Below are 55,111 nucleotides of genomic sequence, written 5' to 3' on the forward strand. Positions count from 1 at the left end.
GAAGTCCTCGAATCCATCGAGGTCCTGGCCTGCGCCGACTATCCGCGCCCGGAAGACGCCGTGCGCGATTACCTGCAGCGTGTCGGCCAGCCGCTCTCTTCTGTCGAGAATGTCTGCCTGGCCTGTGCCGGCCCGGTCGGCGCCGGCGACTTCAAGTTCACCAACAACCACTGGGTCATCCAGCGCGATGCCTTCCGCACCGAACTGGGACTGAGCCACCTGCTGCTGGTGAACGACTTCAGCACCATGGCCTGGGCAGCCTCGCGGCTGTCGGAAGAACACCTGGTGCAGGTGCGGCCCGGCAGGGCGCTGGAAGGCCGCGCCAAGCTGATCATCGGTCCGGGCACCGGCCTGGGCGTCGGCAGCCTGATGCCGCTGCCGAACGGTGGCTGGGAAGTGCTGCCCTGCGAAGGTGGCCACGTCGACCTGCCGGTGACCTCCGAGCGCGACTTCGCCCTGTGGCAACTGCTGCGCGAGAAATACGGCCACGTTTCGGCCGAGCGCGTGCTCTCCGGCAGCGGCCTGGAAAACCTCTACCGCATGAGCTGCCAGCTCGATGGCGTGGAACCCAAATGCGCCACTGCCGCCGAGATCGGCGAGCGCGCCATGGCCGGCGACGCCTACGCCGACGCCGTGCTGGAGCACTTCTTCCTGTGGCTGGCGCGGGTCGCTGGCAACGCCGTGCTGACGGTCGGCGCGCTGGGCGGCGTGTACATCACCGGCGGCATCGTCCCGCGCTTCCTCGAACGCTTCCAGCGCAGCGGCTTCGCCGAGGCGTTCCGCACCCGCGGCAAGACCAGCGGGCCTTATCTCGATCCGGTGCCGGTGTGGGTCATGACCGCGGATCATCCGGGGCTGTTCGGCGCCGGCGTGGCCCTGGAACAGGCACTGCGCAACGAAGGCTGATTCACCGCGCCACCGTTGAAAACAACAAGAAAGGACGCCCGAAGTGAACCAGCCTGCCAAATCCATCCTGCTGGTGGACGACGACCAGGAAATCCGCGAGCTGCTGGACACCTACCTGAGCCGCGCCGGTTTCCAGGTGCGCGCCGTCGCCAACGGCGAGGACTTCCGCCGCGCGCTGTGCGATGAGGAGTCCGCCCTGGCGATCCTCGACGTGATGCTGCCCGACGAGGACGGCTTCAGCCTGTGCCGCTGGATCCGCTCGCACCGGCGCCACGCCTGCATGCCGGTGATCATGCTCACCGCCAGTTCCGACGAGGCCGACCGCGTGGTGGGCCTGGAACTGGGTGCCGACGATTACCTCGGCAAACCCTTCAGCCCCCGCGAGCTGCTGGCGCGGATCAAGGCGCTGCTGCGTCGCGCGCAGTTCACCCAGGTGCGCGGCGGCGAAGTCATCGCCTTCGACGACTGGCGGCTGGATACCATCAGCCACCGGCTGTTCCACGAGGACGGCGAGGAGCACTTCCTTAGTGGCGCCGACTTTGCGCTGCTCAAGCTGTTCCTCGACAACCCCCGGCAGATTCTCGACCGCGACACCATCGCCAGCGCCACCCGTGGCCGCGAGGTGATGCCGCTGGAGCGCATCGTCGACATGGCCGTCTCGCGCCTGCGCCAACGCCTGCGCGATACCGATAAACCGGCGCGGCTGATCCAGACCGTGCGCGGCAGCGGTTACCTGCTGGCCGCCCAGGTTCGCCCGCACCTCGCCGGCCATGAGTGAGCGCCGCCGCTGGGCCCTGGTACCGCGCTCGCTGCTCGGCCGCATGCTGCTGCTCACCCTGCTGGCGGTACTGCTCGCCCAGGGGCTGTCGAGCCTGTTCTGGATATCCCACCTGCGCAGCAGCCAGCGCGACGGCCTGCTCACCAGCTCGCGCAGCCTGGCCTATTCCATGGCCGCCAGCGTCAGTTACTTCCGCTCGCTGCCCATCGGCTACCGCCCGCTGGTGCTGGACCAGTTGCGCAGCATGGGCGGCACGCGCTTCTTCGTCTCGCTCAACGAGCGGCCGCTGAACCTGCGCGCGCTGCCCGATACGACGAACAAGCAGGCGGTGATCGACATCGTGCAGGACGTGCTGCACCAGAAGCTGGGCAAGGACGTGGAGCTGCAGGTGGAGTTCGTCAGCCCCGACGATCTGCGGTTGTTCAATGGCGAGCTGAAGCTGGAGGAGCTGCCGCGCTCCTGGGCGCACTACGCACTGACCCTGGAGCCGGTGAACCCGCCGGTGCTGGTCACGCAGATCCGCATCGGCGAGAGCGAATGGCTGTACATCGCCAGCCTGATGCCGGCGCCCTACGTCACCCTGGAGCCCGAAGGCCTGCCGCCGCAGCAGATCATCTCCATCGCCTTCACCAGTCTGCTGTTGCTGCTGTTCACCGGCTTGCTGGTGCACTGGCAGAGCCGCCCGCTCAAGCGCCTCGCCCGCGCCGCCCGCGACATTGCCCTGGGCGGCCAGGACCAGCCGCTGGAGGAGAACGGGGCGAGCGAACTGGTGGAAGTCTCACGGGCTTTCAACACCATGCGCGAGCGCATCGACCGCTACGTCAACGAGCGTGGCCAGCTGTTCAGCGGTATCTCCCACGACCTGCGCACGCCGATCACCCGCTTGCGCCTGCGGGTCGAATTGCTGGAAGACGAGCCGGCGCGGGACAAGTTCAGCCACGACCTCGACGAACTGGAACTGCTGGTGAAGGGCGCGCTGCAATGCGTGAAGGACACCGACATCCACGAGAATATCGAGCCGGTAGACCTCAACCAGCTGCTGCAGTACATCGCCGGTCCCTACCTAGCCGATGGCCGGGTTCAGGTCATCGGCGCGGCGCGCGAGCCCTATCCCGGCAAGCCGCTGGCGCTCAAGCGCTGCATCGGCAACCTGCTGGACAACGCGTTGAAGTACGGCGAGCGCGCGCAGTTGAGTATCGAGGACGATGCCGATGCCGTGGTGCTGCACGTCGACGACCAGGGCCCCGGCGTGCCGGAGCAACGCCTGGAGAAGGTCTTCGAGCCGCGCTTCCGGCTGTCCGAACGGGGCCAGGGCTACGGCCTTGGCTTGGGCATCGCACGCAACATCGCCCACACCCACGGTGGCGAAGTCACCCTGCAGAACCGCCGCGAGGGCGGGTTGCGGGTGACGTTGCGGTTACCGAGGTTGGAGGTGGAGTAAGGCGCCTCTTGCTCCCGGCAACTTTCCCAATGAACACCTGCCCAATGTCACCACCCCGTGACAATCGAAGATCGCTTCGTTACCCGGAGAGCGGAATGCCTTGGATAGACTCGGACCATCGCAAGCGCAGACTTGCCTCCAATAACAAGAACAAGGTGCTCCCCATGAATGCGATCCGTCGCCTGTCGGCCGCCATCTGTCTTTCCTCTTTCTGTCTCTCCCCGATGCTGGCCCACGCCGGTGAAGTCGAAGTGCTGCACTGGTGGACTTCCCCCGGCGAGAAGCGCGCCGCCGAAACCCTGAAGAAACTCGTCGAGGCCAAGGGCCACACCTGGAAGGACTTTGCCGTCGCCGGGGGCGGCGGTGAAGCCGCCATGACCGTGCTGAAGACCCGCGCCGTCTCCGGCAATCCGCCGGCCGCCGCGCAGATCAAGGGGCCGGACATCCAGGAATGGGGCGAACTCGGTCTGCTCGCCGACCTCAACGACGTCGCTGCCGAAGGCAAGTGGGACCAACTGCTGCCGCCGCAGGTGGCGCAGATCATGAAGTACAAGGGCGACTACGTGGCCGTGCCGGTCAACGTGCACCGGGTCAACTGGCTGTACATCAACCCGGAAGTCTTCAAGAAGGCCGGCGCCACGCCGCCGACCACCCTGGACGAGCTCTTCGCCGCCGCCGACAAGCTCAAGGCTGCCGGCTTCACGGCGCTCGCCCACGGCAGCCAGCCCTGGCAGGACGGCACGCTGTTCGAGAACCTGGTGCTGAGCAAGATGGGCCCCGAAGGCTACCGCAAGGCCTTCGTCGAGCAGGACAAGGCGACGCTGACCGGCGCGCAGATGGCCGACGTCTTCGCCGCGCTGAAGAAGCTGCACAGCTACGTTGACGCCGACGCTGCCGGCCGCGAATGGAACGTCGCCACCGGCATGGTGATCAACGGCAAGGCCGGCATGCAGATCATGGGCGACTGGGCCAAGAGCGAGTTCACTGCCGCCGGCAAGGTGGCGGGCAAGGACTACCAGTGCCTGCCGTTCCCCGGCACGCAGAAGGCTTTCGACTACAACATCGATTCCCTGGTGATGTTCAAGCTGAGCAACGCCGAGAACCGCAAGGCCCAGGAAGACCTCGCTCGCGCGGTGCTCGACCCGGCGTTCCAGAAGGACTTCAGCCTGAACAAGGGCTCGATCCCGGTGCGCCTGGACGTCGACATGACGTCCTTCGACGCCTGCGCCCAGCAGTCCATGAAGGACTTCAAGGCCGCCTCCGCCGACGGCAACCTGGTGCCGAGCATGGCCCACAGCATGGCCGCCTCCAGCTACGTGCAGGGCGCGATCTTCGACGTGGTCACCAACTTCTTCAACGACCCCGCCGCCGATCCGCAGAAGGCCGCGCAGCAACTGGGCGCCGCTATCCAGGCCGCCGCGCAGTAACGCGCTCGCCGGCTCCGTGACGGAGCCGGCTTCCTGATTCCCCAGAACGACTCCGGGCCGTCACGGCAGCCCGGGTGGGCTCACTCATCCTCGAGAAAGCAGATGGCGACCCGATCCCCGACTTTCACTCCCGCCGCCGCGCCTCGGGCTTCGCTGCTCGACGGCCTGCAGGCCTGGCTGCCGAAGCTGGTGCTGGCCCCGAGCATGCTCGTGGTGCTGGTCTGCGTGTACGGCTACATCGGCTGGACGCTGCTGCTGTCCTTCACCAATTCGCGCTTCATGCCGGCGTACGGCTGGGCGGGCCTGAGCCAGTACCTGCGCCTGTGGGACAACGACCGCTGGTGGGTGGCGAGCAAGAACCTGCTGCTGTTCGGCGGCCTGTTCATCGGTATCTGCCTGGTGCTCGGCGTCTTCCTCGCCGTGCTGCTGGACCAGCGCATCCGCCGCGAAGGCTTCATCCGCACCGTCTACCTGTACCCCATGGCACTGTCGATGATCGTCACCGGCACCGCCTGGAAGTGGCTGCTCAATCCCGGCCTGGGCCTGGACAAGCTGCTGCGCGACTGGGGCTGGACCGGCTTTCGCTTCGACTGGCTGGTGGACCCGGAGCGGGTCGTCTACTGCCTGGTGATCGCCGCCGTGTGGCAGGCCTCGGGTTTCGTCATGGCGCTGTTCCTCGCCGGCCTGCGCGGGGTCGACCCGGCCATTGTGCGCGCCGCCCAGGTGGACGGTGCGAGCCTGCCGACCATCTACCTGCGCATCGTGCTGCCGAGCCTGCGCCCGGTGTTCTTCAGTGCGCTGATGATCCTCGCGCACATCGCCATCAAGAGCTTCGACCTGGTCGCCGCGATGACCGCCGGCGGCCCCGGCTACTCCTCCGACCTGCCGGCGATGTTCATGTATGCCCACACCTTCACCCGCGGCCAGATGGGCCTGGGCGCGGCCAGCGCGATGCTGATGCTGGGCGCCGTGCTGGCCATCGTCGTGCCCTACCTGTACTCGGAACTGCGGGGCAAGCGCCATGATTAACGCGACCCTCAAACCCGCCTTCAGCTTCAGCCGGCTGGCGGTGCACGCAACCCTCTGGGGCGCCGTGGCGCTGTATGTGATCCCGCTGCTGGTGATGCTGCTGACCAGCTTCAAGTCGCCCGAGGACATCCGCACCAGCAACCTGCTGGCGCTGCCGGACGTATTCACCGCAATCGGCTGGGTGAAGGCCTGGAGCGCGGTGGGCGACTACTTCTGGAACTCGGTGAAGATCACCGTGCCGGGCGTGCTGATCTCCACCTTCATCGGCGCCATGAACGGCTACGTGCTGTCGATGTGGCGCTTCCGCGGCTCGCAGCTGTTCTTCGGCGCGCTGCTGTTCGGCTGCTTCCTGCCGTTCCAGGTGATCCTCCTGCCGATGTCCTTCACCCTCGGCAAGCTCGGCCTGGCCAACACCACCACCGGGCTGGTGATGGTCCACTGCATCTACGGGCTGGCCTTCACCACGCTGTTCTTCCGCAATTACTTCGTGGCGATTCCCGATGCCCTGGTGAAGGCCGCACGCCTGGATGGTGCGGGGTTCTTCACCATCTTCCTGCGCATCCTGATGCCCATGTCCACGCCCATCGTGATGGTCTGCCTGATCTGGCAGTTCACCCAGATCTGGAACGACTTCCTGTTCGGTGTGGTGTTCGCCAGCGGCGACGCGCAGCCCATCACCGTGGCGCTGAACAACCTGGTGAACATCAGCACCGGGGTCAAGGAATACAACGTCGACATGGCCGCCGCGATGATCGCGGCGCTGCCCACGCTGGTGGTCTACGTACTGGCCGGCAAGTACTTCGTGCGCGGGCTGACTGCCGGCGCGGTCAAAGGTTGAGGTAAGCCCAAGATGTCCACACTCGAACTGCACAACCTGCACAAGTCCTACGGCAACGGTCTGGCCGACACGCTGAAGTCGATCAACCTGTCGATCGACTCGGGCGAATTCCTGATCCTGGTCGGCCCCTCCGGCTGCGGCAAGTCCACTTTGATGAACTGCATCGCCGGCCTGGAGAACGTCACCGGCGGCGCGATCCTGGTCGATGGCCAGGACATCAGCGGGATGAGCCCGAAGGATCGCGACATCGCCATGGTGTTCCAGTCCTATGCGCTGTACCCGACCATGAGCGTGCGCGAGAACATCGCCTTCGGCCTGAAGATCCGCAAGCTGCCCAGGGCGGAAATCGACGCCGAAGTGGCACGGGTCTCCAAGCTGCTGCAGATCGAGCACCTGCTCGAACGCAAGCCCTCGCAGCTCTCCGGCGGCCAGCAGCAGCGCGTGGCCATGGGCCGGGCGCTGGCGCGGCGGCCGAAGATCTACCTGTTCGACGAACCGCTGTCGAACCTCGACGCCAAGCTGCGCGTGGAGATGCGTACCGAGATCAAGCTGATGCACCAGCGCCTGAAGACCACCACGGTCTACGTGACCCACGACCAGATCGAGGCCATGACCCTGGGCGACAAGGTGGCGGTGATGAAGGACGGCATCGTCCAGCAGTTCGGCACGCCGCAGCAGATCTACAACGATCCGGCGAATCTGTTCGTTGCCAGCTTCATCGGCTCGCCGCCGATGAACTTCATTCCGCTCAAGGTGCAGCAGCAGGGCGGCCGCCTGGTCGGCTTGCTGGACAGCGGCCAGGACCGCTGCGAGCTGCCGCTGCAACTGGACGCCGGGCTGGCCGAGGGGCGCGAGCTGATCCTCGGCGTGCGCCCGGAACAGGTGCAACTGGCCACCGATGGCGGCAACGGGCCGAGCGACCTGCGCACCGAGGTCGAAGTGGTCGAGCCCACCGGGCCGGACACCCTGGTCTTCGTCACGCTCAACGGCGCCAAGGTCTGCTGCCGCCTCGCGCCGGACCAGTCGCCGCAACCGGGCTCGTCGCTGCAACTGCGCTTCGATCCGTCCCGTGCGCTGCTGTTCGACGCGCAGAGCGGCGAGCGCCTGCGCGCCGAGCCGCGCGGCGACGGCGCGAACAAGGTGACGCCGCTGGCCCGACAGAAGCATTCCTGAAACACCCCCTGCCTGTAACTACGCTAGAAACCAAGACAACGAGGATGCTGGAGATGCACAAGAACAAGAATACCCGGCCAATCGCCCGTACCCTGGGCTGCGTGATCGCCCTGGGTGGCGCCTGCGCGGGACACGTCCAGGCCGCCGATGCCTTCTCATCCGAGTCCAGGTGGGGCCTGGGCGACTGGGGCGGCAAGCGCACCGAGCTGCTGGAGAAGGGCTACGACTTCAAGCTCGACTACGTCGGCGAGGCCGCCAGCAACCTGGGCGGCGGTTACGACCAGCACACCACCGCACGCTACTCCGACCAGTTCGCCCTCGGCACCCACCTGGACCTGCAGAAAATCCTCGGCTGGGACGCCACCGAGTTCCAGCTGACGGTCACCGAGCGCAGCGGCCGCAACCTCTCCAACGACCGCATCAGCGACCCGCGCGCCGGGCAGTTCAGCTCCGTGCAGGAAGTCTGGGGCCGGGGCCAGACCTGGCGCCTGACGCAGATGTGGATCAAGCAGCAGTACTTCGACGGCGCGCTGGACGTGAAGGTCGGCCGTTTCGGCGAGGGCGAGGACTTCAACAGCTTCCCCTGCGACTTCCAGAACCTGGCCTTCTGTGGCTCGCAGGTGGGCAACTGGGTGGGCGGCATCTGGTACAACTGGCCGGTCAGCCAGTGGGCCGCCCGCGTGAAGTGGAACTTCAACGATGAGTGGTACGCGCAGGTAGGCGCCTACAACCAGAACCCGTCGAACCTGGAAACCGGCAACGGCTTCAAGCTCAACGGCAGCGGCACCAAGGGCACCATCCTGCCGGTGGAGCTGGTGTGGATGCCGAAAGTCGGTGCTGCTCAGCTGCCGGGTGAGTACCGCCTGGGCTACTACTACAGCACCGCCGAGGCCGACGACGTGTACGACGACGTCAACGGCAACCCGCAGGCGCTCACCGGCGAGCCTGCCAAGACCCACAGCGGCAAGCACGGCTGGTGGGTGGTGGCGCAGCAGCAGGTCACCGCGCACAACGGCGACGCCTCCCGCGGCCTGAGCCTGTTCGCCAACTTCACGGTGCACGACAAGGCCACCAATACCGTCGACAACTACCAGCAGCTCGGTGTCGTCTACAAAGGCCCGTTCGACGCGCGGCCCAAGGACGACATCGGCTTCGGCGTGGCGCGCATCCACGTCAACGACGACGTGCAGGACCGCCAGCGCCTGGTGAACCAGGTCAACGGCATCGACGACTACGACAACCCGCTGTACCAGCCCATCCAGGACACCGAGTACAACGCCGAGCTGTACTACGGCGTGCATGTGACCAATTGGCTCACCGTGCGCCCGAACCTGCAGTACATCCGCCATCCGGGCGGCGTGGACGAGGTGAACAACGCCGTGGTGGCCGGCCTGAAGATCCAGTCCAGCTTCTGATTGCTCCCCGGTGCGAACCTGGCCCGTCCTTGTGACGGGCCTTTTTTGTCTGCTCCGGGCGGTGTGTTGGGTGGTTCCTCGGCTGCTTTTTGTAGGAGCGAGCTTGCTCGCGAATACCCTGGGGCTCCGGTGTCAGGCGGTTCGCGAGCAAGCTTGCTCCTACAGAGGCCAGAAGTGGGCAGACCCGGAGCGGGTGAGGAACCGTTTTTCATTGGCGCAAGCGCTGCGCGTGACTAGGCTTTGCGGTTAGAATCGCGGCCTTTTCTGTAAGATGTAGTGAAACTACAGAGAACTTCACGCCCCGGAATGTCCGGGCAGGGATTGGATCAGGACATCCGGACAATGCTCGAGCATCCGCTGCAGCGTTTTTTTCATTCCATGCGGGCCAAGCGGCCCTTCGACTGGGTGCGCTTCCAGCGTCGCGACCTGCTGCTCATCGATCACCCGCAATGCCAGGCGGTGTTCAGCCGCCAGGGCGCGCAACTGCTGCACTTCCAGCCGCGCGGCGCACGCCCGCTGTTGTGGTGCTCCAGCCAGTGGCCGAGCCTGAGCACGGCACCGATCCGTGGCGGTATCCCGGTCTGCTGGCCGTGGTTCGGCAGCCATCCCACCGAGGCCGACTGGCCCCAGCATGGCTGGGCGCGCCAGCGCGAGTGGCGCATGCTCGACGCCTGGGCCGATGATCAGAAGGCGGTCGTCAGCTGGCAGCTGGATATCGAGGACTGGCACGTACGCCTGGAAGCGCGCCTGGGCCAGGACCTGGACATCGAACTTTCCAGCTACCACGAGGATGACAGCGACTGCCTCTTCAGCTTCGCCCTGCAGCCTTACTGGCGCGTGGGTTCGCTGCGTCGCTCGGTGGTCCACGGCATGGAGCTGGACGGTAAGGCCAGCGGCCTGCCCAATACCTGGGCGCCGCGTGGTGCGGTCAAGCAGGTGCTCTACAACACCGGTTCCCTGGTGCTGGAAGATGCCGGCTGGCAGCGCCGCCTGCGCATCGACAAGAACACCAGCGCCGGCAGTGTCATCTGGCATCCGGGCAGCCGCGCGGTGGAACAGGTGGAGCCGGGCGAAGCGGAACGCTTCCTGTGCATCGGCGCTGCCGGCTATCGCGCGGGCGGGCTGATCCTCGCCCAGGGCGAGCGCATGCTGCTGAACCTGCGGGCCGGGCTTGTCTGATTGGCGGTGAGCGGACGGCCCCTCACCGAGGCCATCCGCAAGACGAGGGGATTACCCTCAGGACGGTTGTTGCGGAGTACCCAGCAGCGACTTGCCGGTTTTCTTCTGCCTCTTGGCCATGCGTTTTTCATGCGCGGTTTTCAGCGGCTTCTTCTTCGCTTGTTTCTTCGCGTCGAGACCTTTCACGAGCCTGTCCTCCAGGGGACGCCCTCGGGCCGAGAGCTGACAGCTTCAGCATAGTCCCGCTGCGCACGGTCGCTCAGCCGGCGGTCAGGCGCTCCAGTTCGCGGCGTACCATGTTGGCGTAAGGCGCCGGGCTCAGGCGGTACAGCTCGCCGGCCACCCAGGGCAGCCAGCGGGCGCCGAGGTTGTCGCGCTCGGCCAGCAGGCGCCGGGCTTCGGCCTCGGCGCGCTGGGCGTGTTGCTGGTGGTAGTCGGCACGGCTCATCGGTGGCTCTTGGGTGCAGCGTCAGGTCTTCGCGCAGCTCAGGGTCTGCGGGTCGATGGTGATGCTCGCCAGCGGCTTGGCGTCGCTGCCGGCGTATTCGTGGGTGACGCTCAGGTGATGCTCGCGGAAGCGCTGCAGCAGGTCCGGCTGTTCGCAGGTAGTGCCTTCGAGCTGCTTCTTCAGGCCGTTCTCGAACTTGGCGCGGGCGCCCAGGTCCATGGCGTCCAGGCGCAGGTTGGAGATGGCGTAGCGGTAATACAGCATCTTCTTCGCCGGGTCGAGCTGCACGCTGTTGAGGGTGGTCACCTTGTCCACCTGGCGCGGCAGGTTGGCCTTGGTCACCTGGTCGAAATAGTCCGCCGATTCCTTGAGGAATTTCGCCTCGTCGGCGGAGTCATCGGCGTGGACGGCAAGGCTGGTGAGCAACAGCAAGGGCAGGGCGAGACGGGCAAACGGCATGGGAGATTCCTGTACGGCTGATGGGGGCGGAGATGCAGGCTCAGTAGGTGCGACAGCCAGGGTATGGCCGGGTTCGATCGAGTGTGCAGTGGCTGCACGCTCATGGTCTGTGAGTGTAGAGCACCGCCAGCCGCTGGCCGCTCGCGGGACGATTCTTTTGCAGGTAGGCTTGCGACCGGTCGTTCCCCACCATTTCCGCAGGTCTGCAGTCCCGCCATGATCGAACTCACCCAGCTCGACCTCCGCACCGATCCCGCCGCGCAACGCGTGGCGAAGGATGAAACCGTCACCGTCGAATTCGCCGTCGCGCCGGGCGAGTTGATGAGCCTCGAAGGGCCGAACCGCTACGCTATCGGTGACGCGATCATCAGCAGCGCCACGGGGGAGAGTTGGGTCGTTTCCCGCGAGCGTTTCGACCCGAAATACCTGCCCGCCGACGCGGCACTCACGCACGGGCACCCCGGTGCCTACCGCAACCGTCCCAGCGTGGTGCTGGCCCGGTGCATGGACCAGCCCTTCACGCTGCTGCGCTCGGCAGGTGGCGACCGCCTCACCGGCGCCGCGGGCGACTGGGTCATGCAATACGCGCCCGGCGACTACGGCGTGGTGAAGGCAGAGCGTTTCGCCAAGGTCTATCGGCTGGCCGACTGAAACCTTTTCGCTCTGGCATCCCGGCCCCGCCAGCGGCTATGGTCTGTGCTGGCGGGCGCTCTGCGTCGCGCATTTCTTGCAACTTTTCCGGCGTTGCGCAGGTCCACCCTGCAGTTGCCGGCAGGTGGAGCGCTCATCGGGAGGACGGTGCGGGATGCGATTCATGGACATGCGCGGGCTCAGTCTGGGGCCCTGGAAGCTGATCAGCCTGACGCTGAAGGAATTCCTCGAAGACGAGATGCCCACCTACGCCGCTGCGCTGGCTTACCAGGGGCTGTTCTCGCTGTTTCCCTTCCTGCTGTTCCTCATTGCGCTGCTGGGCTTCCTGCACCTGCCCGAGTTCTTCGACTTCCTCCGCCAACAGGCCAACTACGTGCTGCCCGCCCAGGCGCTGGACCAGGTCAACCCGGTCATCGACCAATTGCAGCAGCGCCAGGGCGGCCTGCTGTCCATCGGTATCGTGGTGGCGCTGTGGTCGTCCTCGGCGGCGGTGCGCTCGCTGATGATCGCGCTCAATGCCGCCTACGACGTGCGTGAGGCGCGCCCGGCGTGGAAGCGCATCCCGCTGTCGCTGTTCTACACCTTCGGCCTGGTGGCCATGCTGATGCTGATCGCCGCGCTGATGATCCTCGGGCCCCAGGTGATGGGTTGGATTGCCGCCCAGGTGGGGCTGGAGGACTTCGTGGTGATCCTCTGGAGCATCCTGCGCTGGCCGGTGATCGTGCTGCTGATGATGATGGCGGTGGCGATCATCTACTACGTCACGCCCAACGTGCAGCAGAAGTTCCGCTTCATCACGCCCGGGTCGGTGCTCGCCGTGGTGCTGTGGATATCGGCGTCCCTGGGGTTCGGCTACTACGTGAAGAACTTCGCCGACTACAACGCCATGTACGGCAGTGTCGGCGCGATCATCGTGCTGCTGCTGTACTTCTACATCTCGTCGGCGGTACTGCTGCTGGGAGCAGAGCTGAATGCGGTGATCGAGCACCACCTGCCTCACGGCAAGGGGGAGGGCGAGCGCACCTTCGACCAGGCCGAGCCGGCACCGGACGAGGGCTAGGGCTAGGGCTGGGCAGGCTGGCCGGCGACGGCGGGCGGTTCGCTGAGCAGGGCATCGACCAGCGCGCTGGCCTTCTCGAAGGACGGGTAGCCGCTCTTGGCGACGTCGAGGTTGGCGTAGTCCTCCAGGTACTGCTGGGCCTTCTGCGGGTCGGCCTGCTCGACGAGGAAGGGCTCGGACCAGATCTTGTACAGCAGCGCCACCGCGTACGGTTGGCCGGCGTCGGCGGCCTTGCCCAGCAGCGCCAGCACTTCGTCCACCTGCGGGCCCTCCTTGATCTTCAGCAGTGCCATGTAGAAGCTCGCCTCGCCGCGCTCGTCCTTCTCCTGGGAGCGCGTCAGCAGGGCCTCGGCCAGCTCGTAGTTGGCCAGGTCGCCGGTGGCGATCAGCAGCTTCGCCTGCAGCATGTCGTTCTGGTAGAGCAGGCGTTCCTGGCGGCAGGCCTCGCCGCTCAGCGGCTCGTCGCAAGGGTTGCCGGCGGGCGTGGAGCAGCCGGCCAGCAGCACTGGCAGGGCCAGGGCGGCCAGCAGGTAAGGTGTGTGTGGCTTGCCCATGCAAGTCCCTCGGGGGCGAGTGTCAGGGTTCGACCGGCCGGCGGGCGCGCCGGTTCGGTTCAATGGCGAAAAGCATAGTCGCTGCGCTACACGGAGAACCGCGCAGGGCGCTCAGAGGGCTTCGAAGCCGGGCAGGTGCGGCAGGCGCTCGATGAGGAAGTCGATCAGCGCGCGGGTCCGGGCCGGCAGAAAACGGCGCGAAGGATACAGCAGACTGGCCTCCTGGGCAGGCCCGCGCCAATCCGCAAGGAGGCGCTGCAGGCTGCCGTCGGCCAGCAGGTCGGCCACCAGCCAGGCCGGCGTCAGGCCGAAGCCGGCGCCCAGGCAGTAGCTCTCGCGGATCGCCAGGGAGCTGTTCGCCGTGTAGCGGCTGCGCGTGGCGAGGCTCAGCTCTCGGCCATCGGCATGGCGCAGCAGGAGGTTCTGCCCGGCATCCAGCCAGGCGAAGCGCAGGTAATCGGCTGGCGGCAGGTCTTGGGGACTGTTCAGTGCTGGCACGCGTGATATCCAGGCCGGCGCCGCGACCAGATAGCGTGGCGAGCGGGCCAGCGGACGGGCGATCAGCTGTTCCGGCAGTTCGCCGCCCAGGCGCAGGGCGAGGTCGATGCCTTCTTCGGTGAGGTCGACGAAGCGGTCGTTGAGCAGCAATTCCACCTCCACGTCCGGGTGCAGCTGCATGAACTCCAGCAACAGCGCGTTCAGCCGCAGCACGCCCAGGCTCACCGGCGCGCTGACCCGCAGGCGGCCGCGCACCTGTTCGGTCTCGCCACGGGCCTGGCTGACGCCCTCGGCGTAGCTTTCCAGTGTCTGCCGCGCATGCTCGTAGAAGCGCCGGCCCTGCTCGGTGGGTTGTACGCGGGTGGTGCTGCGGATCAGCAACTGCGCACCGACCTGGCGCTCCAGCGCCGCCATGGTCTTGCTCACCGTCGGCTGGCTGCTGCCGGACTCGCGGGCGACGGCGGAAAGGCTGCCCAGCTCCACGGCGCGAACGAAACAGTGCAACGCCTTGAGAGTATCCATGTCCTATTCGTTTATCGAATGACGGGTCTGCAAATATGCCGTCTACCGCCGTGAATGGGAATGGCGGAGCCTGTGGCCAACCCCTTCACCGATTTCGAGGAATGCCATGAACAGATTGTTGCTCGCTGCCCTGATTGCCCTTGTCCTGCCGCTGGCGCAGGCGGATGAAGGGCATTGGCAGGCCACCTGGAGCGCCAGCCCGCAACGCACCTGGGGCAAGGAGGTGCCGCTGCCGCTGGGCGTACCGACGCAGATCGGCAACCAGACGCTGCGGCAGACCGTGAAGGTCAGCCTCGGCGGCCAGCGTGTGCGCATTGCGCTGTCCAACGCCTATGGCAGCCAGCCGGTGGCGATCGGCGGGGCGGCCGTGGCACTGGCTGCACCGGCCGGGCGGCTTGGCGGCCCCAGCCATCGGCTGACTTTCGCCGGCCAGCCCACGGCGTATATCGCGCCGGGCGCCGAGCTGCTGAGCGATCCGCTGGACCTCGCCGTCCCGGCGCTGGGCGAACTGGCGGTGTCGATCTATCTGCCGCAGCCGACCGCCATCGAAACCTTCCATTGGGACGGCAAGCAGCGCGTCCATGGCGGGCTGGGCGAACAACTCGACACAACGTTCCTGCCGGTGGACGGCAAGATGGAAGCGCGGCTGTTCCTCGCCGATGTGCTGGTGGAAAACCCCGAGCCGCGGCCGGTGGTGGCGGTGCTGGGGGACTCGATCACCGATGGCCGTGGCGCCAGCCTGGACGGCAACCAGCGCTGGCCGGACCTGCTGGCGCAGCGGCTGGCAGCGCGCGGCGTGGGAGTGATCAATGCCGGCATTTCCGGCGGGCGGCTGCTCTCCGACGGCATGGGGCAGAGCGCCCTGGCGCGCTTCCAGCGCGACGCACTGGGCAAGCCGGGCGTGCAGGCGGCCATCGTGTTGCTGGGCATCAACGATATCTCCTGGCCCGGCAGTACCTTCGCGCCGAACAACTCGCTGGTGCAGTACCAGGACCTGGTCGCCGGTTACCGGCAGCTCATTGCCCAGGCCCATGTGCGCGGCGTGCGTATCGTCGGCGCGACCATCCTGCCATTCGAGCGCGCCCTCAGCGGCTCACCGATAGAGAACTACCACGCGGCCAACAAGGAAGCGCTGCGCCAGCGGGTAAACCAGTGGATTCGCCAGAGCGGGGAATTCGATGCGGTGGTGGACCTGGACGCGCACCTGCGCGACCCCGCTCACCCGCTGCGACTGCTACCGGCCTACGACAGCGGCGACCACCTGCACCCCGGCGATGCGGGGAACCGGGCGATGGCGGAGAGCGTCGATATCGACGCATTGCTGAAGGGGATGTGATGCCTTCAGCGAGGCTGGGAGTGGCCGGGAAGCGATCGCAGACGGAGTCCGTTCCTACAAGATGCCTCTGTGCGTGCGTCGGCCCTCACCCTAACCCTCTCCCGGGGGGAGAGGGGACCGTACGGTGCAGGATAAAATCTTCGCGTCAGCCGGTTCGGACTGCCCCCTCTCCCTGAGGGAGAGGGCTGGGGTGAGGGGAATGCATCGCTACGGACTTCCTCGAAGAAGACAATTGTTTCTGCTTTATTGGCAAGAGGCGGCGTAGGAGCGAACTCTGTCCGCGATTGGCCATGTTTTCGCACATTCGGAGCCGGCGCGTTCAGCTACCGAATACCGTCCCCACGCCGTCGGCATCCATCCCGCGCTCCAGCTTGATCTTCAGTGCAAGGTCAGTACGCGAATCGGCGAACTTCAGTGCGTCGGCCACGCTCACGCGGCCTTCCTCCAGCAGCTTGTAGAGGCTCTGGTCGAAGCTCTGCATGCCGCTCTCCAGTGCGCGTTCCACGGCGCCCTTGAGCTCGGGCAGTTCGTCGCGCTGGATGATGCCGCGAATGTGCGGCGTGCCCAGCACCAGTTCCACCGCCACGGCGCGGCGCTGATGGGTGCCGGGCACCAGGCGCTGGCCGACCAGGGCCAGGATGTTCTGCGACAGGTCGGCCAGCACCTGCGGGCGCGCCTCGTCGGGGAAGAAGCGGGTGATGCGCTCGATGGCGTGACGGCAACTGGTGCCGTGCAGGGTGGCGACGCACAGGTGGCCAGTTTCGGCATAGTGCAGTGCATGCTGCATGGTGGCGGCGTCGCGGATCTCGCCGAGCATGATCACGTCCGGCGCCTCGCGCAGCACGTTGCGCAGGGCGTCCTCGTAACTGTGGGTGTCCAGGCCGACCTCGCGCTGGTCGATGATCGACTTCTTGTGCGTATGAAGAAATTCGATCGGGTCCTCGATACAGACGATGTGACCGGAGCGGTGGCGGTTGCGGAAGTCCAGCATGCTCGCCAGGGTCGTCGACTTGCCCGCGCCCGCCGCGCCGATCACCAGGATCAGCCCGCGGTCCTGCATCGCCAGCTTGTCGAGGATCGACGGCAGGCCCAGCGAGGTGACGTCGGGAATCACCTGCTTGATCAAGCGCACCACCATCGCCACTTCGCCGCGCTGGTAGTAGATATTCGCGCGGAAGCGCCCGACGTCCGGCACGCTCAGCGCCAGGTTCATCTCCAGGTCGCGTTCGAAGTCCTGCACCTGGGCCGGCGACATCAGCTGCCACGCCAGGGTCTTCACTTCACCGGGCTGCAGCACGCGATCGTCTGCCGGCTGGCTATGGCCTTCGGCCTTCAGGTGCGGTGGCGCGCCGACGCTGAAGAACATGTCCGAGCCACCGCGCTCGGGCAGCAGGCGCAGATACTGGATGACGTCGGGGAGGGGCGTGTCGCTCATGGGTTCGTCCTTGGATGGCGAGAGGTCGCATCTGCATTGAGCCTAGCTGCAATGCCGGACGGGAGACTAGGGGAGGCTGCGGCAAGCCGTGTTGACGTGCCGCAGGCAAGCGCATCAGGTCGACAGCTGGTTGGCGAACTGGCCCACGGCGTTGACCACGCGCTGGGCGCTGTCCTGGATCTCGATGATCACCGTGCCAGCCTGGCCGGACAGCTCCAGGCCCAGTTCGGCCTGCTGCTTGCCGCGGTCGATCATGGCCACGGCCTGGCCTGCCAGGTGCTGGTTCTGCTCCACCACGCGGGTGATTTCCTCGGTGGCGGCACTGGTGCGCGAGGCAAGCTGGCGTACTTCGTCGGCGACCACCGCGAAGCCGCGGCCCTGGTCGCCCGCGCGGGCTGCCTCGATGGCGGCGTTTAGCGCCAGCAGGTTGGTCTGGTCGGCGATGCTGCGGATGCTCTGCACCAGCGCGCCGATGGCCTGGGACTGGCGATCCAGCGCCTCGATTCCCTCGGCGGCTTCCTGCATGCGGTCGGCCAGTTCGCGCATCACGTCGACGGTCTGCTGGACCACCGAAGCGCCCTTGGTGGCGCTGTCGTCGGTGGTCTGCGAGGTGTCGAAGGCGATGGTCGCGGCCTCGGCCACAGCGCGTTCGCGGCGCACCTGTTCGGTGATCACGGTGGCGAACTTCACCACTTTGTAGAGGCGGTCGTGGGCGTCGATGATCGGGTTGTAGGAGGCCTCCAGCCACACTTCGTGGCCACGGCTGTCGACGCGCTTGAAACGGTCGGCGACGAACTCGCCGCGGCGCAGCTTGGCCCAGAAGGCTTCGTACTGCGGGGAGTTGTATTCGGCGGGTTCGCAGAACATCCGGTGATGCTTGCCCTGAATCTGCGCCAGGCTGTACCCCATGGCGTCGAGGAAGCGGTCGTTGGCGGTGAGCACTTCGCCCTGCAGGTTGAATTCGATCACGGCGGTGGAGCGCTGCAGCGCCTCGATCAGGTTCTCATGCTCGCGGGAATTCTCGATGGTGCGGGTGAGGTCGCTGGCGTAGATCGAGAAGCGCTGGATCACCCCGGCGGCGTCGTGCACCGGCTGCAGGATCGAACGCAGCCAGGCCTCCTCGCCGTTGCCGCGCAGCAGGCGGATCACCCCGGCCAGGTGTTCGCCGCGCTCGATGGCGTGCTTCACCTTCAGATGGAAGTCCAGCCCGCGCACGTGGTCGGGGATCAGGTCCAGCAACGGACGGCCCTTGAGCTGGTCGCCGCGGTGGAGCATTTCCTTCTCGAAGTTGGCGTTCACCGACTCGATGCGGCCTCGCGGGTCGAGGAACAGCACGAGCATTTCCGCATCGAGGCTGGCGCGGATCTCTTCGACGGAGGCGAGTTCTTCACGCAGGGCGGCCAGTTCCTGCTTCAGACGCGAGTTGAACATTCGTGGGCTTTCTCTAGTGGTGAGGCACGAAGGCTGCTGCCGATTCGTTTCACCCATTTCATCGGCTGATCGCGCCGCGACTTTAGCCCCTGATGACTTGGCGCATCCCGCGTGGAGCAAGGGGGCGCGCCATTCTTCAGACCGCGCTCGAGAGCTCCTGGCTGACGTCGATCGCGGCGCGCAACTGGTCGGTATCCAGTGGCTTGTGCAGCAACTGGCTGCCGCTGGCGGCGGCTTCACGCAGGCGCTCGGGCGAAGTGTCGCCGGTGACGATCAACGCCGGCACCCGGCGCGACAGGTAGCTGCGGATGCGCCGGATGGCATCGGCACCGGTCTGGCCTTCGCCCAGGCGGTAGTCGGTGAGGATCAGGTCCACCGGCGCGTGGCCAAGATGGCTGGCCTCGATGTGCCGCTGGCAGGCGAGCAGGGCACTGGTGCCGGGGTAGACGCGATGGCCCCAGACCTCCAGCAGGTTGCACAGCGCGTGCAACACGTCGTACTGATCCTCTACCACCATGATGCCCAGGCCGGGGCCGCGTTCGCCCGGCTCCGGCGGCGCAGCGACCTGCAGCGGCGCCTCGGCCAGTGGTACGCGCAGGCTGAATACCGAGCCGCGGCCGGGCAGGGAATGCAGTATCAGGCGATGGCCGAGCAGGCGCGCGGTGTGACGCACGATGGCCAGGCCCAGGCCGAGGCCCTGCTTGCGATCGCGCTCGGCGTTATGCAGTTGGACAAACTCGTCGAAAATGACCTCCTGCTGGCTGGAATGGATACCCACGCCGGTATCGATCACCTGGATCTCCAGCTCCCGGCCGCGCCGACGGCAGCCCAGCAGCACACCGCCGCTGCGGGTGTAGCGGAAGGCGTTGCTCAGCAGGTTGTCGAGCACGCGCTTGAGCAGCAGGGGATCGCTGTCCACCCACAATCGGCTCTCACACACGCGCCAGCGAAGATTGCGCTCGCTGGCGGTGCCAGCGAACTCGCCCTGCAGGTCGCCGAACAGCTTGCGCAGCGAGATAGGTTCGCGTGCTACCGGCACCACCCCCGCGTCGAGCCGCGAGATGTCCAGCAGTCCGTTGAGCAGGTCGCCGAGGTTGCCGAGCATGGCGCGCAGCCTTGTGGCGATGTCGCGCGCCTGGCGGGCGTCGACCGGGCCGCGTTCGGCGAGGGCGGCGAGGGCGCCGACGAACAGCCCGAGGGCGTGGATCGGTTGGCGCAGGTCGTGGCTGGCGGCGGCGAGGAAGCGCGACTTGGCCTGGTCGGCGGCGCGGGCGCGGTCGCGCTGTTCGCGCAGGTCCTGCACGAGGTCGGAGTTTTCCTGGCGCAGGCGGATGGTTTCGCACAGGCTGCGGTAGGTCACCCGGCTGTAGTACAGGTTGACGCCTGCCAGGCACAGGATGAAGAAGCTGTAGGTGGTGTGCTGCTCGTCGGCTACGCTCAGGCACAGCACCAGCACGGGCAGCAGCATGGCGACCAGCGAGCCGACATAGGCCGGTGGATGGGCCGACAGCGACGGCACCGCGCCACACACCAGACCGGTGAGCACGATGCAGGTGAAGGCGAACAGTTGTGGATCGCCGTGGACGAAGCCGACCCAGCCCAGCCAGCCCCACAGCAGGCTGCTCGCCCAGGACAGCAGCGTATTGCTCCATAGCCAACTTTTGCCCAGCGTGCGCGCAGGGGCTTGCCGGAAGTACGCCCGTGCCAGGACAATCCGCGCCAGCGTGAGCGAGTAGAGCACGGCCAGCCAGAAGACCATCGCCGTCGGCGCCATGGCATTACGGAAGATGTACAGCACCGGCAGAGGAATCACCAGGTTGGCGAAGAGCACGGCATACGACTGGCGGAACAAGAGATCAACCAGGTCGCGCTGTTGCAGGCTGTTATGCATGTCCGTAGTGCCTCAGGGAGACGAGTGATGGAAGGGAAGCGCGAACTGCGGGTGCTCATCGCCGATGACCACGGCATCGTACGGGACGGCCTGCGCCTGCTGCTGTCGACCCTGGACGACATCCGCATCGTCGGCGAGGCGGCGGACGGCCTGCGCCTGCAGGCTTTGTTGGAGGAGCAGCGTGCGGACCTCCTCCTGCTCGACCTGAACATGCCCGGCCTCAACCGGCTGCAGTTCATCCATGAACTGCGCCAGCGCCATCCCCGGCTGAGAATCCTGGTGCTCACCGCCAACACCGAACTGGCGACCGTGCGCTCGGTGCTCGATGCCGGCGTACACGGCTACCTGAGCAAGGGCGAGGACACCGCCGAACTGCTCGAAGCCATAGTTGCCCTGCGCAGCGGGCAGCACTACCTGGCGCGCGCCCTGCGCTTCCAGCTGGAAAGCCCGACCGCGCGCCCGCAGGGCGATGCCGATCTGCTCTCGGCCGTGGAGCTGACCCGGCGCGAGCGGCAGATTCTCTCCCTGGCCGCCCAGGGCCGCAGCGCGCGGGAGATCGCCGAACACTTCAGCATCAGCCCGCTGACCGTGCGCAAGCACCGCGAGAACCTGATGCGCAAGCTCGACCTGCACAGCACTGCCGAGCTCGCGGCCTACGCGGTGCGCCTGGGTATTCCCAGCGCCTGAGTCGAAGCAGTGCCTTGCCTGCATGCGCATGCTGCGCGTCCTGTCGGTGGAGGGTTCGGCAGAGACTAGCGTCCCGCAGGCCGGGGAAAAATACGGCAACTGCCGTATGTGCCGGTCCTGCCTCACTCCCTAACCTTGCGAAACGGACCAGGCGCCACGTCGATGCGCGTCGGCCGATACCCGATCAAGGGAAGGATCACTCCATGACACTGCCTGCCTATTGGGCCTCGTTCGCCGTGGCGACGCTGGCCTTCGCCTGCATGCCCGGCCCGGCCATCCTCTACATGACCTCGCAGACCCTCGCCCACGGCCGCCGCGCCGGACTGCACGCCGCGCTGGGCATCCACCTGGGCTGCTATGTACACATCTTCGCCGCCAGCGCCGGGCTCGCCGCGCTGCTGCACCACGCGCCCAATCTCTACCTTGCGCTGAAACTGGCGGGGGCCGCCTATCTGATCTGGCTCGGCGGCTCGATGATCTTCGGCCGCCGCCGGTCCGAGCATGGCGAGGGCATCGAAACCCGGCCGAAGGTGCTGCGCGACAGCATGGTGGTGGAGGTACTCAATCCCAAGACGGCGCTGTTCTTCCTCACCTTCCTGCCGCAGTTCGTCGACCCGGCCGCCAGCCTGCCGGTGGGCCTGCAGTTCTTCATCCTGGGGATGATCGTCAACCTGGTGTTTTCCACCGCCGACGTGCTCGCCGTGCTGTTCGCCTCGCTGCTGCTGGGCGCGCTGGGGCAGGGGCGCGGGCAGCGGGTGATGCCGCGGGTGTGCGGTTCGATTCTGGTGGGGCTGGGGGTGATGCTGGTGGCCCGTGGCGGGCCGGTATGAAGCGGGGAGGGCAGGGGCGCGCCGCTCCCTGAGTCGGGTGCGGCGCGGGCGAAGCGGATCAGTCCTCGCGGCTGGTCACTTCCACCAGGTGGTAGCCGAACTGGGTCTTCACCGGGCCCTGGACGACGTTCAGCGGGGCGCTGAACACGACCTGGTCGAATTCGCGAACCATCTGGCCCGGGCGGAAGCTGCCCAGGTCACCGCCGCTGCGGCCGGACGGGCAGGTCGAGTTGTCGCGGGCGACGGCGGCGAAATCCGCGCCGTTCTCGATCTGGGTCTTGAGTTCGTTGCACTTGTCTTCGCTGGAAACCAGGATGTGACGGGCGGATGCACGGGCCATGGGATAACTCCTGAACAGGCAGTAGGAAAAAGCGAAGCCTAGCCGATTCCGGGCCTGAACCCAATGCCAGGCGGCGGGTGGCCTGCCCGCTTTTGCAGGATGGCGTGGAGCGCAGCGATACCCCGCGATTTCCGTGGGGTAATTGCTGATGGGTAGCCAAGCTCCACCCATCCTATGTTCTGCGATACGCCCGGCATCAGCGCAGCGAACATTCATGCAGGGCGTGATACGCCCCAGGGTGATGGCGATCAGGCCTCAGGCACCGAACACTTCGCTCAGGTGCTGCTGATAGCGCTGCACGTCGCCTTCGATGTTCGGGCGCTTCATCACGTCCACGCAGAGGAAGGTCGGCAGTGCGGTCATGCCGAGGAACTGGTTGGCCTTGTGGAATGGGAAGTACACCGCGTCCACGCCCTTGCCCTCGAAGAAGTCGGTCGGGTCGTCGAAGGCTTGCTGCGGCGCGTTCCAGGTGGCCGAAATCATGTACTGCTTGCCGTGCAGCAGGCCACCGCTGCCGTACTTCTGCGAGGCATCGGAACGGGTGCGGCCGTCGTTGGCATAGAGACTGCCGTGGCCGGCGGTGAAGACTTCGTCGATGTACTGTTTCACCGTCCAGGGCGCGCCCATCCACCAGCCGGGCATCTGGTAGACGATGACATCGGCCCAGAGCATTTTCTGCACTTCTTCCTGGATGTCGTAGCCGCCGTCGATGAAGGTTTCCTTCACGTCGAAACCGGCATGGTCCAGGTGGGCGATGGCGGCTTCGTGCAGGGTGGCGTTGTAGCGGCCGTCGGAGTGGGCGAACTGTTTGCCGCCATTGATCAGCAGGATCTTTTTCATGAGTGGGCTCCGCAAGGGGATGGAAAGTCGATGGCGGCAGAATATCGAGCGTGGCAGGACGGAAAAACCCGCTTCCGGACAAATGATCCGTGCGTGAGATTCAAAAATGGAGTTGATTGATTTGCGTCAGGATTAGGCAATCCATCCACTCACCAGGAACGCCGATCCGATGTACGCCTTCATCCTCCAGGCCCACACCCGCCCCGAAAGATCCCAGGATTTCGAAGACCTGTTCCGTGGCTACCTCACGCCCAGCCGCGCCGAAGACGGCTGCGTGCAGTACCACATGCTGCGCGACGTGAACGACCCGACCCTGTTCACCTTCTTCGAGGTCTGGCAGAGCCGCGAACACCTGGCCATTCACACCGCGCTGCCGCACATGCGCGAGTTCCACGAGCGGCGCATGGAATACCTGCGCCGCGATTTCCACATCCAGGAAGTCGAGGTGATGGCGCCACGCTGACCGCCACTCAGGCCACCACCCGGTTGCGCCCAGCTTCCTTGGCCTTGTAGAGGTTGGCGTCCGCCACGTCGATCAGCGCCTGGATGCTGTCTGCCGCGGTATCCGAGGTGCTGGCCACGCCGACGCTGATGGTCACGATGCCGCGCGTGCTCTTCTCGTGCGGCAGCGCGGTTTCCTCCACCGAGCGGCGGATCGACTCGGCCACGCGTGCGGCAGCCGCACTGTCGCAACCGGGGAGGATCATCACGAACTCCTCGCCGCCGTAGCGGGCCGCCCCATCGTCCTCGCGCTGGCAGCCCTGGCCGACCAGGTGCGCCACGTTGATCAGCGCCAGGTCGCCGCGCGGGTGGCCGTAGTGGTCGTTGTAGGCCTTGAACTGGTCGATATCCATCATCAGTACCGCAAGGTGGCCGTCGCCGGCGCGCCGGCGCTGCCATTCGCGCTCGGCTTTCTCGTCGAACCAGCGACGGTTGTGCAGGCCGGTCAGCGGGTCGGTGCCGGCCTCGGTGCGCAGGCGGCTCTCCTTGGCGTCGCGTCGCCGCAGGTGCCGGGTCAGGCGATAGGCGAAGAACAGCGTTGCGGCGTTGATCGCCACCAGCAGTCCGCTGGTGATCCAGGTGCGCGCGGTCCAGGTATTCAGGATCGCTTCACGGCACAGCTCCACCGAGACCACCGCCGGGTAGTCACCGATGCGCCGGTAGCCGCGCCAGTAGGCGTCCGAGGCGCCGCCCTGCTGACGGAAGTAGTCGTTGCGGCCGCTGTCGACGAACTCGCGGAAGGTGCCGATCTCTTCCTCGCTCGAACGCGGCAGTTCCGGCGGCCATTGGGCGAGCACCGTGCCGTCGAGCAGGCGGATCGAGACCACTCCGTGCTTGCCCAGGTCGAGGCCGCGCACGAAGGATTCCAGGTGTTGCAGCTCCTTGATCGCGGCGACCACGCCGACGAACTGCCCTTCCTTGTCGACCACCGCGCGGCTCAGCGCGGTACTGCTGGAGGAGCGTGGATAGGACGGCATGAAGGGATGGCTGAGGAACAACCGGCCGGGGTTGTCACGCGCCATCGTGAAGTAGTCGCGCATGGACAGGTCGCGGTTCGACTCGCCGGCGTGGTTCAAGTCCACCAGCAATTGGCCGTGGGCGTCGGTCACCACCAGGGTGCCCGCGTGCATCGAGCCGGCGGCGTGGCCTTCGACCAGTTCTTGCAGAACTTGCTGGGAAAGGTCCGGCGTCGCCGGGCCGGTGATGACGTTGGAGAGCGTCAGCAGCGTCTGCGCGTGCACGTCCAGGTCGCGGTGGAACTCGCGCTCCACCAGCAGCAGGGTGTTCTTGCCGCTGGCGTGGGCGTAGGCCAGCGCATCCTGCTTCATCTGCAGCATGTGCCAGCCGGCCAGCAGCGAGGCGAGCACCGCCAGCAGGAAGGTAAGGCAGAAGACGCGAATCGGTTTGAGCACGGCGTACCTCCTGCATGGCTCGGTCGATGTTCAGGTTCCTCAATTGTCCGATATGTCGGGCGGCATATAGCGGCAGTTCGAAGCCCCCTTGCCCCATGTCAGGCCGCCTGGCAATTTTCCGTGCGCGGCGAACCGCAACCTTTTCCGGGTTTTTCCGCCAACGGAACTCGAACGCGGCAGCCGCAGCCAAATGCCGAGAAATCACGCATCATTGAGCCCTTCTCGATCATCGGAGCCGTCCATGCCCAGCCAGTCGTTCCTTCTGCGCAGCCTGCTGTTGTCGCTCGGCCTGTGCGCCGCCGCTTCCGCCAGCGCAAGCGATCAGGATCAGCTGCTCGAAGCCATCAACGCCTACCGCGGGGATGTGCAGTCCTGCGGGGGCCAGGCGTCCCAGGTGCTGCCGCCGCTGTCGCCGGATTCGCGCCTGGCGCTACCGGCCTCGGCGGGTGAGTGGAAGGCCGCACTGAACCAGGCGGGCTATCCGATGAGCAGCGTGCGCATGCTCAGCCTCACCGGCCCGCGCGATGTGACGGCCGCCATGAAGGCGTTGCAGGAGAGCTTCTGCCAGGTGCTGCTGGACCCGCAGTTCGTCGATGTCGGCATCGTCCGCGAGGGCGATGACTGGCGCGTGCTGCTCGGCCGGCAACTGGTACAGGCCAAGCTGGGCACCTGGGAGGCGGAAGGGCAACAGCTGCTGCAGGCGATCAACGCCGCGCGCGGCAAAGGCCGCCAGTGCGGCGGGCAGGCCTTCGGCCCGGCGGGCGCCCTGAGCTGGAACGCCACTCTGGGCGGCACCGCCGAAGCCCACAGCCGCGACATGGCCAACAACAACTACTTCGACCACAAGGGCCGCGACGGCAGCACGCCGGGCGACCGCGCGGAACTCGATGGCTACGCCGGCCAGCGCATCGGCGAGAACATCGCCGCCGGGCAGGGCAACGCGCAGAAGGTAGTGGACAGCTGGCTGGCCAGCCCCGGCCATTGCGCCAACCTGATGAACCCGCAGTACAGCGAACTGGGTGCGGCCTACGCGGCGGACCCGAAGAGCGACGCGGGCATCTACTGGACGGCCATGTTCGGTTCGCCCTGAGCCCTTATCGACCGCCGCTGACAGCGCCGGGCTCGCTGGCCTGGCGCTTCACCTTGGCCTCCAGGATGGCCGCCTCGATCGCCGCCAGCGTGCCTGATGCCGCCGGGCGTTCGAACACCTGGCTTTCGGCGAGCGTGGACACGCGTTCGCCGTCGTTCAGGGTGAATTCCACGAACCCCAGGTGCTCCGACCAGGAGCGATAGCGCCGCACCATGAACAGGCTGTGGCGGCTGCGTACCGAGCTGATTCTTTCCAGCGCGATCTGCCGGTGGCTTTGCTTGCCGCACAGCACCAGCTCGCCCTTGTCGATGAAGGCCGGTTCGGCTTGCGAAACCCGTCTCCACTCCACGGCAAAGCGCCAGCCGAGCAGCAGCAGGAACAGGGGCAGGCCGGAGAATACGCCGATGGCGCCGCCGAACATCTTGATCAGCGTGAAGGCGGCCATCGCCAGCAGAATCAGCAGGGTCATGGCGCGATAGAAATGGACGTTGTCGAATTCGGGCTGCGGCAAGAACCGGACATCCATGTGTTTTCTCCTGGGCGACTGCGAAACGTCCTTCAGCCAGACGTTGTAGCAGACTGGGCGGCGCCTGCCATGCGAGCCCGGTCACGACACCGACCGAATCGCCCAAAGAAAAACCGGCGCCTGGGCGCCGGTTTCTCGTGTGATGCACGGGAGTCGCAACGACTTCCCCGCTGAACCTGCCTGTCAGTGAGCCTGGTTCAGGGTCAGGCGCATCTGGCGGTTCACATCCTTGTACAGCAGGTAGCGGAAGCGGCCGGGACCACCGGAGTAGCAGGCCTGCGGGCAGAAGGCGCGCAGCCACATGAAGTCGCCGGCTTCCACTTCGACCCAGTCCTGGTTCAGGCGGTACACCGCCTTGCCTTCCAGCACGTACAGGCCGTGTTCCATCACGTGGGTCTCGGCGAACGGAATCACGCCGCCCGGCTCGAAGTTGACGATGTTCACGTGCATGTCATGGCGCATGTCGGCCATGTCGACGAAGCGGGTGGTGCTCCAGCGGCCTTCGGTATCCGGCATCACCTTCGGCTCGATGTCCTGCTCGTTGGTGACGAAGGCTTCAGGCAGCGGTACGCCGTCGACTTTCTGGTAGTGCTTGCGGATCCAGTGGAAGCGGGTGTGCTGGCCACTGGTGTTGCGCACCTTGTAGTCGGCGCCCGGCGGAATGAACGCATAGCCGCCCGGCTTCATGGTGTGCACTTCGCCCTGCAGGGTCAGGCTCAGCTCGCCTTCGACGATGAACAGCACCGCCTCGGCGTTGACGTCCTGCTCGGGCTTGTCGCTGCCGCCCTGGGGCGCCAGCTCGACGATGTACTGCGAGAAGGTTTCGGCGAAGCCCGACAGCGGGCGGGCGATGACCCACATGCGCATGTTGTCCCAGAAGGGCAGGTGGCTGGTGACGATGTCACGCATCACGCCCTTGGGGATCACGGCATAGGCTTCGGTGAACATGGCGCGGTCGGTGAGCAGCTCGGTCTGTGCCGGGTGCCCGCCGTGCGGCGCGTAATAAGTGGATTTGGCCATGGGGTGATTCCTCATTGTTGTCTTGCTGCCCGGCGCGTGCGGCGCCGTGGTGAGCAATGGGTGCAGAGCGGCGCGCTTGTCGGTGCGCTGGCCGTCGCTGGAGACCACGATATCCAGTGGCGTGTTCATGCACAAATTAAATGTTGGAATTCGCTGTATTCGATTTTCGAATGCTGTTCAGCCCTTCGTATCCTGCGCCAACACCCGCGACAGCACCCGCGCCAGTTCCTTCACCATCGGGTCCACCGCCGGCCGGTGCAGCATCGCCACCTCGAACACGTCCACCGAGGGTAGCCCGATATTCTTCGGCAGCACCGCGTGCTCCGTCGTCACCGCGCGCTGCGGCAGCAGGCCGATGCCCATGCCGTCGGCGATGGCCGACTGGATGCCGGAGAGGCTCGAACTGGTGAAGCTGATGTGCCAGCGGCGGCCGATGGACTCCAGCGCGGCGATCATTTCGTCGCGGTACACCCCGCGCGGCGGGAAGGTCACGATGGGCAGCGGGTCCAGTTCGATGCAGGCGTTCTTCGCGCTATCCACCCAGCGCGTCTTCTCCGGCCAGCAGGCCACCGCCTCACGGGCGTTCTGGCGCTGCTTGAGCAGCACCAGGTCCAGCTCGCCGCGGTCGTAGCTGGCGGAGAGGTCGCGGCTCAGCCCGCTGGTGACTTCCAGCTTCACCTGCGGATAGGCCCGGTTGAAGGCCGCCAACTGCTCGGTCGTTCGCCCGGTGGCGAAATCATCCGGCACGCCGATGCGCACCGTCAGCGCCACCGTCGCCCCGGACAGCGCCTCGAGCATCTCGTCATTCAACGCCAGCAGCCGCCGCGCATAGCCCAGCAGGGTATCCCCGGCATCGGTGGGCAGCACATCGCGGTTGCCACGCTCCAGCAGCCGATGCCCGGCCATCTCTTCCAGCCGGCGGATCTTCTGGCTCACCGTCGACTGGGTCGAATGCAGCCGCGTCGCCGCCGTGGTGAAGCTGCCGCAATCGGCCACCGTGACGATGGCGCGGAGCAGATCGAGGTCGAAGAGGCGGGTATTTGGTTTGTCACTGTCGCTCATGGCGGTATCGGTTTTTTGAATGCTGACGGTGCATTTAACCGTCCGGACGCCGGACGGGCAATGTATCCATCACCTGTAGGAGCGAGCTTGCTCGCGAACGGAGCTTCCGGCGGCTCCGGCGTGGCGTGGTTCGCGAGCAAGAACTAGGCGTCCCCCTCGCTCCTACAAAAAGCAGGCAGAGCTGAGGGCCGGTTCGCGGGAGCAGGGTTCCCGGCCCTCCACCAATTCTCCTGCCGCGATCTAGACTCCAGAGGCTGACCATATCCGGGGGAACCACACGGAGAGCGTCACCATGAAGCGTCTACCGATATCCCTGCCGGTGCTGGCTGCGGTTGCCGCGTTGTCCGGTTGCATGAGCAACGAAGAGTTCCTCGCCTCCAACCAGCAGGCCGCGATCAAGGCCACAGAGTCGCGGGCGAAGTTCGAGATGAACTGTGAGGCGGTGACCAGCAGCGTGCTGTCGAGCAAGGTCACCAGTGTGCGCCGGGCCATGGAGCGCACCGAGTACACCATTGGCGTGCGCGGCTGTAACAAGCAGGTGACCTACATCACCTATTGCCTGAATCCGGAAACCTGCAACGCCATCGCCGATACGGCGCGGATGGGGGCGCCATAAGTCTCGCCGGGATGGGAGGTTCGTGGTCCATCCTGGAGTTCTTCCTTGCGCGACTAAGGCGCTTGCGGATCGGCGTACGGCAGCCTTATTGATTTCCCGCCAACTTCCGCAGGAAGGGGCGAGGGTCCATGGCCATCTGGCAACCATGATCTGCCGAGGCGTCCAGCCAGGCCACCAGTCGCTTTGCTGTATCGGCGTCTTCGGGTTGCTGGGTGCTGCCGAGGATGTATTCGGCCTCGGCTCTGAATTGCGCCTGAGATAGCGCAACGATCTCGGTAGAGCCTGCCCCGAAGCACTGGCTGGCGTCTTGCGGAAAGGGGTAGTAAGCCTGCGCAGGATCGCTTCCGGCGAGGGATGATGACAGCGCCCTCAACACCGCCTGATGTTCAGGACTGGCATCGTCAAACCGAAGATAGGAGCGATCGCATTTTCTGAAGTTCATGACCGCGGCAGCCACAAAACCTTTCTTTGCCCAGGACTCCAGCAGCGAGCACGCTTGGCTTCGTTTCTCGGTGTCACTGCCTGGCATATTCAGAATGAGTCGCGCTTGGAAGAGCGCGGCGGCCGGGTGCCCGAGTTCAGTGGCTTTCTGCAATTCGGCATTGGCGTTGTCTATCACCACCTCCAGTTTTCCCGCAGAGAAACCTTTGCTATCGGCGAGCATCTGCTGCGCTTGTTCCAGGCTTGAACGAGCCTGCTCATAGTGCTGCTCTGCAGCAGGAGAAAGAGTGCTGGCGAACACCGGAGCACAGTGGATTGCCAAGCCGAAGATGAAAGAAGAGACGTTAAGGGTACGCATGCTGTCCTTGTCATGGGCGGAGTTTTCCGGCGCTAGCTTGCCAGCTCTCGCCTCAATCCAGCCAGCTATGCCACGCCAGGCGAATCGCGCCGTCCTGCAGGGGCAGCAGGGTGAGGTTCGGCGCCTGGCGCAGGTCGGTGACCAGTTGGCTCCAGGCGGCGGAGTCGTCGCTGGGTTCGCGGCGCAGGGTGATGCCGAGGTTCTTCAGGGTGGTCGGGTCTGCCAGCAGGGCGTTCACGCGGGCGGACAGCTGATTGTAGGTTGCGGCGTGCATGGGAAGCCTCCAGGTCGGGATGGATGGAAAATACTGTATGTAAATACAGTATTTCTTGTAAAGGCCTGCGTGACCATCGGTAGGTGGGTTTCCGATGGGTGTGAAACCGGAAGGCTCTGGGACGGTGTCTTCAGTGGTGGGCGGCGTTTGCCTGGGAGTTCAGGCCAGGGGAGCCACGGGGTTGTTGGTTGGTCTGTCGCTATCGTTCTGAAAATGGAACGCTAGATCTGATTTTTGCCGTCTGGCGCATCAAGAGTGTCGAAATTAATCTTTGTTCCATGCAGTGACGCACTGCAGAACGAGTCCAAACCCTTTCCGGCAGCGCCGGCACCCACTGAAAGCAAATCGAGGATTTCACCATGACCAAAGCTACCTACAACCGCCTGGACAAAGACAACGCCGCTGTACTGCTGGTCGACCACCAGGCCGGTCTGCTCTCGCTGGTCCGCGACATCGATCCGGACAAGTTCAAGAACAACGTGCTGGCGCTGGGCGACCTGGCGAAGTTCTTCAACCTGCCGACCATCCTCACCACCAGCTTCGAAACCGGCCCCAACGGCCCGCTGGTTCCCGAGCTGAAAGCGCAGTTCCCGGACGCGCCGTACATTGCCCGCCCTGGCCAGATCAACGCCTGGGACAATGAGGACTTCGTGAAAGCGGTGAAGGCCACCGGCAAGAAGCAGCTGATCATCGCTGGCGTGGTGACCGAGGTGTGCGTGGCGTTCCCGGCGCTGTCGGCCCTGGCGGAAGGCTTCGACGTGTTCGTGGTGGCGGATGCGTCCGGCACCTTCAACGAGATGACCCGCGACGCCGCCTGGCGCCGGATGGAAGCGGCCGGTGCGCAGCTGATGACCTGGTTCGGCGTGGCCTGTGAGCTGCACCGCGACTGGCGCAACGATATCGAAGGGCTGGCGGCGCTGTGTTCGAATCACATTCCGGATTATCGGAATTTGATGACCAGCTACAACGCGCTGACTGCGGGCAAGTAATTCTCCCGGCACAACGAAAAGCGGAGCCTCGCATGGGGCTCCGCTTTTTCTTTTGTAGGAGCGAGCTTGCTCGCGAACCGCCGTGGCGCGGTGCCTGCTCGTAGGAGCGGACTTTGTCCGCGATGTGTCTGCTTCGCGCCTTGGTTACCCGCGTCGCACCGGCGTGCGCTTGGACTTTTTGTTTCGCCCCCTCGGGCGACCTCCTTTGGCAAACGCCCCAAAGGAGGCAAAGGTCTTGCCCCGGACATCCGGTTTTTCGCTTAGGCGAAAAATTCCCTCGTTGAATCGAAGTTTCAGGGGCACGCCGCGAAGGGCCATCCCTGGCCCATCGCGGCTCTCGCGGCATCCATGCCGCTCAACCCCTGAAACTCCAATTCAACGAGGCCTCCTGAACGGGGCGTTCGGAGTGCTCGGGTGTTTCTCTGGAAGACTTATCAAGCCAGAGCCAGAGCCAGAGCCAGAGCCAGAGCCAGAGCCAGAGCTGTGCAGTGGCTATCGAATTTCGCCTGCGCCCGGAGTTTCCATCCATATCGCAATCACGGCGGAGCACGAACGTAGGATGGCGTGGAGCGCAGCGATACCCATCAATGCCCACGCACGGACAGCATGGGCATCGCAATCTCGCGGAGCGCCGCCCGCCCCATCCTAAAACGGCCATTGCCGGGCGGCGGCAGAGTGCGGTTCGCGAGCAAGCTCGCTCCTACAAAGTTGCCGGCTCCGGCTCCGGCTCTCGCTTTGGCTTTTTGTGAGTCTTCCAGAGAAACACCCGCGCACTCCGAGTGCCCCTTTCAGGAGGCCGAAGGTGATCGGAGTTTCAGGGGTTGAGCGACATGGATGTCGCGAGAGCGCCGATGGGCCAGGGACGGCCCTTCGCCGCGGGCCCCTGAAACTCCGAAGAACCGAGGGTACTTTTCGCGAAGCGAAAAGCCGGATGGAGGGGCAAGACCTTTGCCCACTTTGGGGCGTTTGCCAAAGTGGGTCGCCCGAGGGGGCGAAACAAAAAGCCCGTGCGCACGCCGAAGCGGCGCTGAACACCTGACCACAGGCAAGAACACCGCGGACAAAGTCCGCTCCCACGTGAGACCACCGCAGTGAAGGGGCGAGCAGAGCGATGGGTATCGCTCCGCTCCACACCATCCTACGCACCACTCTCCAGCCGGGCACTCAGCTCCGGCCACTGCCGATACGGCACCCACAACACGCCTTGCCACTTCAACACCGACAACGACTCCGTCGGCCCACGCAACATTTCTCGGCGTGGCTCGCCCAGGTCAGTGCGGTGCTGGTCGCGCAGTGTCGGAATCACCTGCTGCGACAACCACTGCCGCACGCTGCGATTCTCCGGATGGAAGAAGTGAATCAACGCCGCATACACCGCCGACTCGCTGATCAGCAGCTCATCGACGTAATCGCCGCTGCCATCGCGCACCCAGGCGCGGCGGAACTGATCATCATCCAGGTTGCGCTCCACGCGCTCGGCCAGATAGGGCGAACCGATCAACCGGCCCAGGTCGTGGGCGCAGAACCAGCACTGGTCTTCCAGCAGCACGGCGCGCAGCAGGCGCTTGTGGCGGATGAATTCGGTGGGGATCAGGAACTCTTCAGACATGGCGCACCTCCGGGAAGGAGGGCGAAGAAGGCGGGTACAGCGAAGCGCCTTCGGGGCGAAGGCTGGGGGTGACAGGCATTTCCATTACCTCTACGTGATGTGGCCAGCTTTCTTAGGGCTGGGTGCCGGGAGCTAAGAAACCCCACGTAGAGGGCCGGACGTATTCCCCTTTCGGGTCTTGTATTAGCCCACTCCCGACGTCGCAGAGGGTTTTTCGAGGACGAATCAATCCAGCGTGCTCGAAAAAGCCGCTTAACTTTCGGGAGCGGTCAGGCCGCTACGTGACAGGCGTTTCTTAGGCGCCGGACGAGAGAGTAAAGGGATGAATTTCTGGCGTCAATTGCCTTCTTCTAATAAGTCTTTTGTATTCGCATGAAGACTGTTTAAGTCATTCGCTATTTCTTCTAGAGTGTTGTAATTTTTTTTGTCTATTTTTTCTAAAGTTTCTCGTATTTCTGTTAGGCGGCTCTTTAAGTATGGGTCTTTTTTAACATTGTTTTTAAGGGTCTTGTCAATCCATGATGTTAATGTTGAGAACTCATTTCGGTACTCAGTGAACGATCGGTACAGATTTTCACTGTACTCTCTTTTGTGTCCGTCAATCTCATACTTTAGGTTTGAAGGGATTGAAGTGATTGCCTCCCTTGTGTTGTCATAATTTTGAACTATTTTTGAGAATGCTTCAGTTTTTTGCTGGATCTTGCTTATTTCGCTTTGAAGCCATTCATCGAACTGGAATCCAATGAACTCTTCCTTCAATCTGTTTTCTATTTCGCCTGTGCTAATGTTGTGTATGTATATGTCTCGCTGCAGTTTGCTGAGGTTAGTGCTTTTTTGATTGCTGTTACGAATGGATTTTGCAATGAATATGCATGCCGGAATCAGGCAGATGTTAAATGCTACTTCTATGCAGGTTTGAGAGAAGTGGTTAGAAATAACGCCGTCTACAATTTTCCAGACTCCAATCCCTCCCATGCTGGCGAAAAAGAAAGCTGTACAGAGCAAAGATATGGTCGTGGGTAGATCAGTTCTCGAATTGGATATTGCTGAGGCATCCGGCATGTTTTTCTTTATTGCAATACTAATTTCAGCGGCAGCTATAAGTGAAAATAAGGCGAGAAATGCATAGCCAGATAATTTCTGATAAAAAGCTGTCTTGCTGCTATCAATGAGATACGCGTAGGCAAAGCATGATGCTATAACTGGTGCAAGTATGATGGCTATGTTTGTTGTTACTGTGATGTTTTTGTAGTTTGGAGATATTCTGTAGTCGAAGGTATTTTGTGAATTTTGTGAATAATCAATTGCCAGTATTAGAGAGCAGGCAATTATAGAGCTAATTATTGAAATGAGCTCCATGGTTTCTTGGGCGAAATCTTGAATTTGCTGTAGGGCGGCTATTTTTGAGAGTATCTGCCAGGAAATATAGATTATTCCTGCGCCAATGCCCCATAGGGTGATTCCGTTTTTGCTTTCTCGGGCTTTGTATTGCTCTTGTAGCTCTTGGATGTAGTGTTTTAGTTCTTCTCTGTTATCCATTTTTCTTCTCAATAAAAAGCCCCGCACAAAGGCGGGGCTTTTGTCTTTCTATCACTGCCCCAAAAATCCATTTCGGTCTACAGCGTTTCTAATGGTCTTGACTTGCGGTGGTGCTACTACTTCCGTCAGTCCCAGCTCAGCGCGCCGCCGGTCTGGTACTCGATCACGCGGGTCTCGAAGAAGTTCTTTTCTTTCTTCAAGTCCATGATTTCGCTCATCCACGGGAACGGGTTGCTGGTGCCCGGGTATTCCTCTTTGAGGCCGATCTGGGTCAGGCGGCGGTTGGCGATGAACTTGAGGTAGTCCTCCATCATCGCTGCGTTCATGCCCAGTACGCCGCGCGGCATGGTGTCGCGTGCGTATTCGATCTCCAGCTGGGTGCCCTGGAGGATCATCTGGGTGGCCTCGTCCTTCATCTGGGCATCCCACAGGTGCGGGTTTTCGATCTTGATCTGGTTGATCACGTCGATGCCGAAGTTCAGGTGCATGGATTCGTCGCGCAGGATGTACTGGAACTGCTCGGCGGTGCCGGTCATCTTGTTGCGGCGGCCCATGGAGAGGATCTGGGTGAAGCCGCAGTAGAAGAAGATGCCTTCCAGGACGCAGTAGTAGGCGATCAGGTTGCGCAGGAACTGGCGGTCGGTTTCCGGGGTGCCGGTCTGGAACTGCGGATCGGAGATCGAGCGGGTGTACTTCAGGCCCCAGGAGGCTTTCTTCGCGACCGAAGGAATCTCGTGGTACATGTTGAAGATTTCGCCTTCATCCATGCCCAGCGATTCGATGCAGTACTGGTAGGCGTGGGTGTGGATCGCTTCCTCGAAGGCCTGGCGCAGGATGTACTGGCGGCACTCGGGGTTGGTGATCAGGCGGTACACGGCCAGCACCAGGTTGTTGGCCACCAGGGAGTCGGCGGTGGAGAAGAAGCCGAGGTTGCGCATGACGATGCGGCGTTCGTCTTCGCTGAGGCCGTCCTTGCTCTTCCACAGGGCAATGTCGGCGTTCATGTTCACTTCCTGGGGCATCCAGTGGTTGGCGCAACCATCCAGATACTTCTGCCAGGCCCAGTCGTACTTGAAGGGTACGAGCTGGTTGAGGTCGGCGCGGGCGTTGATCATCTGCTTGTCGCCGACCTGTACGCGGGCGGCGGAGCCTTCGAGATCGTCCAGGCCTTCCTGGATGTCCAGGGCGTCGAGGGCCTGCTTGGCACGGGCGACGGCGTCGGAGTCGTTGGCGGATACGGCGCGCGCTTCTTCGACGGAGCCTGCGGCGTCGGCGTCGAGTTTGTCAGCGTTCTGCGCGGCGGCCTGGGCGACGGCCGGGGCGGCCTTGGCTTCGGTGGCGTCTTCTTTGTCGAATTCGTCCCAGCTCAGCATGGGCTTCCTCTCCTGGTTCTGTGGGCTGCTCTGTGGCGGCCTGATGTCTGATGGCGTGGTGTGCACGCTAAGAGCTTGTGCGTCTTCCGTTCACGACGGAGGAGGCTGTTGTTCTGAGGGAGACGGGGCCTTAAGAGCCCCTCACCCTAGCCCTCTCCCAGAGGGAGAGGGGACTGTGAAGCTGCGGAGTTCTGGCGGTGCCTCGGAGCGAGGCCGCGCTAGGCGCCTGGTAGGTCGGAGACCCTGAGCGTACGGCTGTACGTGATGGGGGCCGACCTGCCGGGCAACGACGCGCGGACCGTTCCGAGGACCGCTTACTCCATTACTGGCAGGCTTCGCAGTCCGGGTTGTCGATGGAGCAGGCCTGCGGTACCGGAGCCGGTTGCGGCTCGGCAGCGGCGGCTTGCAGGCCATCGTTGCCACCCGCGGACACGGCGTTCAGCTTGCCGGTGTTGATGGTGGACTTTTCGGTGCTGGTGGCGGCCAGGGCACGGAGGTAGTAGGTGGTTTTCAGGCCACGGAACCACGCCATGCGGTAGGTCACGTCCAGTTTCTTGCCCGAGGCGCCGGCGATGTAGAGGTTCAGGGACTGGGCCTGATCGATCCACTTCTGGCGGCGGCTGGCGGCGTCGACGATCCACTTGGTCTCGACTTCGAAGGCGGTGGCGTACAGGTCTTTCAGGTCTTGCGGGATGCGCTCGATCTGCTGCACGGAGCCGTCGTAGTACTTCAGGTCGTTGACCATGACCGGGTCCCACAGGCCGCGCGCTTTCAGGTCGCGAACCAGGTAGGGGTTGATCACGGTGAACTCGCCGGAGAGGTTCGATTTCACGTACAGGTTCTGGTAGGTCGGCTCGATGGACTGCGATACGCCGGTGATGTTGGCGATGGTCGCGGTCGGCGCGATGGCCATGATGTTCGAGTTACGGATGCCTTTCTGTACGCGGGCACGGACCGGAGCCCAGTCGAGGGATTCGCTGAGGTCGACGTCGATGTACTTCTGGCCACGGGCTTCGATGAGGATCTGCTGGGAGTCCAGCGGCAGGATGCCCTTGGACCACAGGGAGCCGTCGAAGGTCTCGTAGGCGCCACGCTCGTCGGCCAGGTCACAGGAAGCCTGGATGGCGAAGTAGCTCACCGCTTCCATGGACTTGTCGGCGAACTCGATGGCCGCGTCCGAGCCGTAGGCGATGTGCTGCAGGTACAGCGCGTCCTGGAAGCCCATGATGCCCAGGCCTACCGGGCGGTGCTTGAGGTTCGAGTTGCGAGCCTGCGGGACCGAGTAGTAGTTGATGTCGATAACGTTATCGAGCATGCGCACGGCGGTCTTCACGGTCTTCTCGAGCTTGGCGGTGTCCAGCTTGCCGTCGACGATGTGGTTGACCAGGTTGATCGAGCCCAGGTTGCAGACCGCGATCTCGTCCTTGTTGGTGTTCAGGGTGATCTCGGTGCACAGGTTCGAGCTGTGGACCACGCCCACGTGCTGCTGCGGGCTGCGCAGGTTGCACGGGTCCTTGAAGGTCAGCCACGGGTGGCCGGTCTCGAAGAGCATGGAGAGCATCTTGCGCCACAGGTCCTTGGCCTGGACGACCTTGAACACCTTGATCTTGTTGTACTCGGTCAGGGCTTCGTAATACTCGTAGCGCTCTTCGAAGGCCTTGCCGGTCAGATCGTGCAGGTCCGGTACTTCGGACGGGGAGAACAGGGTCCACTTGCCGTCGTCGAAGACGCGCTTCATGAACAGGTCCGGAATCCAGTTCGCGGTGTTCATGTCGTGGGTACGGCGACGGTCGTCACCGGTGTTCTTGCGCAGTTCGAGGAATTCCTCGATGTCCAGGTGCCAGGTTTCCAGGTAGGCGCAGACGGCGCCCTTGCGCTTGCCACCCTGGTTAACGGCGACGGCGGTGTCGTTCACCACTTTCAGGAAGGGGACGACGCCCTGGGATTTGCCGTTGGTGCCCTTGATGTAGGAGCCCAGCGCGCGCACCGGCGTCCAGTCGTTGCCCAGGCCACCGGCGAATTTCGACAGCATGGCATTGTCGTGGATCGCGTTGTAGATGCCCGACAGGTCGTCCGGCACGGTGGTCAGGTAGCAGGAGGACAGCTGCGGACGCAGGGTGCCGGCGTTGAACAGGGTCGGGGTCGACGACATGTAGTCGAACGAGGAGAGCAGGTTGTAGAACTCGATGGCGCGAGCTTCACGGTCCTTCTCTTCGATGGCCAGGCCCATGGCCACGCGCATGAAGAAGACCTGCGGCAGTTCGAAACGGATGCCGTCCTTGTGGATGAAGTAGCGGTCGTACAGGGTCTGCAGGCCGAGGTAGGTGAACTGCTGGTCGCGCTCGTGGTTGATCGCGGCGCCCAGTTTGGCCAGGTCGTAGCCTTTGAGCTTGCTGTCGATCAGCTCGAACTCGGAGCCCTTCTCGACGTAGGCGGCCAGGGCCTTGGCGTAGAGATCGGCCATCTCGTGGTGAGTGGCGCTCTCGGCGACGCCCAGGAAGCCCAGGGCTTCGGCGCGCAGGGTGTCCATCAGCAGGCGGGCGGTGACGTAGGAGTAGTTCGGCTCGCGCTCGACCAGGGTACGGGCGGTCATCACCAGGGCGGTGTTGACGTCCTTCTCGGCGACGCCGTCGTACAGGTTCTTCAGGGTTTCGCGTTCGATCAGGCTGCCATCGACTTCGGCCAGGCCTTCGCAGGCTTCGCGGATGATGGTCTGCAGGCGGCCCATGTCCAGCGGCTGGGTGCTGCCGTCGGCCTTGGTGATGCGGATGCTCGGGTGCGGCTGGGCGATGTCGCTGGCGTTGCCGGCAGTCTTGCGCTCGTTGGCGCGGGCTTCGCGGTAGATCACATAGTCGCGGGCGACTTTCTGCTCGCCGGCGCGCATCAGGGACAGCTCGACCTGGTCCTGGATCTCTTCGATGTGGATGGTGCCACCGGAGGGCATGCGGCGCTTGAAGGTCGCGGTGACCTGTTCGGTCAGGCGGCGCACGGTCTCATGGATGCGCGACGAGGCGGCGGCGGTGCCGCCTTCCACGGCGAGGAACGCCTTGGTGATGGCTACGGTGATCTTGTCATCGGTGTAGGGAACTACGGTGCCGTTGCGCTTGATCACGCGCAGCTGGCCGGGCGCAGTGGCGGCCAGATCCTGTGCGGATTCGGCGGCCTGCGGCGCGTTGGCCTGCGGGTTCTCGCGAGTGGTGTCGATTTGCATGGGTGGTTGTCTCCACGTTCTCGTAATTTGGTGTGTTGCTGACGCCAGAGGCGCCGTCCCGAAAATAAAGAGCAAAAAGAGCAGTCGCCCGCGATTGCAGCCGCGAGCTGGAATTCGTCTGGAACAGGGGGAATGACCCGAAGCGCCTCCCTGGCCCAACTCGGGTGCCGGCTTTACGGGCCGGGACCACAATACCTAGTGGTGTTGAACGTTACGTTGCAACACCCGTACCGCATTTCCATCGACATGAATCGCTCCTTGCGGGCTGGGCCGCCTGGCACCTCAGTACGTCTGGAATACGTTGTGGTGGAACCGGAGGAGCCGTGGAACAGGCTCGGGATTTCGACTTTCTTCTTGTGTCCGGTTCGTGGTGGCAACCCCAAGATGTAGGGGTATGCCGCAACGGGGATACAAGATAATGCGCTATGGGGGTGTTTGCAAGGCGGGGAGACGGGGAAAAGCTGTGGATAAAATGTGCATGGAATGTGGGTGAGGCGGGGTAACTCGCGCTATCCCTGATGCTGTCTGCCTTTCACCGTTCGTCGTGGTTGATGAGAGATTTTTCACACGCATCGGAGGGGCTGTGCGGGAAGGAACACTACCACAATATGTAGTGTTTCTCACCGCGCAGCCCTTGACCTTTTCGCGCAATGCCTGCTTACGCCGGTGGCGTGCCGCAGCGCTGGCAATCTGGCTACAATGCCGGCCGCTTTTGCGGGCACTCTATAGTTACTCTCTGTTAGTAAGAGTGCTCGCGCTCGCTCATGGCGCATCAGGAGGCAAGGTGGAACAAGAAGCGCGCATTCTCATCGTCGAGGACGACCAGCGACTGGCCGAGTTGACCCAGGATTACCTGGAGAGCAACGGCCTGGCGGTGTCCATCGAGTCCCACGGCGGCAGGGCGGTGGAGCGGGTGCTGGCCGAGCGGCCGGACCTGGTAGTGCTCGACCTGATGCTGCCGGGTGAGGATGGGCTGTCCATCTGCAAGCGCCTGCGCCCGGACTACGACGGGCCGATCCTGATGCTTACCGCGCGCACCGACGACATGGACCAGGTGCAGGGCCTGGAGATGGGCGCCGACGACTACGTGTGCAAGCCGGTGCGCCCGCGCGTGCTGCTGGCGCGCATCCGCGCCCTGCTGCGGCGCAGCGAGCCGGCCGAGGCCGTGCCGGCCGTTGCCGGCAAGCGCCTGACCTTCGGCAAGCTGGTGATCGACAATGCCATGCGCGAGGCCTGGCTGGACGGGCAGACCATCGAGCTGACCAGCGCCGAGTTCGACCTGCTCTGGCTGTTGGCGGCCAATGCCGGGCGCATCCTCTCCCGCGAGGAAATCTTCAATTCCCTGCGCGGCATCGAGTACGACGGCCAGGACCGCTCCATTGACGTGCGCATCTCGCGCATCCGCCCGAAGATCGGCGACGACCCGATGCACCCGCGCCTGATCAAGACGGTGCGCAGCAAGGGCTACCTGTTCGTCGGGGAGCTCTGAGCCGTGAGCGCCGTGCCACCGTTCCCCGAGCTGCACGGCGAGCGCTTCCGCCTGCGCGCCTTCATCGATGCCGACCAGCCGGCGGTATTCCGCGCGCTGTCGCACCCCGAGGTGATCCGCTACTACGGCGTCTCCTACGCGACGCTGGAAGCCACCCGCGAGCAGATGGAATGGTTCGAGCGCATCTATAACGAGAGCAGCGGCATCTGGTGGGCGATCTGCCGGCCGGACGCCCCCGAGGACATCATCGGCGGCTGCGGCTTCAACAACTGGCAGCAGGAACACCGCCGCCTGGAACTGGGCTACTGGCTGCTGCCCGAGCACTGGGGGCAGGGCGTGATGAGCGAGTGCCTGCCGCTGATCTTCCGCCATGCCTTCCAAGACATGAACGTGCACCGCATCGAGGCCGAGGTGGAGCCGGAGAACCTTGCCAGCGGCCGCTTACTGCTGCGCCAGGGCTTCACGCTGGAAGGTCGGCGGCGTGAGTGCGAGGTGAAGGACGGCGCGTTCCTCAGCCTGGACAATTACGGGTTGCTCAACTCGGAGGCAGCTGAGTGAGGCGGGCGCTGGCCCTTACCCCAACCCTCTCCCAAGGGGAGAGGGGGCTGTCCGTGCTGGCTGTCGGTTCGGTTTCATCCTGCCTGACTCGACGCCAACCGAGCGGCATTACTGTAGCGCCAGGCTTCATGCGCACTCCGCACAGTCCCCTCTCCCCCTGGGAGAGGGCTAGGGTGAGGGGGCTCCCCAGGAGTGCCGAACCCAGGGGGAATTCCCCCCGATGAAATCCATCTTCCTGCGCATCTACGGCGGCATGCTGCTGACCCTGGTGGCGGTCGCCGCGCTGGCCGTGCTGACCCTGCACCTGGTCAACGACGTGCGCGGCGAGCGCTACCGCGAGGACCTGGCGCGCGGCACCTTCCGCCTGATGGCGGACGAGCTGCTGCCCATGAGCGAGGTGGACCGCAAGCGCGCACTGAGCCAGTGGAGCCGCCTGCTGGGTATTCCGCTGAAACTCACCAGCCTGGATGCGCTGGGCATGGAAGGGCGCAGCCGGGCGCGGCTGATGAACGACCAGGTGCTGGTGCAGTCCGGCGCGCCCCATGAAGTCAAGGTGATGACCCAGGTGAGCGCGGCCGAAGGGCTGATCCTCACCGGCGAGGTGGAGCAGGTCAGCGAGCAGCTGGCGCGTGCGACCATCTACCTGCTGATGGACGAGCTCAAGCGCTACCCGGCCAGCGAGCAGCCGTATCACCTGGCGCGCATCGTCCGCGACAAGCGCTTCGGCTTCGAGGTGCACCTGCTGCGCCTGAAGGAGGTCGACCTCGACGACGACCAGAGCCGCCGGGTGGAAGAGGGCGATACGGTAATGGCGTTGGGCAAGGGCGGCGATTCGATCCGCGTGCTCTCGGGCATCCTCGACACGCCCTGGGTGCTGGAGCTGGGACCGATCTACCAGATGAATCCCTACCCGCCGCAGTTGCTGACGATCATCGTGGTCGTGGCGCTGACGCTCATCGGCCTGACCTTGTACCTGTTGATCAGCGGGCTGGAGCAGCGCCTGCGCGGCCTCGAGTCCGCCGCCACGCGCATCGCCCGTGGCAGCCTGGATACCCGCGTGGAAGTGCGCGGCGCGGACTCGGTGGGGCGCCTCGCCGGGGCCTTCAACCACATGGCCGAGCAGTTGCACCTGTTGCTGACGGTGCAGCGCGAGCTGGTGCGCGCGGTGTCCCACGAGCTGCGCACGCCGGTGGCGCGACTGCGCTTCGGGCTGGAGATGATCGAGTCCGCCGAGACCGACACGGCGCGACGCAAGTACATGGAGGGCATGGATGGCGACATCCAGGACCTCGACCAATTGGTGGACGAGATGCTCACCTACGCGCGCCTGGAGCAGGGCTCGCCGGCGCTGAGCTACCAGCGCATCGAGCTGGGCGCGCTGGTGGAACAGGTGGTGGCGGAGATCGCGCCGCTGCGCCGGGAAATCACCGTCACCTGCGAAGCGGGTGCGCTGGTGCCGTTCGACCAGGGCAGTTGGATCGAGGCCGAGCCGCGCTACCTGCATCGTGCCCTGCAGAACCTGATGACCAATGCGCTGCGCTACGCCGAAGGGCGGGTGCGGGTGAGTTACCGGGTGAGTGTGGATCGCTGCCAGGTCGACGTGGAAGACGACGGCCCTGGGGTTCCCGAAGCGCAGTGGCACCGTTTGTTCCAGCCGTTCTTCCGTGCCGACGACAGCCGCGCGCGGGTCACCGGCGGGCATGGGCTGGGGCTTTCCATCGTGCGGCGGATCATCCACTGGCACGGCGGCCGCGCGCAGATCGCCAAAAGCGAAGTGCTCGGCGGGGCATGCTTCACGCTGCTGTGGCCGCGCCGCCAGGCACCGAAGGTCGAAGACAGTATTTGATCTGTGGGTCAGAAAATGCAGAATGCTACGGCCCCATTCACGGCTGATGGCGCGCCTGCTCTGCACGAACACTTCCATTGATGTTGCTATCCCATCAGGGGTATTGCAGAGTCATCGCCATCGTTATGTAATTTTTGTTATAGCGAGCGAGAGGCACGGCCAGCCATTCCGATGCTCGATAACAACAACCCACTGGAGCCTCACCATGAAACACCGCTTCGCAAGCCTGTCCCTGCTGGTCGCTTCCTGCTTCACCCTGCACTCGGCGCTGGCCGATGAAGTGCAGGTCGCCGTGGCAGCCAACTTCACCGCGCCGATCCAGGCGATCGCCAAGGACTTCGAGAAGGACACCGGCCACAAGCTGGTCGCCGTCTACGGCGCCACCGGCCAGTTCTACACCCAGATCAAGAACGGCGCGCCGTTCGAAGTCTTCCTCGCCGCCGACGACAGCACGCCGAAGAAACTCGAAGCCGAGAAGGAAATCGTCCCCGGTTCGCGCTTCACCTATGCCATCGGCACCCTGGCACTGTGGTCGGCAAAAGACGGCTACGTCGATGCCAAGGGTGAGGTGCTGAAGAAGAACGAGTACAAGCACCTGTCCATCGCCAACCCGAAAGCCGCGCCCTACGGCCTGGCGGCTACCCAGGTGATCGACAAGCTCGGCCTCAAGGACAAGGTCGCCGGCAAGATCGTCGAAGGCCAGAACATCACCCAGGCCTTCCAGTTCGTTTCCACCGGCAACGCGGAGCTGGGCTTCGTGGCGTTGTCGCAGATCTACAAGGATGGCAAGGTGACCAGCGGTTCCGCCTGGATCGTCCCGGCTGACCTGCACGACCCGATCCGCCAGGACGCCGTGATCCTCAACAAGGCCAAGGACAGCGCCGCCGCCAAGGCGCTGGTCGATTACCTGAAAGGGCCGAAGGCCGCCGCGGTGATCAAGTCCTACGGTTACGAACTCTAAGCTTCTAAGGAACAGCGATGCCCCTCACGCAGGAGGATTTCCTGGCCATCCGGCTCACCATCGAGCTGGCCGCCCTGAGCACCCTGATCCTCCTGCTGATCGGCACACCGATCGCCTGGTGGCTGTCGCGCACCCGCTCCTGGCTCAAAGGTCCGCTGGGAGCGGTGGTGGCGCTGCCGCTGGTGCTGCCGCCGACGGTGATCGGCTTCTACCTGCTGATCACCATGGGGCCCAACGGCTTCATCGGTCAGGCGACCGAGAGCCTCGGCCTGGGGCGGCTGCCGTTCACCTTCGCCGGGCTCGTGGTGGGCTCGGTATTCTATTCGCTGCCCTTCGTGGTGCAGCCGTTGCAGAACGCTTTCGAGGCGATCGGCGACAAACCGCTGGAGGCCGCCGCCACACTGCGTGCGAGCCCCCTGGATACCTTCTTCTCGGTGGTCCTGCCGCTGGCGCGGCCGGGCTTCATCACCGCCAGCATCCTCGGCTTCGCCCATACGGTGGGTGAGTTCGGCGTGGTGCTGATGATTGGCGGCAACATTCCGGGCAAGACCCGCGTGGTGTCAATACAGATATTCGATCACGTCGAGGCCATGGAGTACGCCCAGGCGCATTGGCTGGCCGGCGGCATGGTGATCTTCTCCTTCTTCGTCCTGCTGGCGCTCTACGCGAGCCGCCGCGGCCGGTCGGCCTGGGCCTGAGGTGGGCATGCAGCAGGATATTCCCGTGCGCGCCATCGAAGCCCGCTTCCAGATTGCCTATTCGGGCTTCAGCCTGGACGTCGACCTGCAATTGCCGGGCAAGGGCGTGACTGCACTGTTCGGCCATTCCGGTTCCGGCAAGACCACCTGCCTGCGCTGCGTGGCGGGCCTTGAGCGCGCGCCGCTCGGCCGGCTGGTGGTGAATGGCGAGGTCTGGCAGGACAGCGAGACCGCTGTGTTCCTGCCGCCGCACAAGCGAGCGCTGGGCTATGTATTCCAGGACGCCAACTTGTTCGAGCACCTGTCGGTGGAGCGCAACCTTACCTACGGCATGAAGCGCGTGCCGCGCGACCAGCATCGCGTGGCGCTGAAACAGGCCACCGAGCTGCTGGGGATTGGCCATCTGCTGGAGCGCATGCCGGTGCATCTCTCCGGTGGCGAACGCCAGCGCGTCGGCATCGCTCGCGCGCTGCTGACCAGCCCGCGTCTGCTGCTGATGGATGAGCCACTGGCGGCGCTGGACCTCAAGCGCAAGGCGGAAATCCTGCCGTACCTGGAACGCCTGCACGACGAACTGGATATCCCGATCCTCTACGTCAGCCACTCGCCGGACGAAGTGGCTCGGCTGGCCGATCACCTGGTGCTGCTGGACCAGGGGCGCTCCATCGCCAGCGGTCCGGTGGTGGAAACCCTGGCGCGCACCGACCTGCCTCTCTCTCACCTGGAAGACGCCGGCGTGGTAATCGACGGCCAGGTGCTCGAGCACAACGCCGGCTACGGTCTGCTGACCCTGGCGCTACCGCACTGCGAGCAACGCATCCGCCTGGCCCACGCACCGATGGACAAGGGCCGGGCGCTGCGCATCAAGGTGCAGGCGCGGGATGTCAGTCTGAGCCTGGAGCCGGCGGCGCACAGCAGTATCCTCAACGTCTTGCCGGCGACGGTGGTCGAGATAGTGCCGACGGAGAACCCGGCGCACCTGCTGGTGAAACTCGACGTGGCCGGAACGCTTCTGCTCGCCCGCATCACGCGCTACTCCCACGACCACCTCGGGTTGCAGACGGGGCAGGCGGTTTGGGCGCAGATCAAGTCGGTGGCGTTATTGGCCTGATTGGCTCAGAAGCTCCCCTCGGGAGTACCTGTCTGCGAAAGTTCGTGCTTGGGATTTCCCTCTCCCTTCAGGGGAGGGCCGAGCCCGGGCCTATTTCATAGGGACAAGCGAGCCATGCCAGCGATCCTGCGCATGGCGCGCTCCTACAGGTTGGCGCCGTGCCGGACCGATTGGCTGCTGCCCTTGACCGAAGGAATCGCTACCAGGCTCAACAAACGGCCATCGAACAGGCTGAACTGCCCATCGATCTCCTGGCCATGGTGCCACTCCTCGGACAGGTCGGTGAGCAAGCGTAGACGTGCGTGGCCACCGGCGGACCAGCTCAGCAGCTCGGCGTGCTCGAAGTAGAAACGCTTGCGCACCAGCGGGAAGAGCGCCTTGAACAGGCTCTCCTTGAGGGAAAAGGTGAGGGTGACCTGCAGTGCCGCCTGCTGCGGGTCGAGGCGCGCCAGTTCGTCGGGCGTCAGGATTTCCGCGGCCAGTCGCTCCGCTCGCGTGGTTTCCAGGCGGTTTTCCACGTCCAGTCCGAGCCCGCGCCAGTGGCTGTCACGGGCGACTATTGCCGCGGCCCAACCGTCGCCATGGGTGATCGAGCCACAGAAGCCTGCCGGCCAGACCGGCGCTCGCTCTTCATCCGTACCGGGCACCCAGGCCGCGCTGCCTGCGGCCAGCAACGCTTCACGGGCGCAGATTCGCCCGGCCAGGTACTCGGCCTGACGCTTGGCAACGGAACGCTGGATATTGGCCGGCGCCTCGACGCGGCTCAGCGCGAAGTCCCCGGCCTGCAGACGCTGACGGTCGAAACGGGTGCTGCGGATCTGGCAGCCGTCCAGAAGGGTGGGTAGCGGCCAGTCGGCGTCGAGTGGGGTGCAGAAGTCGGGAAGGGCGGTCATGGGAACATTCTGCCGCGCCAGAACGTGGCCCACCAGTCACGCGGCACTTACATTCGTTTGCAAACCTTCACCAAAGGCGTACGGATTCATCCGACAAGCTTTGACACACTGCGCCCCGCGTTCCCAAGGGGACGCAGGTGAGGTTGTTGTTGGAGTGCCGCCACGGTGGGCTCCGACCTTTACACTTGATTGAGTGCGGGAGCCCGAATGGGCTCCCGTTTTTTATTGCCCGGCGTTTTTACGCGCCCTCGGGCTTCACGTCGAAGATTTCCTTGAAGAAGGCCTGCAGGTCCGCCCAGGACTTCTGGTCGGCAGTCTTGTCGTAGCCCACGTCCAGGCCATGGCCCTTGTGCTTGTCGGCGTCCGGGCTGGTGAAGCTGTGCTTGGCGCCGGGCTGGACCACCAGCTTGTAGTCGGCCTTGGCGTTGTCCATCTCGGCCTTGAAGGCTGCGACGCTCTCGGCCGGCACCAGGGTGTCGGCGCCGCCATGTTCGACCAGGATCCTTGCCTTGATCGCCCCCGGTTGCGCCGGCGTCTGGGTCGCCAGCACGCCGTGGAAGCTGGCCACGCCGGCCAGCGGCAGGCCGGCGCGGGCCATGTCCAGCACCACCTTGCCGCCGAAGCAGTAGCCGATCGCGGCGATCTTGCTCGGGTCGGTCTGCGGCTGCTTCTTCAGCAGTTCCAGCCCGGCCTGGAAGCGTGCCTTGGCCGCGTCGGCGTTCTTCAGCGCCTCGGCCATGAAGGCCTTGGCATCATTGGGGTGGTCGGTGTGCTTGCCGTTGCCGTACATATCGATGGCCAGTGCGCTGTAGCCCAGTGCGGCGAGATCGCGGGCGCGGCGCTTGGCGTAGTCGTTCAGTCCCCAGAACTCATGGACGACGATGACACCGGGGCGAATGCCGGATTTGGCGTCGTCATAGGCGAAGTAGCCGATCATCTTCGTGCCGTCAGTGGATTCGTAGGGAATTTCCTGGGTCTTGATCGCGGCGGAAGCGCTGGCCGCGAAGGCGAACAGCAGCAGGGCGGTGAGCAGGCGCATGGCGAGACTCCTGAGCGGGGAACATTGACGATAGCCGCTGACGCGGAAAACGCCCGTGTATCGTACGCGCAGCCGCTCAAGGGCGCGGTTGCCGGCTGGACGATAGACGCCCGGACCAGTGAAAAGTCCGGCAGCCTCGTCTACCCTTGCGCCCATGTCCTGACCCGCGAAGCGATAGGCCGATGTTGGACCTGAGCACCTGGAATCTGACCATTCCCCAACGCGGCCCGGCCGCGACCATTTCCACGGCGAAACTCGGCCGTGACTACGAGAGCCCGTATTTTCGCCGCAGCGCCGATGGCGTGGAGTTCTGGGTGCCGGTGAACGGCGCTCACACCAGCGGCAGCGAATATCCCCGCACCGAATTGCGCGAGACCAGGCCGGACGGCCGCCTGGTGACCTGGCGCTACCCGTTGGCGGAGAACCAGATGGTCGCCACCCTGCGCGTGGAGGCCGTGCCGTCCAGCCGGCGCATGGTGATCGGGCAGATCCACAGCAATGGCAGCGGCAGCGCCGAGGCCCTGCCGCTGGTCAAGCTGGTCTACCAGCAGCGCCTGGACAAGGCGCGGGTACAGGCGCTGGTTCGCGATCGGCCTGACGACATGACCACGCGCACCTATACCGTCTATGACGGCATCCCCCTGGGCGATACCTTTACCTACCGGCTGGGCGTGTCCAGCAGCGGGGTGCTGAGCGTGCAGGTCCAGGATGGCCAGGTCAGTCAGCAACTGGATACGAAATGGGCCTATCAGGGCCTGTACTTCAAGGCAGGCCTCTACCTGCAGGACAATCGCGGGCCCGCCAGCGAGGGCGGGCGCGCTACCTTCACCGATCTGAGCATTCGACACCAATGAAGACTTCCTCCATCGCGCGTCGCGCTTCCCTGGCCTTGTCTCTGCTGCTGCCGGCGGCACTGGCGCAGGCTGCGCAGGGCGACGATTTCGGTTCCTGCCTGAACCGCCTGCAGGGCGCTGCCCAGGCCAAGGGCGTCAGCGCTGCCAGTTTTGCGCAGTTCACCCAGGGCCTGCAGCCGGACATGACCGTGCTGCCACTGCTCGATGCGCAACCGGAGTTCACCACGCCGATCTGGGACTACCTGGCCGGGCTGGTGGACGACCAGCGCGTCGCCGACGGCAAGGCGCGCATGGCCGAGCACGCCGACCTGCTGCGCAAGGTCGCCGCGCGCTATCAGGTCGACCCGGCGACTGTGGTCGCGGTGTGGGGAGTGGAAAGCGATTACGGGCGCATCACCGGTAAGCGCCCGCTGCTGGTGTCGTTGTCCACGCTGTCCTGCTACGGGCGGCGACAGTCGTTCTTCCAGGGCGAGTTCATTGCCACTCTGAAGCTGCTGCAGCAGGGCGATATCCGTGACAGCGGGATCACCGGTTCCTGGGCTGGCGCCTTTGGCCAGACGCAGTTCATGCCGTCGACCTATGCGCGCATCGCCGAGGACTTCGACGGCGACGGCCACCGCGATCTGGTGGGCAGCACCGCCGACGCCCTGGCGTCCACTGCCAATTACCTGCGCAAGGCTGGCTGGCGCGAAGGACAGCCCTGGGGCTACGAGGTGAAACTGCCGGCGGGCTTCGATGCCTCGCTGGCCGGGCGCACCAAGCGCCGGGCGCTGTCCGACTGGACCAGCCGTGGCGTGAAGCGCATCGACGGCCAGCCGATTCCGAGCATCGACTCGAAGGCCGCCATCCTGCTGCCGGCCGGCGCCAACGGGCCGGCCTTCCTGGTCCTGCGCAACTACGACGCGATCTATTCCTACAACGCGGCGGAAAGCTACGCGCTGGCCATCGCCCTGCTGTCGGATCGCCTGCGCGGCGAGCCCGGTTTGCGCACCGCCTGGCCGACCGACGATCCGGGGCTGAGCCGGGCACAGCGCAAGGAGTTGCAGGAGCTGCTGATCCAGCGCGGCTACGACATCGGCCAGGCGGATGGAATGATCGGCGACGTGACGCGCAAGGCGATCCAGCAGGAGCAGAACAAGCTGGGCCTGACGCCGGCAGATGGGCGTGCAGGGCAAAAGATTCTGAAGGCGCTGAAGGGCGGTTGATTGATCCCTTCTGACTCAAGTGAAGCCCCGGCACTGGCCGGGGCTTTTCGTTTGTGGCGGAGATGGGGTCGGTGTCGCCGGAGTCCGCTCCCCACGGGAGAGCAGGCCCAGGTGGGAGCGAGCGTTGTCCGTGATCGGGCGTCAGGCAAGGCTTAATCCCAGCCCTTCACCCCCGTCATGTCCGGCAGGTGGTGGGCGATGCCCTTGTGGCAATCGATGCACGTGGCCTCGCCCGAGGCCAGGGCGGTGGAGTGCATCTGTCGGGCGCGCTGGCTCTGGCGGGTGAAGTCCATGAACTGGAAGTTGTGGCAGTTGCGGCATTCCAGTGAGTCATTGGCCTTCAGGCGTGCCCATTCGTGTTCGGCCAGTTCGCGGCGATGGTCGAGGAACTTCTCCCGTGTGTTGATGGTGCCGAAGATCTTGCCCCAGACCTCCTTGGACGCCTGCATCTTGCGGGCGATCTTGTCGGTCCACTTGTGCGGCACGTGGCAGTCCGGGCAGGTGGCGCGCACACCGGAACGGTTGGTGTAGTGGATGGTGTCCTTGAGTTCGGCAAAGACGTTGTCGCGCATCTCGTGGCATGAGGTGCAGAACTGCTCGGAGTTGGTGGCCTCCAGCGCGGTGTTGAAGCCGCCCCAGAAGATGATCCCGGCGATGAACCCGGCCAGTGTCAGGAAGCCCAGGCTGTAATGCACGCTGGGCCGGCGCAGGACGACCCAGTAACCCTTGAGCCAGGCGAATAGTGCTTTCATGACGCCTCCTCAGGGGTTGCCGGTGGATGTGCCATCGTCGTTGCTGGCGGACTTCCCGGCGGCCGCGTCGCGCTGGAGGATCTTGTCGATATCCTCGAAGGTGTTGCCCACCAGCGGTTGCACGTCCTTCTGCGGCACGTGGCATTGCACGCAGAAGTATCTCCGGGGCGCCACGGCCGCCAGCGCCTGGCCGTCGCGATCCATGTAGTGGGTGATGCTGATCATCGGCGCCTGCACCCGCGCGCTGTTGGCGCGGCTGTGGCATGACAGGCACTTGTTGGAGTTGGTGTCGATGCGGTAGCCGGCGATGGTATGGGGGATGGTCGGCGGCTGTTCCGGATAGGCGCGTTCGCGGCGGATGTCCTTGTTCTCGTCGGCAGCGAGCGGCGGCGCCGGGCGGTCTTCGGCGATGGTGCCGCCGGGGCGGCGGCCATCCGGGGCCGGGGCGTCCAGCGGGTAGTTGACGTCGTCAGCCAGCGCCGGAAGGGCGAAGAGCAGCAGGAGCAGGACGGGCAGTATCGGTTTCATCGCGCGTTCCTCAGGCCAGGCTGACCAGTTCGATGCGCACCGCGCATTTCTTGTAGTCGGTCTGCTTGGAGATCGGGTCGGTGGCGTCCAGCGTGACCTTGTTGATCAGCTTGTTGGCATCGAAGAAAGGCACGAACACCAGTCCCTGCGGCGGCTTGTTGCGCCCGCGGGTCTCGATGCGCGCGCGGATCTCGCCGCGCCGGCTGATCACCTTCACCTCGCTGCCCCGGCGCATCTTCAGGTCGCGCGCATCGTCGGGGTGCATGTACACCACGGCGTCGGGCACGGCCTTGTAGAGCTCCGGCACGCGCTGGGTCATCGAACCGGTGTGCCAGTGTTCGAGCACGCGGCCGGTGGAGAGCCAGAAGGGATATTCCTTGTCCGGGGCCTCGGCCGGCGGCTCGTAGGGCAGGGCGAAGATGATCGCCTTCTTGTCCGGGTAGCCGTAGAACTGTACGCCGCTGCCGGCGGTGACGTAGGGGTCGTAGCCCTCGCGGTAGCGCCAGCGGGTCTCCTTGCCGTCGACCACCGGCCAGCGCAGGCCGCGCGCCTCGTGATAGGCGTCGAAGGGCGCGAGGTCGTGACCGTGGCCACGGCCGAAGCTGGCGTACTCCTCGAACAGCCCCTTCTGGATATAGAAGCCGAAGGCCTTGGCCTCGTCGTTCTCGAAGCCCTTGGTGATCTCGTCGTTGTCGTACGCGTCCACCTGGCCGTTCTTGTACAGCACCTCGTAGAGCGTCTTGCCCTTGAGTTGCGGCGCCTTCGCCAGCAGCTCGGCGGGCCAGACCTCGTCGGTGGTGAAGCGCTTGGAGAACTCCACCAGCTGCCAGAGATCGGATTTCGCTTCGCCCGGTGCCTTCACCAACTGGTGCCAGAACTGCGTGCGGCGCTCGGCATTGCCGTAAGCACCTTCCTTCTCCACCCACATGGCGCTGGGCAGGATCAGGTCCGCCGCCTGTGCCGAAACGGTGGGGTAGACATCGGAGACGATCACGAAGTTTTCCGGGTTGCGCCAGCCCGGTAGCACCTCCTGCATGATGTTCGGCCCGGCGTGCATGTTGTTGCAGACCTGGGTCCAGTAGACGTTGAGCACGCCGTCCTTGAGCATCCGGCTCTGCTGTACGGCGTGGAAGCCGATCTTTTCCTGGATGGTGCCGGCGGGCACTTTCCAGATTTTCTCGGCGGTTTCGCGGTGTTTCGGGTTGGTTACCACCAGGTCCGCCGGCAGGCGGTGGGCGAAGGTGCCGACCTCGCGCGCGGTGCCGCAGGCCGAGGGTTGGCCGGTGAGCGAGAAGGGGCTGTTGCCCGGCTCGCTGATCTTCCCGGTGAGCAGGTGGATGTTGTAGATCAGGTTGTTTGCCCAGACCCCGCGGGTGTGCTGGTTGAAGCCCATGGTCCAGAACGACACCACCTTGCGTTTCGGGTCGGCGTACAGCTCGGCCAGGGCCTTCAGGCGCTCGGCCGGCACACCGGTTTCCTTGGCAGTGCGCTCCAGGGTGTAGGGTTTGACGAAGGCGGCGAATTCATCGAAGCCGATGTCGCTCCAGGTGTTGGCCTTGTCCGCGTTCTTCGCCTTCTTCTCCAGCGGGTTATCCGGGCGCAGGCCGTAGCCGATGTCCTCGGCGCCATGGGCGAAGCGGGTGTGCTTGTCGACGAAGTCGCGGTTCACGGCGCCGCTTTCGATGATGTGGTTGGCGATGTAGTTGAGGATGTACAGGTCGGTCTGCGGCTTGAACACCATGGGGATGTCGGCCAGGTCGAAGCTGCGATGCTCGAAGGTCGACAGCACGGCCACCTTGACCTGCCCTGCGCTCAGGCGGCGGTCGGTGACCCGCGACCAGAGCACCGGGTGCATCTCGGCCATGTTCGAGCCCCAGAGCACGAAGGTGTCGGTGGCCTCGATGTCGTCGTAGCAGCCCATCGGCTCGTCCATGCCGAAGCTGCGCATGAAGCCCATCACCGCCGAGGCCATGCAGTGCCGCGCGTTGGGGTCGATGTTGTTGCTGCGCAGGCCGGCCTTGAACAGCTTGTTGGCGGCGTAGCCTTCCCAGACCGTCCATTGCCCGGAGCCGAACATGCCCACCGAGGTGGGGCCCTTGGCCTTGAGTGCGGCCTTGAACTTCTCGGCCATGATGTCGAAGGCGGCGTCCCAGCTGATCGGCTGGAACTCGCCCTGCTTGTCGAACTTGCCATCCTTCATGCGCAGCAGTGGCCGGGTCAGGCGATCGCTGCCGTACATGATCTTGGACAGGAAGTAGCCCTTCACGCAGTTGATCCCGCGGTTGACCTCGGCCTTGATGTCGCCGTGGGTGGCGACCACCTTGTTGTCGCGGGTGGCGACCATCACGCTGCAGCCGGTGCCGCAGAAGCGGCATGGCGCCTTGTTCCAGTCCAGGCGGGTCATGTCCGCCTCGGTGACCAGGTTGCTGGCGGAGCTCAGGATCGGCAGGCCGGCGGCGGCCGCGGCAATGGCGGCGGCGTTGGCCTTGGCGAACTGGCGGCGGGTCAGGTTCATCGTGCACCTCCGGCCTGGGCCAGCTCGGGTTGGGGTTCTCTCTGCAGGGCTTCCGGCGACTCGACGACTTCGTGGTAGATCAGCACCGCGTTGAGAACGCCGGGCAGGTTCTGGATGGCATTGAGGTTGTCGAGGATGCTTGCCTCATGCTCGGCTTCGAGCAGCACGACCAGCTTTCCCTGGGCGCTCTGCTGATGGACTTCCAGGTTCGGCAGGCGCAGCAGGTTGGCCTTCACCGCTTCGAGCAGCTCGGGGCGCGTGTGCACGATCAGGCTGGCGATCTGGATGCTCTCGGGCATCTGGGTCTCAGGCATGGTGGGCCTCACGGTTCAGGTGGATGGCGTTGCCGGGGCAGGGCGAGACGCAGGCGCCGCAGCCGGTGCACAGGGTCGGGTCGAGGGTAGGCAGGGAGGGGCCGCCGAGTTGCGGGCGGAAGCGGATGGCGCGTGGTTCGCAGGCATCGTCGCAGCTGCGGCAGTGGATGCCGGCGCGGGCCAGGCAGTGGTCGTCGATCTGCGCGCGCCAGGGAAACGCCTCGCGGCTCAGGTCGAACACCTCGGCTTCGCAGGCGCGCGCGCAGGCACCGCACAGGCTGCAGCCGGCGTTGGTGAAGTCCAGCTGCGGATAGCCGCCGTCGCCGATGCGCAACACCTGTTCGGGGCAAGCGTCGATGCAGGCATTGCAGCGTGTGCAGCCTTCGAGAAATTCGCTGGCGGTGGCGGTCCATGGCGGGCGACGTACTTCAGGCGCACCGCCCAGGCGCCGCAGCAGGGCGCGTCGGGCGAGCATCGTGGCACCTCTACGTCGGCGGGCCGGGCGGCCCCGCCACCAGCTGGACCATCCAGACGATAAAGCCGTAGCCACCGACAATGGCCACGGACAGCAGAGGGAACAGGCAGATCACGAGGAACAGGAACAGCCGGGTTTCCTTGCCTTTATCCGTGCCGGGTCCGGTCTCTTCAGTCATTTGGTCAGCCTCCCGCCAACGACTGGGAATGAGCCTAGTCCCTGCGCTGTGTGTGGGCAAAAGCCTACGAGCGTTATTCTTTTTTCATACAGCGCTTTCGTTCAGCGATGGTTCAGCGCTCTGACAGGTTCCGTTCAGAGCCCTCCTCGTAATCTTTTCCCCGTCAACCCATTACTGACCTCTGACGGGAGAATCCCCATGAAAGCCATGAAGAAAATCGCCCTCGCCAGCGCCATCCTCGGTGCCAGTGTCGCCGCTACTGCCGCCAACGCCGCCGACACCTTCGTCGGCATGACCTGGGGCGAAACCAGCAACAACATCCAGAAATCCGATGCGCTGAATCGCAACCTGAACAATCCCAAGTTCGACAGCGTGATCAACAACAGTGGCACCTGGGGCGTGCGCGCCGGCCAGCAGATGGAGCAGGGCCGCTACTACGTCACCTATGAAAACGTCTCCGACACCGAGAACGGCCTGAAGCTGCGCCAGCAGAACCTGCTCGGCAG

Annotated in this window: 55 protein-coding genes and 1 pseudogene (2 of these 56 running past the window's edge); 27 read left to right on the forward strand and 29 right to left on the reverse strand. The window is 64.7% G+C overall.

What is annotated here, in order from left to right:
* From GJV37_RS25400 to GJV37_RS25440, 9 genes are all read left to right on the forward strand, one after another.
* Positions 1-906, forward strand: the 3' portion of a protein-coding gene (locus GJV37_RS25400; RefSeq protein ID WP_193453063.1) for a glucokinase. 93 nt of this gene lie to the left of the window's left edge; only the last 906 of its 999 coding nucleotides appear in the window; its start codon lies beyond the left edge, outside the window; it ends in the stop codon at positions 904-906.
* Between the two features lie 43 nt (positions 907-949).
* A complete protein-coding gene (locus GJV37_RS25405) occupies positions 950-1,684 on the forward strand; it encodes a response regulator (RefSeq protein ID WP_193453064.1) in 735 nt (244 codons plus the stop codon).
* Entirely contained in the window at positions 1,677-3,125 is a 1,449-nt protein-coding gene (locus GJV37_RS25410) for an ATP-binding protein (protein ID WP_084358911.1), read from the forward strand. The genes GJV37_RS25405 and GJV37_RS25410 overlap by 8 nt, the downstream gene beginning before the upstream one ends.
* A 164-nt stretch (positions 3,126-3,289) precedes the next feature.
* The gene (locus tag GJV37_RS25415) at positions 3,290-4,552 is read left to right on the forward strand and encodes an ABC transporter substrate-binding protein (protein WP_193453065.1); all 1,263 of its coding nucleotides are present in this window, start codon (positions 3,290-3,292) and stop codon (positions 4,550-4,552) included.
* Between the two features lie 102 nt (positions 4,553-4,654).
* Complete coding sequence (locus GJV37_RS25420; RefSeq protein ID WP_169887410.1) at positions 4,655-5,581, forward strand: carbohydrate ABC transporter permease; 927 nt, start codon at positions 4,655-4,657, stop codon at positions 5,579-5,581.
* The gene (locus GJV37_RS25425; RefSeq protein WP_024766412.1) at positions 5,574-6,419 is read left to right on the forward strand and encodes a carbohydrate ABC transporter permease; all 846 of its coding nucleotides are present in this window, start codon (positions 5,574-5,576) and stop codon (positions 6,417-6,419) included. The genes GJV37_RS25420 and GJV37_RS25425 overlap by 8 nt, the downstream gene beginning before the upstream one ends.
* 12 nt (positions 6,420-6,431) lie before the next feature.
* Positions 6,432-7,592 (forward strand): ABC transporter ATP-binding protein, encoded by a 1,161-nt coding sequence (locus tag GJV37_RS25430; RefSeq protein ID WP_084358912.1) that lies wholly within the window; start codon positions 6,432-6,434, stop codon positions 7,590-7,592.
* 53 nt (positions 7,593-7,645) lie between these two features.
* Positions 7,646-9,007, forward strand: a complete 1,362-nt coding sequence (locus tag GJV37_RS25435) for a carbohydrate porin (protein ID WP_170859850.1) — start codon at positions 7,646-7,648, stop codon at positions 9,005-9,007.
* A gap of 342 nt (positions 9,008-9,349) precedes the next feature.
* The gene (locus tag GJV37_RS25440) at positions 9,350-10,186 is read left to right on the forward strand and encodes a D-hexose-6-phosphate mutarotase (RefSeq protein ID WP_024766410.1); all 837 of its coding nucleotides are present in this window, start codon (positions 9,350-9,352) and stop codon (positions 10,184-10,186) included.
* A gap of 57 nt (positions 10,187-10,243) precedes the next feature.
* Here the strand turns inward: GJV37_RS25440 and GJV37_RS29705 are convergent, their stop codons facing one another.
* The 3 genes from GJV37_RS29705 to GJV37_RS25450 form a co-directional block, all read right to left on the reverse strand.
* Positions 10,244-10,372 carry a hypothetical protein gene (locus tag GJV37_RS29705; protein WP_017516671.1) on the reverse strand — a complete coding sequence of 43 codons (129 nt, stop codon included), beginning with the start codon at positions 10,370-10,372 and terminating at the stop codon, positions 10,244-10,246.
* A gap of 73 nt (positions 10,373-10,445) precedes the next feature.
* Entirely contained in the window at positions 10,446-10,634 is a 189-nt protein-coding gene (locus GJV37_RS25445; RefSeq protein WP_024766409.1) for a hypothetical protein, read from the reverse strand.
* A gap of 21 nt (positions 10,635-10,655) precedes the next feature.
* A complete protein-coding gene (locus GJV37_RS25450; protein ID WP_037014703.1) occupies positions 10,656-11,093 on the reverse strand; it encodes a hypothetical protein in 438 nt (145 codons plus the stop codon).
* A gap of 216 nt (positions 11,094-11,309) precedes the next feature.
* On the opposite strand from GJV37_RS25450, the gene GJV37_RS25455 reads away from it, so the two are divergent.
* Together GJV37_RS25455 and GJV37_RS25460 are read left to right on the forward strand one after the other, a co-directional pair.
* The gene (locus tag GJV37_RS25455) at positions 11,310-11,744 is read left to right on the forward strand and encodes a PGDYG domain-containing protein (protein ID WP_170859851.1); all 435 of its coding nucleotides are present in this window, start codon (positions 11,310-11,312) and stop codon (positions 11,742-11,744) included.
* 154 nt (positions 11,745-11,898) lie between these two features.
* On the forward strand, positions 11,899-12,804 hold the full coding sequence (locus GJV37_RS25460; protein WP_024766407.1) for a YihY/virulence factor BrkB family protein: 906 nt from the start codon (positions 11,899-11,901) through the stop codon (positions 12,802-12,804).
* A gap of 2 nt (positions 12,805-12,806) precedes the next feature.
* Here GJV37_RS25460 and GJV37_RS25465 read toward each other — a convergent pair whose 3' ends face one another.
* Positions 12,807-13,358, reverse strand: coding sequence for a hypothetical protein (locus tag GJV37_RS25465; protein ID WP_170859852.1), 552 nt, complete (start codon positions 13,356-13,358; stop codon positions 12,807-12,809).
* 111 nt (positions 13,359-13,469) lie between these two features.
* A complete protein-coding gene (locus GJV37_RS25470; RefSeq protein WP_170859853.1) occupies positions 13,470-14,378 on the reverse strand; it encodes a LysR family transcriptional regulator in 909 nt (302 codons plus the stop codon).
* A gap of 106 nt (positions 14,379-14,484) precedes the next feature.
* Between GJV37_RS25470 and GJV37_RS25475 the strand changes: the two genes are divergently transcribed.
* Entirely contained in the window at positions 14,485-15,714 is a 1,230-nt protein-coding gene (locus GJV37_RS25475; RefSeq protein WP_170859854.1) for an SGNH/GDSL hydrolase family protein, read from the forward strand.
* 319 nt (positions 15,715-16,033) lie between these two features.
* Here GJV37_RS25475 and GJV37_RS25480 read toward each other — a convergent pair whose 3' ends face one another.
* The 4 genes and pseudogenes from GJV37_RS25480 to GJV37_RS25490 all read right to left on the reverse strand — a co-directional run bounded on the left by GJV37_RS25480 (position 16,034) and on the right by GJV37_RS25490 (position 20,471).
* Positions 16,034-17,149, reverse strand: a complete 1,116-nt coding sequence (locus GJV37_RS25480) for a PilT/PilU family type 4a pilus ATPase (protein ID WP_024766403.1) — start codon at positions 17,147-17,149, stop codon at positions 16,034-16,036.
* A 114-nt stretch (positions 17,150-17,263) separates the two neighbouring features.
* A complete protein-coding gene (locus GJV37_RS29905) occupies positions 17,264-17,824 on the reverse strand; it encodes a methyl-accepting chemotaxis protein (RefSeq protein ID WP_255302910.1) in 561 nt (186 codons plus the stop codon).
* Positions 17,804-18,637 (reverse strand): annotated as a pseudogene (locus GJV37_RS29910) (PAS domain-containing protein); the annotation flags it as partial. The pseudogene GJV37_RS29910 and the gene GJV37_RS29905, both read right to left, overlap by 21 nt.
* Positions 18,638-18,716: 79 nt before the next feature.
* Positions 18,717-20,471 carry a hybrid sensor histidine kinase/response regulator gene (locus tag GJV37_RS25490; protein ID WP_038803421.1) on the reverse strand — a complete coding sequence of 585 codons (1,755 nt, stop codon included), beginning with the start codon at positions 20,469-20,471 and terminating at the stop codon, positions 18,717-18,719.
* A gap of 27 nt (positions 20,472-20,498) precedes the next feature.
* On the opposite strand from GJV37_RS25490, the gene GJV37_RS25495 reads away from it, so the two are divergent.
* On the forward strand, positions 20,499-21,158 hold the full coding sequence (locus GJV37_RS25495) for a response regulator (protein ID WP_024763105.1): 660 nt from the start codon (positions 20,499-20,501) through the stop codon (positions 21,156-21,158).
* Positions 21,159-21,361: 203 nt separating this feature from the next.
* A complete protein-coding gene (locus tag GJV37_RS25500; protein ID WP_024763106.1) occupies positions 21,362-21,988 on the forward strand; it encodes a LysE family translocator in 627 nt (208 codons plus the stop codon).
* Positions 21,989-22,046: 58 nt separating this feature from the next.
* Here the strand turns inward: GJV37_RS25500 and GJV37_RS25505 are convergent, their stop codons facing one another.
* Positions 22,047-22,328 carry a peptidylprolyl isomerase gene (locus GJV37_RS25505; protein WP_024763107.1) on the reverse strand — a complete coding sequence of 94 codons (282 nt, stop codon included), beginning with the start codon at positions 22,326-22,328 and terminating at the stop codon, positions 22,047-22,049.
* Between the two features lie 255 nt (positions 22,329-22,583).
* Positions 22,584-23,168 (reverse strand): NADPH:quinone oxidoreductase MdaB, encoded by a 585-nt coding sequence (gene mdaB / locus GJV37_RS25510; protein WP_169887415.1) that lies wholly within the window; start codon positions 23,166-23,168, stop codon positions 22,584-22,586.
* A 169-nt stretch (positions 23,169-23,337) separates the two neighbouring features.
* Between mdaB and GJV37_RS25515 the strand changes: the two genes are divergently transcribed.
* Complete coding sequence (locus GJV37_RS25515; protein WP_170859736.1) at positions 23,338-23,631, forward strand: putative quinol monooxygenase; 294 nt, start codon at positions 23,338-23,340, stop codon at positions 23,629-23,631.
* A gap of 7 nt (positions 23,632-23,638) precedes the next feature.
* Here the strand turns inward: GJV37_RS25515 and GJV37_RS25520 are convergent, their stop codons facing one another.
* Complete coding sequence (locus tag GJV37_RS25520) at positions 23,639-25,081, reverse strand: sensor domain-containing diguanylate cyclase (RefSeq protein ID WP_193453066.1); 1,443 nt, start codon at positions 25,079-25,081, stop codon at positions 23,639-23,641.
* 241 nt (positions 25,082-25,322) lie between these two features.
* Between GJV37_RS25520 and GJV37_RS25525 the strand changes: the two genes are divergently transcribed.
* On the forward strand, positions 25,323-26,171 hold the full coding sequence (locus GJV37_RS25525; RefSeq protein WP_170859734.1) for a CAP domain-containing protein: 849 nt from the start codon (positions 25,323-25,325) through the stop codon (positions 26,169-26,171).
* Between the two features lie 4 nt (positions 26,172-26,175).
* Here GJV37_RS25525 and GJV37_RS25530 read toward each other — a convergent pair whose 3' ends face one another.
* From GJV37_RS25530 to GJV37_RS25540, 3 genes are all read right to left on the reverse strand, one after another.
* The gene (locus GJV37_RS25530; RefSeq protein WP_037014081.1) at positions 26,176-26,697 is read right to left on the reverse strand and encodes a hypothetical protein; all 522 of its coding nucleotides are present in this window, start codon (positions 26,695-26,697) and stop codon (positions 26,176-26,178) included.
* Between the two features lie 183 nt (positions 26,698-26,880).
* Positions 26,881-27,717, reverse strand: coding sequence for a bifunctional allantoicase/(S)-ureidoglycine aminohydrolase (locus GJV37_RS25535; protein ID WP_024763113.1), 837 nt, complete (start codon positions 27,715-27,717; stop codon positions 26,881-26,883).
* 177 nt (positions 27,718-27,894) lie between these two features.
* Positions 27,895-28,779 (reverse strand): LysR family transcriptional regulator, encoded by an 885-nt coding sequence (locus GJV37_RS25540; protein ID WP_170859733.1) that lies wholly within the window; start codon positions 28,777-28,779, stop codon positions 27,895-27,897.
* A gap of 292 nt (positions 28,780-29,071) precedes the next feature.
* Between GJV37_RS25540 and GJV37_RS25545 the strand changes: the two genes are divergently transcribed.
* A complete protein-coding gene (locus tag GJV37_RS25545; RefSeq protein ID WP_024763115.1) occupies positions 29,072-29,395 on the forward strand; it encodes a hypothetical protein in 324 nt (107 codons plus the stop codon).
* An 85-nt stretch (positions 29,396-29,480) separates the two neighbouring features.
* On the opposite strand, the gene GJV37_RS25550 is transcribed toward GJV37_RS25545, so the two are convergent.
* The gene (locus GJV37_RS25550) at positions 29,481-30,194 is read right to left on the reverse strand and encodes a hypothetical protein (RefSeq protein WP_169887419.1); all 714 of its coding nucleotides are present in this window, start codon (positions 30,192-30,194) and stop codon (positions 29,481-29,483) included.
* A 52-nt stretch (positions 30,195-30,246) separates the two neighbouring features.
* Complete coding sequence (locus tag GJV37_RS25555; protein WP_024763117.1) at positions 30,247-30,468, reverse strand: DUF1654 domain-containing protein; 222 nt, start codon at positions 30,466-30,468, stop codon at positions 30,247-30,249.
* Positions 30,469-30,827: 359 nt separating this feature from the next.
* Between GJV37_RS25555 and ycaC the strand changes: the two genes are divergently transcribed.
* Positions 30,828-31,457 (forward strand): isochorismate family cysteine hydrolase YcaC, encoded by a 630-nt coding sequence (gene ycaC / locus GJV37_RS25560; protein WP_170859732.1) that lies wholly within the window; start codon positions 30,828-30,830, stop codon positions 31,455-31,457.
* Between the two features lie 1,138 nt (positions 31,458-32,595).
* Here ycaC and GJV37_RS25565 read toward each other — a convergent pair.
* The 4 genes from GJV37_RS25565 to GJV37_RS25580 form a co-directional block, all read right to left on the reverse strand.
* Positions 32,596-33,066 carry a BRO-N domain-containing protein gene (locus tag GJV37_RS25565; protein WP_193453067.1) on the reverse strand — a complete coding sequence of 157 codons (471 nt, stop codon included), beginning with the start codon at positions 33,064-33,066 and terminating at the stop codon, positions 32,596-32,598.
* A gap of 336 nt (positions 33,067-33,402) precedes the next feature.
* The gene (locus tag GJV37_RS25570; RefSeq protein ID WP_193453068.1) at positions 33,403-34,605 is read right to left on the reverse strand and encodes a hypothetical protein; all 1,203 of its coding nucleotides are present in this window, start codon (positions 34,603-34,605) and stop codon (positions 33,403-33,405) included.
* Between the two features lie 125 nt (positions 34,606-34,730).
* Positions 34,731-35,978, reverse strand: a complete 1,248-nt coding sequence (locus tag GJV37_RS25575) for a ribonucleotide-diphosphate reductase subunit beta (protein ID WP_024763120.1) — start codon at positions 35,976-35,978, stop codon at positions 34,731-34,733.
* 322 nt (positions 35,979-36,300) lie between these two features.
* Positions 36,301-39,189: a ribonucleoside-diphosphate reductase subunit alpha gene (locus tag GJV37_RS25580; RefSeq protein WP_038803422.1), complete on the reverse strand. Its 2,889-nt coding sequence runs from the start codon at positions 39,187-39,189 to the stop codon at positions 36,301-36,303.
* Positions 39,190-39,973: 784 nt separating this feature from the next.
* Here GJV37_RS25580 and GJV37_RS25585 point away from each other — a divergent pair.
* The 6 genes from GJV37_RS25585 to modC all read left to right on the forward strand — a co-directional run bounded on the left by GJV37_RS25585 (position 39,974) and on the right by modC (position 45,852).
* Positions 39,974-40,678: a response regulator gene (locus tag GJV37_RS25585; RefSeq protein WP_065086427.1), complete on the forward strand. Its 705-nt coding sequence runs from the start codon at positions 39,974-39,976 to the stop codon at positions 40,676-40,678.
* Positions 40,679-40,681: 3 nt separating this feature from the next.
* Positions 40,682-41,236 (forward strand): GNAT family N-acetyltransferase, encoded by a 555-nt coding sequence (locus GJV37_RS25590; RefSeq protein WP_170859730.1) that lies wholly within the window; start codon positions 40,682-40,684, stop codon positions 41,234-41,236.
* Between the two features lie 220 nt (positions 41,237-41,456).
* The gene (locus GJV37_RS25595; RefSeq protein ID WP_205896496.1) at positions 41,457-43,082 is read left to right on the forward strand and encodes an ATP-binding protein; all 1,626 of its coding nucleotides are present in this window, start codon (positions 41,457-41,459) and stop codon (positions 43,080-43,082) included.
* A 205-nt stretch (positions 43,083-43,287) separates the two neighbouring features.
* Positions 43,288-44,043 carry a molybdate ABC transporter substrate-binding protein gene (modA, locus tag GJV37_RS25600; RefSeq protein WP_170859729.1) on the forward strand — a complete coding sequence of 252 codons (756 nt, stop codon included), beginning with the start codon at positions 43,288-43,290 and terminating at the stop codon, positions 44,041-44,043.
* 17 nt (positions 44,044-44,060) lie between these two features.
* Positions 44,061-44,741, forward strand: coding sequence for a molybdate ABC transporter permease subunit (modB, locus tag GJV37_RS25605; protein ID WP_170859728.1), 681 nt, complete (start codon positions 44,061-44,063; stop codon positions 44,739-44,741).
* A 7-nt stretch (positions 44,742-44,748) separates the two neighbouring features.
* Positions 44,749-45,852 (forward strand): molybdenum ABC transporter ATP-binding protein, encoded by a 1,104-nt coding sequence (gene modC / locus GJV37_RS25610; protein ID WP_037017925.1) that lies wholly within the window; start codon positions 44,749-44,751, stop codon positions 45,850-45,852.
* A gap of 143 nt (positions 45,853-45,995) precedes the next feature.
* Here the strand turns inward: modC and GJV37_RS25615 are convergent, their stop codons facing one another.
* Both GJV37_RS25615 and GJV37_RS25620 read right to left on the reverse strand, forming a co-directional pair.
* Complete coding sequence (locus GJV37_RS25615) at positions 45,996-46,745, reverse strand: 4'-phosphopantetheinyl transferase family protein (protein WP_084358928.1); 750 nt, start codon at positions 46,743-46,745, stop codon at positions 45,996-45,998.
* A gap of 238 nt (positions 46,746-46,983) precedes the next feature.
* A complete protein-coding gene (locus tag GJV37_RS25620) occupies positions 46,984-47,784 on the reverse strand; it encodes a dienelactone hydrolase family protein (RefSeq protein WP_193453069.1) in 801 nt (266 codons plus the stop codon).
* 182 nt (positions 47,785-47,966) lie between these two features.
* Between GJV37_RS25620 and GJV37_RS25625 the strand changes: the two genes are divergently transcribed.
* Together GJV37_RS25625 and GJV37_RS25630 are read left to right on the forward strand one after the other, a co-directional pair.
* Entirely contained in the window at positions 47,967-48,638 is a 672-nt protein-coding gene (locus tag GJV37_RS25625; protein ID WP_084358930.1) for a polysaccharide lyase family 7 protein, read from the forward strand.
* Positions 48,635-49,843, forward strand: a complete 1,209-nt coding sequence (locus GJV37_RS25630; RefSeq protein ID WP_193453070.1) for a lytic murein transglycosylase — start codon at positions 48,635-48,637, stop codon at positions 49,841-49,843. Before GJV37_RS25625 ends, GJV37_RS25630 begins: the two co-directional genes overlap by 4 nt.
* Before the next feature lie 152 nt (positions 49,844-49,995).
* On the opposite strand, the gene GJV37_RS25635 is transcribed toward GJV37_RS25630, so the two are convergent.
* Genes GJV37_RS25635 through napE form a run of 6 tightly spaced genes read right to left on the reverse strand, consistent with a single transcriptional unit; the run spans position 49,996 to position 54,605 of the window.
* Complete coding sequence (locus GJV37_RS25635; protein ID WP_024763129.1) at positions 49,996-50,595, reverse strand: cytochrome c3 family protein; 600 nt, start codon at positions 50,593-50,595, stop codon at positions 49,996-49,998.
* Positions 50,596-50,604: 9 nt separating this feature from the next.
* Complete coding sequence (locus GJV37_RS25640; protein WP_065086422.1) at positions 50,605-51,123, reverse strand: nitrate reductase cytochrome c-type subunit; 519 nt, start codon at positions 51,121-51,123, stop codon at positions 50,605-50,607.
* A 10-nt stretch (positions 51,124-51,133) separates the two neighbouring features.
* Positions 51,134-53,638 carry a nitrate reductase catalytic subunit NapA gene (gene napA / locus GJV37_RS25645; protein ID WP_065086421.1) on the reverse strand — a complete coding sequence of 835 codons (2,505 nt, stop codon included), beginning with the start codon at positions 53,636-53,638 and terminating at the stop codon, positions 51,134-51,136.
* Positions 53,635-53,937 carry a chaperone NapD gene (locus tag GJV37_RS25650; protein WP_054910886.1) on the reverse strand — a complete coding sequence of 101 codons (303 nt, stop codon included), beginning with the start codon at positions 53,935-53,937 and terminating at the stop codon, positions 53,635-53,637. The genes napA and GJV37_RS25650 overlap by 4 nt, the downstream gene beginning before the upstream one ends.
* Positions 53,938-53,944: 7 nt before the next feature.
* Complete coding sequence (gene napF / locus GJV37_RS25655; RefSeq protein ID WP_084358932.1) at positions 53,945-54,427, reverse strand: ferredoxin-type protein NapF; 483 nt, start codon at positions 54,425-54,427, stop codon at positions 53,945-53,947.
* A gap of 10 nt (positions 54,428-54,437) precedes the next feature.
* Complete coding sequence (gene napE, locus GJV37_RS25660) at positions 54,438-54,605, reverse strand: periplasmic nitrate reductase, NapE protein (RefSeq protein ID WP_024763134.1); 168 nt, start codon at positions 54,603-54,605, stop codon at positions 54,438-54,440.
* Positions 54,606-54,803: 198 nt separating this feature from the next.
* On the opposite strand from napE, the gene GJV37_RS25665 reads away from it, so the two are divergent.
* Positions 54,804-55,111: the 5' portion of an outer membrane beta-barrel protein gene (locus GJV37_RS25665; protein WP_024763135.1), read on the forward strand. The gene runs 304 nt beyond the window's last position; the window shows 308 of its 612 coding nt (coding positions 1-308); the start codon lies at positions 54,804-54,806; its stop codon lies beyond the right edge, outside the window.

It is taken from the genome of Pseudomonas nitroreducens (assembly GCF_010994165.1).
GTDB classification, from domain to species: domain Bacteria; phylum Pseudomonadota; class Gammaproteobacteria; order Pseudomonadales; family Pseudomonadaceae; genus Pseudomonas; species Pseudomonas nitroreducens.

Excerpts from the sequence above, each read along its gene's own strand:
- GJV37_RS25410 (WP_084358911.1), top strand. The coding sequence starts at position 1,677 with ATGAGTGAGCGCCGCCGCTGGGCCCTGGTACCGCGCTCGCTGCTCGGC.
- GJV37_RS25415 (WP_193453065.1), top strand. The coding sequence starts at position 3,290 with ATGAATGCGATCCGTCGCCTGTCGGCCGCCATCTGTCTTTCCTCTTTC.
- GJV37_RS25420 (WP_169887410.1), top strand. The coding sequence starts at position 4,655 with ATGGCGACCCGATCCCCGACTTTCACTCCCGCCGCCGCGCCTCGGGCT.
- GJV37_RS25425 (WP_024766412.1), top strand. The coding sequence starts at position 5,574 with ATGATTAACGCGACCCTCAAACCCGCCTTCAGCTTCAGCCGGCTGGCG.
- GJV37_RS25430 (WP_084358912.1), top strand. The coding sequence starts at position 6,432 with ATGTCCACACTCGAACTGCACAACCTGCACAAGTCCTACGGCAACGGT.
- GJV37_RS25435 (WP_170859850.1), top strand. The coding sequence starts at position 7,646 with ATGCACAAGAACAAGAATACCCGGCCAATCGCCCGTACCCTGGGCTGC.
- GJV37_RS25440 (WP_024766410.1), top strand. The coding sequence starts at position 9,350 with ATGCTCGAGCATCCGCTGCAGCGTTTTTTTCATTCCATGCGGGCCAAG.
- GJV37_RS25445 (WP_024766409.1), bottom strand. The coding sequence starts at position 10,634 with ATGAGCCGTGCCGACTACCACCAGCAACACGCCCAGCGCGCCGAGGCC.
- GJV37_RS25450 (WP_037014703.1), bottom strand. The coding sequence starts at position 11,093 with ATGCCGTTTGCCCGTCTCGCCCTGCCCTTGCTGTTGCTCACCAGCCTT.
- GJV37_RS25455 (WP_170859851.1), top strand. The coding sequence starts at position 11,310 with ATGATCGAACTCACCCAGCTCGACCTCCGCACCGATCCCGCCGCGCAA.
- GJV37_RS25460 (WP_024766407.1), top strand. The coding sequence starts at position 11,899 with ATGCGATTCATGGACATGCGCGGGCTCAGTCTGGGGCCCTGGAAGCTG.
- GJV37_RS25465 (WP_170859852.1), bottom strand. The coding sequence starts at position 13,358 with ATGGGCAAGCCACACACACCTTACCTGCTGGCCGCCCTGGCCCTGCCA.
- GJV37_RS25470 (WP_170859853.1), bottom strand. The coding sequence starts at position 14,378 with ATGGATACTCTCAAGGCGTTGCACTGTTTCGTTCGCGCCGTGGAGCTG.
- GJV37_RS25475 (WP_170859854.1), top strand. The coding sequence starts at position 14,485 with ATGAACAGATTGTTGCTCGCTGCCCTGATTGCCCTTGTCCTGCCGCTG.
- GJV37_RS25480 (WP_024766403.1), bottom strand. The coding sequence starts at position 17,149 with ATGAGCGACACGCCCCTCCCCGACGTCATCCAGTATCTGCGCCTGCTG.
- GJV37_RS25490 (WP_038803421.1), bottom strand. The coding sequence starts at position 20,471 with ATGCATAACAGCCTGCAACAGCGCGACCTGGTTGATCTCTTGTTCCGC.
- GJV37_RS25495 (WP_024763105.1), top strand. The coding sequence starts at position 20,499 with ATGGAAGGGAAGCGCGAACTGCGGGTGCTCATCGCCGATGACCACGGC.
- GJV37_RS25500 (WP_024763106.1), top strand. The coding sequence starts at position 21,362 with ATGACACTGCCTGCCTATTGGGCCTCGTTCGCCGTGGCGACGCTGGCC.
- GJV37_RS25505 (WP_024763107.1), bottom strand. The coding sequence starts at position 22,328 with ATGGCCCGTGCATCCGCCCGTCACATCCTGGTTTCCAGCGAAGACAAG.
- mdaB (WP_169887415.1), bottom strand. The coding sequence starts at position 23,168 with ATGAAAAAGATCCTGCTGATCAATGGCGGCAAACAGTTCGCCCACTCC.
- GJV37_RS25515 (WP_170859736.1), top strand. The coding sequence starts at position 23,338 with ATGTACGCCTTCATCCTCCAGGCCCACACCCGCCCCGAAAGATCCCAG.
- GJV37_RS25525 (WP_170859734.1), top strand. The coding sequence starts at position 25,323 with ATGCCCAGCCAGTCGTTCCTTCTGCGCAGCCTGCTGTTGTCGCTCGGC.
- GJV37_RS25530 (WP_037014081.1), bottom strand. The coding sequence starts at position 26,697 with ATGGATGTCCGGTTCTTGCCGCAGCCCGAATTCGACAACGTCCATTTC.
- GJV37_RS25535 (WP_024763113.1), bottom strand. The coding sequence starts at position 27,717 with ATGGCCAAATCCACTTATTACGCGCCGCACGGCGGGCACCCGGCACAG.
- GJV37_RS25540 (WP_170859733.1), bottom strand. The coding sequence starts at position 28,779 with ATGAGCGACAGTGACAAACCAAATACCCGCCTCTTCGACCTCGATCTG.
- GJV37_RS25545 (WP_024763115.1), top strand. The coding sequence starts at position 29,072 with ATGAAGCGTCTACCGATATCCCTGCCGGTGCTGGCTGCGGTTGCCGCG.
- GJV37_RS25550 (WP_169887419.1), bottom strand. The coding sequence starts at position 30,194 with ATGCGTACCCTTAACGTCTCTTCTTTCATCTTCGGCTTGGCAATCCAC.
- GJV37_RS25555 (WP_024763117.1), bottom strand. The coding sequence starts at position 30,468 with ATGCACGCCGCAACCTACAATCAGCTGTCCGCCCGCGTGAACGCCCTG.
- ycaC (WP_170859732.1), top strand. The coding sequence starts at position 30,828 with ATGACCAAAGCTACCTACAACCGCCTGGACAAAGACAACGCCGCTGTA.
- GJV37_RS25565 (WP_193453067.1), bottom strand. The coding sequence starts at position 33,066 with ATGTCTGAAGAGTTCCTGATCCCCACCGAATTCATCCGCCACAAGCGC.
- GJV37_RS25570 (WP_193453068.1), bottom strand. The coding sequence starts at position 34,605 with ATGGATAACAGAGAAGAACTAAAACACTACATCCAAGAGCTACAAGAG.
- GJV37_RS25575 (WP_024763120.1), bottom strand. The coding sequence starts at position 35,978 with ATGCTGAGCTGGGACGAATTCGACAAAGAAGACGCCACCGAAGCCAAG.
- GJV37_RS25580 (WP_038803422.1), bottom strand. The coding sequence starts at position 39,189 with ATGCAAATCGACACCACTCGCGAGAACCCGCAGGCCAACGCGCCGCAG.
- GJV37_RS25595 (WP_205896496.1), top strand. The coding sequence starts at position 41,457 with ATGAAATCCATCTTCCTGCGCATCTACGGCGGCATGCTGCTGACCCTG.
- modA (WP_170859729.1), top strand. The coding sequence starts at position 43,288 with ATGAAACACCGCTTCGCAAGCCTGTCCCTGCTGGTCGCTTCCTGCTTC.
- modB (WP_170859728.1), top strand. The coding sequence starts at position 44,061 with ATGCCCCTCACGCAGGAGGATTTCCTGGCCATCCGGCTCACCATCGAG.
- modC (WP_037017925.1), top strand. The coding sequence starts at position 44,749 with ATGCAGCAGGATATTCCCGTGCGCGCCATCGAAGCCCGCTTCCAGATT.
- GJV37_RS25615 (WP_084358928.1), bottom strand. The coding sequence starts at position 46,745 with ATGACCGCCCTTCCCGACTTCTGCACCCCACTCGACGCCGACTGGCCG.
- GJV37_RS25620 (WP_193453069.1), bottom strand. The coding sequence starts at position 47,784 with ATGCGCCTGCTCACCGCCCTGCTGCTGTTCGCCTTCGCGGCCAGCGCT.
- GJV37_RS25625 (WP_084358930.1), top strand. The coding sequence starts at position 47,967 with ATGTTGGACCTGAGCACCTGGAATCTGACCATTCCCCAACGCGGCCCG.
- GJV37_RS25630 (WP_193453070.1), top strand. The coding sequence starts at position 48,635 with ATGAAGACTTCCTCCATCGCGCGTCGCGCTTCCCTGGCCTTGTCTCTG.
- GJV37_RS25635 (WP_024763129.1), bottom strand. The coding sequence starts at position 50,595 with ATGAAAGCACTATTCGCCTGGCTCAAGGGTTACTGGGTCGTCCTGCGC.
- GJV37_RS25640 (WP_065086422.1), bottom strand. The coding sequence starts at position 51,123 with ATGAAACCGATACTGCCCGTCCTGCTCCTGCTGCTCTTCGCCCTTCCG.
- napA (WP_065086421.1), bottom strand. The coding sequence starts at position 53,638 with ATGAACCTGACCCGCCGCCAGTTCGCCAAGGCCAACGCCGCCGCCATT.
- GJV37_RS25650 (WP_054910886.1), bottom strand. The coding sequence starts at position 53,937 with ATGCCCGAGAGCATCCAGATCGCCAGCCTGATCGTGCACACGCGCCCC.
- napF (WP_084358932.1), bottom strand. The coding sequence starts at position 54,427 with ATGCTCGCCCGACGCGCCCTGCTGCGGCGCCTGGGCGGTGCGCCTGAA.
- napE (WP_024763134.1), bottom strand. The coding sequence starts at position 54,605 with ATGACTGAAGAGACCGGACCCGGCACGGATAAAGGCAAGGAAACCCGG.